Raw genomic sequence first — 53024 nt, forward strand, 5'->3', positions numbered from 1 at the left:
TAATTGCACAAGCCGAAGTTTTTCAAGATGGAAACGTAAGATTACAATTAATGCGTGAAGACATTCCAATTTCTAAACGATTAAGAATGGGTTTTATGGTTAATACAGATACAGAATTCATGCTCGATGCTCGTTATATTTTAAAAAGAAATGTAAGTCTGAGAACGCATTACGATAGTGATATGGGATTTGGGGTTGGTATAAATTTGAACTATTAAAAAGGCAAAAGCCGTGCTGCATTTCTGTAACACGGCTTCAACAAACAATTAAAAACTACTTTTTGGCTTTTGCTTTGACAACTTTACCCCCTTTTACATACCTGAAACCTTTTTTTAATGTTCCATCTTTTTTAACTCCTTCTCGGACAATTACTCTACTGCATAATTTTTTTGCTGAGATTCTTTTTTTACTTTTCGGTTTTGCTTTTTTACTTACCATGATTTTGAATTTTAATTATTTAACTTTAAACGATAATTTTCTTTTACTTTTTGCTTCTGTTGGTTCACTTACTACCTTTTTATAATACATCGAGTATTTAAAAGTGAGGTCATTTCCTCTGTTTTTTTCAAGCGTGGCAAACCTTTGTTTTGGGTCTTGATGCGAGGAACAATGAATTACAGAAGTTGGATTGTGCGCCATCTTGTTACCGCCATACATTGCCCCATTTTCTTTTACCTGAGATATGAAGCACCAAATTACTTTTGGGTAAGTGGTTCTTAAAAAATTCAATTGGTCGGCTGTAATTTTTAAATCCGTAACGGAATCCGCTATAATGACTTTAACCACTTTACAGAAATCCTGTAATTCTTGAAAGGGTTTTTCTAAATAACCTTTTATAGCTATGTATCGTCTTCCTTTCTCGCTTGTATTTCGGTTGATGCTGTCTAGTGTATCTTTACTTTCAATCCCTCCTTGTTCATAATCGATGTAGGCTACTGGAGTTTGTTGTTCTCCAAAAGCATTAGCAATTTGCATAGCCAGCTGTGATTTTGAACTGTGTTTATTTCCTTTAATCAAGATGAGTGCTTTGTGTGGCTGTTGCTTTTGCAAAAACTTTCCAATCTCTCGCTCCCCAAAGTCTCCCGACTTTGAGGTCATATCGAAATACTAACTTTCAACCGTAATTGAAGAAAACACGTAACAAAAAAATCTAAATCAATGCCCCGCCTGTAAGCGTGCATCGTTTGGGTCGTGTTTGTGTTTGAAGAATAAGCCAAATAAAATAGCTATGACTAAGGCGTAAGCCGCAAACGAAAGCCAGATGTTGTGCCAATCGCGAACGCCGTTGGTTGTAAAAAAGGCGTCGATGAGTTTCCCGCTGATGAGTCCGCCGAAAAAAGCACCAAAGCCGTTACTCATCATCATAAACAAGCCTTGCGCTGAGGAACGTATTTTAGAATCGGTTGTGGTTTCCACAAATAAAGATCCCGAAATATTAAAGAAGTCGAACGCCATACCGTACACGATACACGACAAGACAATCATCCATAATCCGTCGCCTGGATTTCCGTATGCAAACAAACCAAATCGCAGTACCCACGCCAACAACGAAATCATCATCACGCGCTTGATGCCAAAACGTTTCAAGAAAAACGGTATGGCCAAAATAAATAAGGTTTCGCTTACCTGTGAAATCGACATAATTAACGTCGATTTTTTCACGACCACGCTATCGGCATATTGCGGCATGTTTTTAAACTCGTCGAGGAAAACATCGCCGTACATATTAGTTAGTTGTAGTGCTGCGCCTAAAAACATCGAAAACAAGAAAAACAAAGCCATTTTATATTGCCCAAATAAGGCAAAGGCATTTAAACCTAATTTTTCGATTACGGAAGCGCGTTCCGAAATTTGTCGTTGTGGCGCGCAAGCCGGTAAACTAAAGCTGTACAATCCGAGAATGATTCCGGCAATTCCGGAAATGTAAAACATGTTTTCAGAAGCTTTATTTCCCGACAAGTTGGTTAACCACATGGCGGCAATAAAACCTACGGTTCCGAACACACGAATGGGCGGAAACACTTTTACGACATCGTAATTTGCACCCTTAAGAATGTGGTACGCCACCGAATTTGATAATGAAATCGTAGGCATATAGCAAAGCATGGCAGCAAAAACGATCCAGAAAAATTCGGTAGGATTTTGTGCCTGAGGCAAATACAACATAAAACCGGCACTCGCTAAATGCAACAAACCGTACAAGCGTTCGCCGTTTAGATACTTGTCGGCTATGATTCCTGTTAAGGCCGGCATAATAATCGATGCAATTCCTAAGGTAGAAAAAACGGCTCCAAACTGATCGCCACTCCATTGCTTAGTACCAAACCAATAATTTCCGATCGTGATTAACCACGCGCCCCAAACAAAAAATTGGAGAAAACTCATGCCGATAAGCTTCGATTTCAAATTCATGAAGTTCTGTTTTGTGTAAATGCAGCGTAAAGCTAACATTAATTTAGTATTCTCAAAATTTTAGTATCGACGATTGCAAATCCACCATCTTTTCTTGAAAACGATTGCCGCAGCCCGGATTGCAGCGAAAAACCCGCAAGGCCGTACAGCCCTTTTTGCAGTGCGCGGTGGCGACCTCAGGAAGCCAACTGCTGCACGTAGCAAAACGAGCTGTACGGACGCGGATTTGTAGCGAAAAGCCGGAAATGCTGCCCAAAAAAATCGAAAAGACATAAAAAAAGTCGCCTTTTTGGGGCGACTTTCCACAGTTGTTTGTGAACTTATTTTTTACTCCACTCGTTGATGCTGTCTTTGTTCATCTTCACGTAGTCGGCATTCTTAGCAGCTTCGGCAGCAGCTAACGAGATTTTAGCTGTTTCGATAGCGCCTTTTTTATCACCTAACTTCGCTTGAATCAACGACTTCAAACGCGAATACCAGAATGGCTTTTCAGGGCTCAATTCCAAAGCTTTGTTCACATAAGTAAGCGCTTTGGTTAAATCGGCATTCGACTGGTAGTAGTATTGTGCTGCACCGAAGAAATCGTTTGCCGTTGGACCCGACAATACGCGCTCGATGTTAGCCATAGCTGTTTTTTGTGTCGGAACTTCGAATTTCACTGCTACCAAGGTTTTTTCCCAGCTCAATTCTAAATGTGCAAAATTGTTATCTAAGTTATTGATACTGATAGTAAAGCTTTCTACATTTCGGTTTAATTGCTCTGGTTTAGCGGTTGTGCGCAAGGCAACTTTTTCTTCGCTCCATACTTCTGGAGTTCCCCAATTGTCGGTATCGGTGTAGAAAACAATTTCCCAAGCATCGGCTTTAGGTGTAGCGAAAATCGCGTATTTTCCTTTTTTCAAGGTTTTGCCGTCGATGGTTACATCTTCGCTAAAGCTAACCATTGAATTTTGGTTGGCGCCGGTTCTCCAAAGCTTGCCAAAAGGAACAAGATCTCCAAAAATAGTTCTTCCTTTCGCACTCGGACGAGAGTATTCGATGTTTACTTCTGTTAAGCCAACTGTTTGTTGTACAGTAGCTTTCGGGCTAGCCGCAGGAGTTTTTAACTGCGCTTGTAGAAACGAAACGGTGGCAATTGCCAAGATTACTAGTATCTTTTTCATTAGTGTATGGATAAAGTTTTTCCAAAAGTACGAACCGTATTTGGGCTTAATCGTTAAGATTACCTTAAAAAACCGTAATCGTTTGTTTAATGTTTTTCGAAATCGGTTAAACAAAGTATATTTGAAAACATTTTCAAACTATGGCTTTACACATTAAAAGAGGTTCGTTGCGCCTGCCACTTTCGGTAGATGAGGCATGGGAATTTCTTTCAAATCCGAAAAATCTCAAGATAATTACACCAGAAGCTATGGATTTTTCGATCGTTAGCGTAGCCGACCGTCCGATGTATCCGGGGCAAATTATCGAATATGACGTGAGGCCGCTGCCGGGATTTAAAACCCGTTGGGTGAGCGAAATTACCCACGTTGTCGACAAAAAATACTTTGTTGACGTGCAGTTACAAGGTCCGTACGCCTTCTGGCACCACAAGCATTTTATCACTGAAATTCCAGGCGGCGTTTTAATGGAAGACATTATTCACTACCGTTTGCCTTTGGGCTTTCTCGGAGATCTCCTCCACCCTATTTTAGTGAAACCCAAACTAGACGAAATCTTTGCATACCGAACAAAAAAACTAACCGAATTATTTGGAACCTTAGACTAACAATCATGAAAAATATTTTAATTATTGGCGGAACCTCGGGTATAGGAAAAGCCTTGACTGAAAAATTAAGTGCTACACATAAACTTTATGTAACCTCACGTAATCCGCTGGCTAGCAACAATCAAAACCTCACGTATTTACAGTACGATGTTGCTACTGGCGATTTCCCAGCAGCTGCACTTCCGGCACATTTAGACGGTGTGGTGTATTGCCCAGGCACAATAAATTTACGTCCGTTTAAAGGCATAAAACCCGAAACGTTTGAACAAGATTTGCAAGTAAATTTCATTGGTTTGGTAAAGACCTTGCAACAGGTTTTGCCGCTTTTACAGGCAGCTCCGAACGCTTCGGTGATAGCTTTTAGCACGGTTGCTGTAAAAATGGGTATGCCTTTTCACACTTCGGTAGCAGGAGCAAAAGGTGCTATCGAAGGTTTTGCACGTGCCTTTGCGGCAGAATTTGCACCTAAAATTCGCATGAATGTGATTTCGCCTTCGTTAACCGATACGCCGCTTGCAGATAAGTTTTTAAACAGCGATGTGAAGCGCGAGAAATCGGCCGAACGTCATCCGCTTAAAAAAGTCGGTACACCTGAGGAAATCGCTTCGGCGGCAGCTTATCTGTTGTCTGAAGATTCCAGTTGGATTAGTGGTCAGATTTTCCATATCGATGGAGGAATGTCGTCTTTATTAACTTCGGTATGATAGTTTTTTGGTTTCGACGCGATTTGCGTTTGCACGACAACGCCGGCTTAGCTGCTGCCTTAGCCACCGGACAGCCGGTTTTACCGCTTTTTATTTACGATACCGATATTTTGGATCATTTGCCGAAAGACGATCATCGATTGGCATTTATTCATCAGCTTTTGGAACAAATACAATCGCAGTTGCAGAAGCACGGGAAATCGCTCGCTACTTTTCACGGAAAGCCGATCGATGTATTTAAGAAATTACGCGAAACGCAAGGTATCACAGCTATTTACACCAATCGCGACTACGAACCGGCCGCGCGCGAACGCGATAAAGCCATTTATGAATGGGCTTGCGCCGAAAAAATAGAGTACAAGAGTTTCAAAGATCAAGTGATTTTTGAACGTTCGGAAATTGTGAAAGACGACGGGAGTCCGTACGTGGTGTACACGCCCTATTCCAAACGCTGGTTGAGTGTTTTCGAAAACAAAACGCTAGAAACCTATCAAAGCGATCACACCTTTGAGCCGTATATTGTACACTCGTTCCCGTTTTTAGGTCTTGCCGACATTGGTTTTACCGAACCCACAATCAAAATTGAGGAACCGAATATAGCCGCATCATTAATTGACGCATACGGCGAGCAACGAAACTTTCCTGCCGTGAAAGCCACCTCGAAATTGAGTCCGCATTTGCGATTTGGTTCTGTTTCGATACGCGAATTGGTTCAGAAAGCCAATAAAAGTGCCGATAAAACCTTTTTGAAGGAACTGATTTGGCGCGAGTTTTTTATGATGATTTTGTATCATTATCCGCATACCGTAACCAAGAGCTTTAAGCCAGCCTACGACCGGATTGAATGGCGCAATAACGAGGAAGAATTTAAAGCTTGGTGTGAAGGAAAAACCGGATTTCCGATGGTGGATGCCGGGATGCGCGAACTGAACCGAACCGGCTGGATGCACAATCGGGTGCGTTTGGTTGTAGCGTCGTTCTTGTGCAAGCACTTACTGATCGATTGGCGCTGGGGCGAAGCGTACTTTGCATTGAAACTCTCCGACTACGAACAATCGAGCAATGTAGGCAACTGGCAGTGGGCTGCGGGCAGCGGCGTTGATGCTGCGCCGTATTTCCGAATTTTCAATCCAGCGGAGCAAATCAAAAAGTTTGATCCGAAATTGGTGTATTGCAAACGAAATATCCCTGAATTGGAAACTTTGTACTATCCAAAACCAATCGTCGACCACAAAATTGCGCGCGATCGCTGCTTGCAAGTCTACAAAGCCGGATTAGAATCGTAAAGCACGGATTTTTTCCGCGTTAAGCTCCGAAAAATGATTAATCACCAAATTAGCGGTGTTGTAATTTTGGTTTACGCTGTGCGGACTCTTATAACCTACGCAAAAAACACCTGCGGCATTTGCAGCTTTGATACCGTTTGTGCTGTCTTCGATGACAATACACGCCGATTTTGGTGCACCTGATTTCGCTACAGCATCCAAAAAAATTGCGGGATGTGGTTTCGACTGCGGAAAATCTTCGCCACTAACGATGTAAGAAAAGTACGGATGTAAGGCAAAGCGGTCGAAGACACGTTTAATGGTTACTTTCGCCGAAGAAGACGCTAAAAGTAACTGAAAACCAGAACTATGCAACGATTTAATGAGATCGAATGCGCCTTCAATTAATTCCAAATCGGGTTTGGTATCGAAGGCGTCGTTGAACAAATCGCGTTTTCGATTCACTAATTCGGCGGGATCGTGCGGCAACTGAAAATGAGCTACAATTTTTTGGTAGGTATTTATGGTGGAATAGCCGGTAAATGTTCCGTACAATTCGTCGGGAACATCTATGTTTAACTCTTTAAAATGCTGGTGATAGGCGTAGTAATGAATGGGCTCGGTATCTACAATAACGCCATCCATATCGAAAATTACGGTATTTATCATGCTTAGATCTTTTTCAAAAAAGTACAACTAAAAGGCAACAATAACGGTTGTTTTAGCGACGCAAAGGAACGTATTAATACACGTAACTGGAAATAAATTTAGGTTAAGATTTAAGAGTTTTCGCGCCTTTTTTTGCTTGGAAAAAAATGTTGAAATTGATGAAAAGTGCAGCGAACTACAACTTTTTTCGGTGGATTAAACCTTATGAACTAATTTCGGTCATATTCAAAACGGCAATTTGAAAGACGACGCGTTTATATGGGCACAACTATCCGATCCGGCCACGCAGGAACGTGCCTTTGCGTTGTTGGTAAAAACGTACGGCAAACGCTTGTATGCGCACATTCGTGGAATTGTGATTAGTCACGACGACGCGAACGACGTACTTCAGAATACCTTCATCAAAGTTTTTCGCCACATCGATTCGTTTAAAGGCGACAGTAAATTATACACTTGGTTGTATCGTATTGCTACAAACGAATCGCTCACGTTTTTAGAGCAAAAGTCGCGTAAATCGGGCGTTTCTATAGAGCAGTTACAAGCATCGGAATTTGAAACCAGTGGCTTGGATAATGACATGGACGGCGAAGCAATTGCCGCTGCTTTACAAAAAGCATTGTTGCAACTACCAGCCAAACAGCAACTCGTTTTTAGAATGAAGTACTTTGATGAACTTACCTATGAAGAAATTGCCGAAATCACCGGAACTACGGTTGGTGCTTTAAAAGCCTCGTACCACCACGCCGTTCGAAAAATTGAAGATTTTATCCGAGCACTTTAAACCTTTTGGAAACTCAGACGTCAAACCTATATGAAAGATTTTAAACTAGATACACAGCCGAAGATCAAGCCTGTTTTTGAGGCGAGCGACACGTATCTCGACCAGCTGCAAAAGCAGGTAGTTTCTTCCATTCAACAAGAAAAAAACAAAAAAGCAGCATTCAGAATCAGCACGCGCGGAATCTGGAGGTATGCTGCAGCTGCTGTTGTGGTAATTGCCGCAAGCATTCCCATTGTCAACAAATCGTTGGTTACTACCGAGCCCACTTCTTCGGAAATCGAACACGAATTATTGCGAAATGTCGATTTTGGTAGCGTGGCTTTTGCTTTAGATAGCGAACTTTCGCTCGTTACAACCGAAAGTGAATCTACAGATCCTGTTGAAAACGAACTCCTTGAAAATACTAATGTGGAATTCCTAATTACAGAACCATGAAAAAATTACTCCTCATACTACTCATTTGCGCAAGCTCGATTTCTTTTGCTCAAGAAGGTCGAGAAGGCGGACGGATAGACGCCATGCGAATTGCTTTCATCACCGAACGACTCGAACTTACGCCTGCTGAAGCCGAAAAATTCTGGCCGGTTTACAACGCGTACCGCAGTCGCGAGAAAGAAATCCGAAAGTCAAAATACATGACTGTTCGCGGGATTAACAATGCCAATTTAACTGAAAAAGAGGCGGCTACAGCTTTAGCTGAGATTGAAAAAGGTGAAACAGATTTGCATGAAAATCGGCGCGGTTTTATCTCTAAACTAAAGCAAATCATCCCTGCACTTAAAATTTTGAAATTGAAAAAGGCTGAAGACGATTTTAACAGACAGCTTTTAAAAAGATATCGAAATAATAAAGATTGATTGCTGAAAATAGGCACTCGTTTTCATAGCTTTGACGTCTAAAACGGGAGTGCCATTATGATCAATCCTTCGGCAAACGGTTGGATTAAACGATTTTTCACCGAACTCAATCTGAGCGTGAAACCTGCGCAAGATCGCGAGTTGTTTTACGACAGCTTGCGTAAAATGGGCATTGTTTACGGTCATGCCATTTCGCTTCCCGCAGAAGAAATTCAACTTGTAGCTAAAATCTCGCACGACGAACTTTCGAAAATCTGCCTACTCTACTCGCATTTTCAAGTGTATCGATTGTTGCAGCTATCAGACGATGCTACCGATTTCGGCACACACCTCATCGCTTTTTACAATCAGTTGTACGGAAATCGCTCTACAATTCTCAAAAAAGTACTGCCCGAATCGGATGTATTCGAAGAATTGGAGGAAATTTTGGAAGAACGCATCCAAACCAATGAGAATATTTTTTCGCGGAACTTCTCGCACGTAATCACAAATGCACTGCTTTTTCAAGACGTTTTGGCATTCGGACAATTTATTCGCCGAAACGAAATTCCAGAAAATTACCTGCGAAAAGTCGAAGAAGTGGCGGTGCAAATAGTACTTCGGGCTTTACAAACACGAGCTACGCCAACACCGTACGACGAACTCATCATCAAAGTTTTTGAAAGTTCGGTTCGCTACGCCAAAATCAAAACCGACAATCGCGAATTACTCGAATCGTTGCCGCTTTCGTACTTCGATGCGCCGCTGGAAAAGTACTATCTGCTCGATTTAGCTGCGTTAGCGCTATTTCATGAAGACGAAGCGCAGCCGATTGAAATTAAGTTTATGGAAGACTTAGCCGTTGATTTGGGATTTGAAAAATCGGTTGGCGCGCATTTCCTGCAATCGGCACACGCTTTTCTGAATACGCACCGAGCTTCCATTCCCTACCTGAATTACAAAAATCCGGTCAAACATTTCTACGACCACGCCGCAACAAACGTATCGCAGCTCATTGTTCGCAACAAAAGCCGACTCCAAAAAGAGCTTTCCAACAACAAAGATTTATTGAAATTACTGACTGATTCGACTGTTAGAAGTTTGGATGAAAAAGAAAAAAAGAAAGTAAAAAAACAGCTGTTGGAGATTTGTAAAACCATTCCTTCCCTAACCATTTTTTTACTTCCGGGCGGCAGTTTGCTATTGCCGTTGTTGGTGAAATTCATTCCGCAATTGCTGCCAAGTACGTTCAATGAGAATCTAGACCAGTAATTTTTAGAATCGCAACTGATACACCAAATCGAGTTCTTTTTCAGAGCTGATGTTCACCTGTAAATCAGTTACAAATCCCGAATTAAGTCCGTAAACCCAGCCGTGCAGCGCCAAATCTTGTCCGTTTCGCCAAGCAGTTTGTACGATCGAAGTTTTTGCCAAATCGTACACCTGTTCTTTAACGTTAATTTCCACGAACTTATTAAAACGGTCTTCTTCCTGCACAATACTATCTAAATACGTGTGATGTAAACGATAAACGTCTTTTATATGGCGAATCCAGTTATCGATTATTCCGATACTGCTGTTGCCCATGGCTGCCTTTACACCGCCACAACCGTAATGTCCGCAAACAATTACGTGCTTCACCTTAAGAACATTCACGGCATAATCTAAAACGCTGAGCATGTTTATATCGCTGTGAATAACCATATTGGCGATGTTTCTGTGGACAAAAACTTCACCGGGTTTTGCACCGATTATTTCGTTTGCTGGTACGCGCGAATCCGAGCAACCAATCCATAGCAAAGGCGGTTGCTGTCCTTTAGCTAAATCTTCAAAAAAATGGGGATCTTTCTCTAAAGATTTCACTACCCATTCGCGATTATTATCTAGTATTTTCTTGTAAAAAGCATCCATCGGCTCGTTTTAAAAATTGTTATCGGTTATTTCTTTTACGACCGTTTGTCGCTTTGCTACGTCGTAATATTGTTCTATGCGCACTTGAGGTACCGTCTCGGGCGCGTTATCGAGTTTGTACTCTTCTTTAAAACCGCGCAGTTTCACACTGATGTTTCGCTCTTTGGCTCTAACTTCGGTAAACTCCTTAATTAAATCCAAAATATCGTGTGCAATATAAACGGTTTGATGCGCGGTAATAAGCACTCGTGAATTTTCTGGAATCGCAGCTAAGGTATTTTTTATCGCTGTTTTATTTAAAAACGAGACTTCCTGAGCCAGACTAATGTGGGTTACCTCGCCGTCGGTGTACATTTCTCGCGTAACATCAAAGGCTTTACGGAGATTTCCCCACAAAACGAAGATGATACTTAAAACCAATCCCAATGCCACGCCAATCAGTAAATCGGTTAAGATTACGGCGAGAAACGTCAGCAAAAAGGGTAAAAACTGATACTTTCCCCGTTTCCAAAAGTGAATAAATACCGAGGGTTTCGCTAACTTGTAACCCACCATCAGCAAAATAGCGGCTAGAGTTGCAAGCGGAATTTTATTCAACAAACCAGGTATAAAAACAACAGCAACCAATAACAATAAACCGTGCACAATAGTCGATAATTTGGTTTGTGCTCCTGCTTCTTTATTCGCCGAAGTTCGCACTACCACCGAAGTCATCGGAAGTCCGCCCAACATACTACTCAACATATTTCCAATACCTTGGGCTTTCAATTCGCGATTGGTATCGGTGTAGCGTTTGTGCACGTCCATTCGATCGGCCGCTTCAATACAAAGTAAGGTTTCAATCGAAGCAATCACGGCAATAGAAAGTGCACTCACCCAAACTTTTGAGTTTTGAATTGCCGAAAAATCCGGTGTGGTAATCAAATCGGATAGTGAGGCCAGGTCTTTTGGAACTGGTAAAGCAACCAAATGCTGTTGCTGCAGTGCCCACGAATGCCCGTTTAGCAGCAATAAACTATTGATTAACACACCTAAAAGTACAACGACCAAAGCGGCTGGTAGCAAGTTAATCTTCTTTAAAAATGGGATGTAGTTCCACGAAATTAGAACAACAAGCGAAACACCAGCAATCAAAATAGCGCCGGGTTCCAAATGTTGAAAAACATCAAAAAATTCCGTAAATGAATTCCGACCATCGGGCTGAACAAAAGACTCATCTCCTTCGTAGTCGGCATCATATCCAAAAGCGTGCGGCAATTGTTTTAGAATAATGATAATTCCAATACCTGCCAGCATACCTTCGATTACATTGTTTGGAAAATAGTTCGAAATGGTGCCTGCCTTGATAAATCCGAGTGCCAATTGAAAAATCCCTGCAATAAATACAGCCAACAGGAAGGTTTCAAAACTCCCAAGATCGATAATCGCCTTAGCAACTATGGCGGTCAAACCGGCTGCTGGTCCCGATACGCTTAAATGCGAATTCGATAAAAAACCAACAACCAAACCACCGATAACGCCAGAAATGATTCCCGATAAGGGAGATGCTCCCGACGCCAAAGCAATGCCCAAGCATAACGGCAAGGCTACCAAAAAAACTACGAGTCCGCTGGAAACGTCCGATTTAATGTGAGAAAATAGTCCGAAGGTTTGCGTTTTCAGCTGCTCTTTTACCATAGGTTATAGCGATTCTTCCAACCAAGCTTTCATCATCCAAATCGTTTTTTCTTGTTCGGAAATAAAATCACTGATCATTGAGTTTGTACCTTCGTCGTTTATCTCGCCGGAAAGTTGCAGCAGCGGACGCTCTAACTCCAGCAATCCCGCCAGCGAATGCACGATTAATTGAATCGCTTTCTCGTCTTCCGAAATCGCTTTTCCCACGGCTAGTGTATTGTGTTTCACATAATCTTCAAAGGTGTGTAGCGGTTGTCCGCCGATCGTTAAAATTCGTTCAGCGATCAAATCAATCTTGAGTTGAGCATCGTTATACAATTCCTCAAACTTCACATGTAAGTCGAAAAAACGCTTTCCGCGAATGTTCCAGTGAATTCCGCGTAAATTCTGATAATACGTTTGGAAACTTGCCAATAAAACATTCAACTGCGCTATCTCTGCCTCGCATTGCTCGGTAGGCAGGCCTAAAAAATTCATCTTTTTCATAAATTCAGCATATTTTAATCAAAGATAACTTTTATAACGAAGTTTAAACATAAGGTAAAACTATACATTCTTATATTTGTATTAATAAATACTATCATGACAATAACGCAATTACAATATGTTCTCGCAGTAGCCGAATACAAGAACTTCACTCTTGCCGCCGAAAAATCGTTTGTAACACAGCCCACGCTGAGTATGCAAATCCAAAAAATCGAAGAAGAACTCGGAGTTTTGATATTCGATCGCTCTAAAAAACCTATTCAATTAACGCCTGTTGGCCAGCAAATTGTAGAACAGGCGAAGAATATTGTCTTGGAAAGCGGACGCATAAAAGATATTGTCGACCAGCAAAAAGGGTTCATCGGCGGCGATTTCAAAATTGGTATCATTCCAACCATCATGCCCACCCTTTTACCGATGTTCCTGAATAATTTCGTCAAGAAATATCCGAAGATTAACCTCATCATCGAAGAGTTAAACACGCAGGCCATCATCGAAAAGCTAAAAAGTGGGCATCTCGACGCTGCGATTGCTGCCACGCCTTTAGACGAAGAGCGTTTAAAGGAATTTGTACTCTATTACGAGCCGTTTGTGGCCTACATTCCCGAGCAAAATAAGCTTTCCCGAAAGTCGCTTATCAAACCGGAAGATCTTGAAATCAATGAAATTTTGCTGCTGCGCGACGGACACTGTTTCCGCGACGGCATCATCAATCTGTGCAACACGATTTCTACCGATAAAAAAGCGAACTTCCAAATTGAGAGCGGCAGTTTTGAAACCATGATTAAGCTAGCCGACGAAGGTTTGGGAATAACGCTGCTGCCCTATTTACATACATTAGATTTATCGGAACGCAATCGCGCGAAGTTGCGCCATTTCGAAGAGCCTAAACCCGCGCGTCAGGTAAGTCTAATTTTTGGTCAAACGGCTTTAAAAATGCACATCATCGAGGCTTTGCGGCAGGTTATTTCAGGTGTGATTCGCGGTGCAATCGCCTTCCAGAACGTCGAGATTATTAGTCCGTTGCCAAATAAGAAATAGATTTTTTTGGGCGGGGCGCAAGCGCACAGGCTTTCCGCGCTACACGGTAGCATGCTCCAATCCTTCCCGCGAAAATAGTGCACAAAAAAACCGCCGATAAATCGGCGGCGGTTTTTTTATAGACATTTCGTAACAAAATTACTACTTCCCTTCTAATGCTTTCAAACGCGCTTTCATGGCTTTTGCTTCTGTTTCCATATCTAAAGTGCGGTACACATTGTATAATGTACTTACAGCATCGATGTTATCGGGCTGTAATTCTACGGTCTTTGTAAGATAAGGCATTGCTCCTTTAAACATATCTTCGCGTTGTTTGCGTAACACCTCGTACTTTTTATTGTCGGCGTCTGAGTTACCGAGTTTGTTCATTTTCTCAACCAACTCCTTCTCGCCGTCGAGTTTCAAAATTGCCAAATTCAAATACGCATTTGCATAGGTCGGATCAATTTCAATAACGCGTTTGTAGTGATTTTCAGCCTCAGTTAAATCTTTGTTATTGTAAGCAATTACGCCCAAATTGAAAATCAAATCTTTGTTATTCGGATCTTTAGCTAATGATTCTTTCACTAGTGCCTTATATGTTGCAAAATCTTTTGTTTGCAAATACAAATTCGCCTCAGAAATAATCAGTGATGTGTCATCCGGATTTGCAGCTCTTGCATCTTTGATTGCTGTTTTAGCTTCTTCTACTTTTCCTTTTTCAACTAAGATAAGTGCAATGTTTCTGTAAATTTCGCCACGCTTGCTTGGAATTTTTTCCTCACGTGGTTTAACGTGTGTCTTTAAGGCAACAAACCTGTCGCGATCTGCTTTCGAATTAAACGATTCTTCACGATCGTTTGCAACATTTGTCGCAAAGTAGGCAGTACCTTCACCAGAATAATTAATGCGCTTTAACTCGTCGTAATACTTTAACGCTGTATCGTAATCTTTTGCGTTCACGGCATAATTTGCAGCAAAATATAGCTTTTCTGGATCGTTTTTATCGAGAACATACATGGCGTACAATATCTCCGAAGTGCCAGCAAATTGCTTTTGTTCTCCTAAACCTACAGCGTAGCTTAAAATCAAGGGTTTTGCAAACTGATACCGTTGCAAAATTTCATCGGTAATTACTTTTTTTCCTAGTTTTTTCTCGTAGTCTAAAACCGCTGTCGCAGCTAGAGCAAAGTCAGAAATTTTCTTTGGCGAAACTAGACCTACCATGGCCTCAGGTGTTGCAGTTTGCCCTAGAGCAATAATTTCGACCATTGGCGTATTTGCTTCGTAGAAAGCTGCATAAATCTTATCGCCTTCTTCAGAAGCTATAGGCTTAAGTTTTTGAACTAAATTCTTGTATTCAGTTACATCTTTCGCAGAAACTTCTGATCTTGAATAGATTTTCTTCAAAGACTTTAACTCGTCTTTTTGTGCAAAAACCGTTACACCACTCAGTAAGGTGAATCCAGTTACTAAAAACACTTTTTTCATATTACGCTATTTAATCCTCCGAAGTTTCAGCCTCCGGATTTTCATTTACAATTTGATCATCACCAGATTCAGTTTCCGATTCTGCTGATTCTTCTTCGTCTTCTTTAACAACTTTCGTTACTGCGGCAATCGAATCATTTCCTTTCAAGTTAATTAAACGAACACCTTGTGTAGCTCGTCCCATAACACGTAAATCCTCCACAGCCATACGAATAGTAAGACCCGACTTATTGATAATCATCAAATCATCGGCATCTGTTACGTTGTTAATAGCCACTAATTTACCGGTTTTCTCGGTGATATTCAAAGTTTTAACACCTTTACCACCGCGATTCGTGATACGATAATCGTCTAAGCTCGAACGTTTTCCGTATCCGTTTTCCGACACAACCAATATTTCGCTGTTCTTATCACTTACAGCAACCATGCCAATTACTTCGTCCGCTTCGTCGGCTAAGGTAATTCCACGAACGCCGGAAGCAGTTCTTCCCATCGGACGTGTTTTGCGCTCTTCGAAACGAACTAATTTTCCAGAACGAACAGCAACTAATATGTCGCAAGTACCGTCTGTTAATTTTGCTTCTAATAATTCGTCGTCTTCACGAATCGTAATAGCAGCAACTCCATTCGCACGTGGACGGCTGTATTGCTCCAGCGCCGTTTTCTTAACCTGACCTTTTTTGGTCACCATAATCAAGAAATGCTTATTGATGTATTCCTGATCTTTCAAATCTTGCGTACAGATAAATGCTTTTACCTTATCATCTTGCTCGATGTTAATCAAGTTTTGTATTGCACGTCCTTTGCTGGTTTTAGTTCCTTCCGGAATTTCGTACACGCGCATCCAGAAACATTTTCCTTTTTGCGTGAAGAACAACATATACTGGTGGTTTGTAGCCACATACATGTGCTCTAAGAAATCTTGGTCGCGAGTTCCAGCACTTTTCTGCCCTACGCCACCGCGGTTTTGCGTTTTGTATTCGCTCAACGGTGTACGCTTAATGTAACCAGCATGCGAAATGGTAATCACCACGTGCTCGTCGGCAATCAAGTCTTCGATACTTACATCACCGCCGCTGTACTCGATTGTTGAACGACGCTCATCGCCGTATTTCTCTTTTATTTCAGCAAGCTCTTCTTTAATCAAATTCATTCGAAGTTCTTTGCTCGCCAACAAGGCACGCAAATGCTCGATCAATTTCATGATTTCGTCATATTCCGCGCGAAGCTTGTCTTGTTCAAGACCAGTAAGCTGACGCAAACGCATGTCGACAATAGCGCGCGATTGTATCTCGCTCAAGCTGAAACGTTCCATTAAGCGTTCGCGAGCTACATCGGTATTCGCTGAACTTCTAATGATTTGGATAACTTCGTCAATATTATCCGAAGCGATAATCAAACCTTCTAAAATATGGGCGCGCTCCTCTGCTTTTCTGAGGTCGAACTCCGTACGGCGAACTACAACATCGTGGCGGTGTTCCACGAAATAGTGAATCAAATCTTTCAGATTCAGCATTTGTGGCCGGCCTGCAACTAGTGCAATATTGTTTACACTAAACGACGACTGTAACTGCGTGTATTTATATAAGGTGTTAAGCACTACATTCGGAACGGCGTCGCGCTTTAAAATGTACACGATACGCATACCGGAACGATCCGATTCGTCACGGATGTTGGCTATACCTTCAATTTTCTTTTCGTTTACTAAATCGGCAGTACGTTTAATCATTTCTGCCTTATTCACCTGATACGGAATTTCGGTCACGATAATCGACTCACGACCTTCGATTTCCTCAAAATGAACTTTCGCGCGGATAACAATTTTACCACGACCAGTTTTAAATGCTTCCTTAACGCCGTCGTAACCGTAAATTACACCGCCTGTCGGAAAGTCAGGTGCTTTAATATGTGTAAGAAGCTCATCGACTTCAATATCGTGATTATCGATGTACGCTAAAGTACCATCGATTACTTCCGATAAGTTGTGTGGCGGCATGTTTGTTGCCATACCTACCGCAATTCCGGATGCACCGTTTACGAGCAAATTCGGAATTTTAGTTGGCATTACCTTCGGCTCGTAGAGCGTATCGTCGAAGTTTAGTTGAAAATCAACGGTTTCTTTATCGATATCCGCCATGATTTCTTCCGAAATCTTTTTCATACGCGCTTCGGTGTAACGCATCGCCGCAGGAGAATCGCCGTCAATCGAGCCAAAGTTTCCTTGACCATCTACTAATAGATAACGCAAACTCCATTCTTGTGCCATACGAACCATGGCATCATACACCGACGAGTCGCCGTGCGGGTGGTATTTACCCAAAACCTCACCGACTATTCTGGCTGATTTTTTGTGCGCTCGGTTGGAAAGAACGCCTAGTTCGTACATTCCGTACAACACGCGACGGTGTACGGGTTTAAGTCCATCGCGAACATCAGGTAAAGCACGCGATACAATAACCGACATCGAATAATCGATGTAGGCTGACTTCATTTCATCTTCTATATTAATCGGAATTAACTTTTCGCCATCGGCCATAAGCTTGAACTATTTTAAAAACTATGTGGTTAAAAAAATCTCGCTAATATAAGGTATCTGCTTTGTGGATGATGAAAATATCATTCAAAAAATCGGGTTTTTATCAACAGTTTTTCTGCACGCCATAGTTGATAAATTAATAGAAAATTAACTGAAAATATTGCAGATTTTTTGTCACTTAGCTGACAGCTTCGCATCAGGGTACAGTTTTTGAAGCTTTTTCAGCAATAATTAAAGACCCAACTTAAAAAAATGGATGATAATTTTTCACCTCGGGTAAAAGACGTAATCACCTACAGTAAGGAAGAAGCTTTACGATTAGGACACGATTTTATTGGCACAGAGCACCTTATGCTCGGCATTTTGCGCGACGGGAATGGCAAAGCGATTAATATTCTCAATAATCTATCTGTCGATTTAGAACACCTACGTCGAAAAGTAGAGGTTTTGAGTCCGCCGAACGAAAATCCGTTAGCAAATAACGACAAGAAAAATCTGCACCTGACCAGACAAGCCGAACGCGCGCTAAAAACCACTTTCCTAGAAGCTAAACTCTACGAAAGCAAAGAAATTAGTACCGCACACCTCTTGCTTTGTATCTTGAAAAACGACTCAGACCCTACAACCAAGCTGATGAATAAGTTGAAAATCGACTACGATTCAGCGAAAGAACAATATTTAAATATGATGCCAATCGACGATGATTTCCAGAAAAACTTGCCAAGAAACGAATCTTACAACGACGATTCAGGACAAGATGACAGTTTAAAAGAAAGTAGTTTCAACAATCCTGGAAATAAAACCAACAAGAAATCGAAAACTCCTGTTCTCGACAATTTCGGTCGCGATTTAACCGAAATGGCCGAAGAAGGAAAACTCGACCCAGTAGTTGGAAGAGAAAAAGAAATTGAACGCGTTTCGCAAATTCTAAGCCGCAGAAAAAAGAACAATCCGCTGCTTATCGGAGAACCCGGCGTAGGAAAATCGGCAATCGCCGAAGGTCTCGCACTGCGAATCATTCAAAAGAAAGTGTCGCGTATTTTGTTCAACAAACGCGTAGTCACACTCGATTTAGCGAGCTTGGTTGCCGGAACCAAATACCGCGGACAATTTGAAGAACGCATGAAAGCCGTGATGAACGAACTCGAAAAGAACGACGATATCATTCTGTTCATCGACGAGATTCACACCATCGTTGGTGCTGGCGGCGCAACCGGTTCACTAGACGCATCAAACATGTTTAAACCTGCGCTCGCTCGCGGCGAAATTCAATGTATTGGTGCCACAACACTCGACGAATACCGTCAGTACATAGAAAAAGACGGCGCCCTCGAACGACGTTTCCAAAAAGTAATCGTTGAACCTACAACCGTTGAAGAAACCATTCAAATCCTCAACAACGTTAAAGGTAAATACGAAGACCACCACAATGTTACTTTTACCCAAGAAGCTATCGAAGCTTGTGTGAAACTGACCAACCGCTACATGTCGGAACGTTTCCTTCCAGACAAAGCCATCGATGCCCTCGACGAATCGGGTTCTCGCGTTCACATCACCAATATCGAAGTTCCGAAAACCATTCTGGAACTCGAAAGGCAATTGGAAGAAGTTCGCGAATTGAAAAATTCGGTCGTTAAAAAACAGAAATATGAGGAAGCAGCACGCCTTCGCGACGACGAAAAACGAATCGAAAAAGACTTGGCAATCGCGCAAGAACAGTGGGAAGCCGACTCTAAATCGAATCGTATCGTAGTTACCGAAGATCAGGTTGCCGACGTTGTTTCCATGATGACGGGCATTCCGGTAAATCGAATTGCACAAACCGAGAGTAATAAGTTGGCTCAATTGCCGGAACTCATTCGCGGAAAAGTTATTGGCCAAGACGAAGCCGTTAACAAAATTGCTAAATCGATTCAACGAAATCGCGCAGGTCTTAAAGATCCGAACCGACCAATTGGTTCGTTCATTTTCTTAGGACAAACAGGTGTGGGAAAAACACAGTTGGCAAAAGTGCTTGCCCGTGAATTATTCGATTCAGAAGATTCGTTAATCCGTATCGACATGAGCGAATACATGGAGAAATTCGCTATTTCTCGACTCATCGGAGCACCTCCGGGATACGTAGGTTACGAAGAAGGCGGGCAATTAACGGAGAAAGTTCGCAGAAAACCTTATGCAGTGGTGCTTCTAGACGAAATTGAAAAAGCACACCCAGACGTATTCAACATGATGCTGCAAGTGCTCGACGATGGTTACCTAACCGATTCTTTAGGTCGAAAAATCGATTTTAGAAACACGGTTATCATCATGACGTCGAACATCGGTGCACGCCAGCTCAAAGACTTCGGACAAGGCGTTGGATTTGGAACCGCAGCTAAAGTTTCGCAAAGCGATGAGTACGCAAAAAGTGTAATCGAAAATGCGTTGAAAAAAGCCTTTGCTCCGGAATTCCTAAACCGAATCGACGATGTTATCGTCTTCAATCCGCTAGAAAAAGAAGACATCAATAAGATTATCGAAATTGAATTGAAAAACCTGTACAAGCGCATTGCTGAGTTGGGTTACCAATTGAATTTATCAGATAAAGCGAAAGCGTTTATTGCCGATAAAGGTTTCGATAAGCAGTTTGGAGCACGTCCGCTAAAACGAGCCATTCAAAAATATGTGGAAGATGCTTTGGCTGAGGAAATCATCACATCGAAAATCGCTTCAGGTGATGAAATCTTTATGGATATTGAAGATAATGCCGAAGAATTAACTGTTTCTGTGAATAAAGCACAAGAACCAACCAGTTAATTATCATCAGCTTTTATTGATCTCAATGGCGTTCAGAAATTCTGGACGCCATTTTTATTATTTTCTTAAACTTAAATCAAAATCGACGTCTTACATTTGGCTTCTTTTACATCAGATAATGTTTGCAGATAAAGTAATTGTTGGAAGCGAAGAATGGTGCTCGTTTCCCGAATTGGGAATCCCATACATCAAGGCACGCGTCGACTCCGGAGCCAAGACCTCAGCCATTCACGCCATCAATATTTCTCCGTTTTTAAAAGACGGCGAATCGTGGGTGAAGTTCGATATCAATCCCATTCAAAACAATGTGCAAACGCTGTTGCATTGCGAAGCTAAACTCGTCGGAAAACGCGTTGTTAAAAGTTCTAGTGGTTTTCGCGAACAACGCTACGTGATCAGTTCTGTACTCAACATCGGCGGCAGCCAATGGACGGTGGAAATTACACTGACCAACCGAGATTCGATGGGATTTCGGATGCTGCTCGGGCGCGAAGCCATGAGCGGACGCGTACTCGTTGATCCGGAACAAAAATACCTGCTCGGAATTCCTTCTTCCGACAGCATCAAAGAAGTGTACAAATTCTCGCAAGTCACCAGTTTGGGATTACGAATCGGCGTTCTAGCCAGCAATCCCGAATTGTACAGCAACAAACGAATTATGGAAGCCGGCGAGATGCGCGGACACGACATGCATTTTTTGAATATCAAAGAATGTTACATGAAACTCGACGCCACAACGCCTCAAATTAGGTATCGGGACGGACGCATTTTAAACGACTTCGACGCAATTATTCCACGAATTCGCCCAAGTATGACCTTCTACGGAAGTGCACTCACGCGCCAATTCGAAACCTTGGGAATCTACTGTTTAAATTCTGCGGCAGCAATAACACAATCGCGAGACAAGCTGTATTCCTTACAATTATTGCTCAATCATGGCTTAGAAATCCCAACAACGGGATTTGCGAATTCGCCTTTAGAAACGAATGATTTAATTAAAATGGTGGGCGGACCGCCGCTGATTGTCAAGCTGCTTGAAGGAACGCAAGGAAAAGGCGTGGTTTTAGCCGAAACAAAAAAGGCGGCAGAGAGCGTAATCAATGCATTTAAAAGTGTGAACGCAAACATTTTGGTGCAAGAATTCATCAAAGAAGCCAACGGAAAAGATATTCGTTGCTTTGTGGTCGATGGTAAAGTGGTTGCCGCCATTCAGCGGGAAGCACTACCCGGCGAATTCCGCGCCAACATTCATTTAGGTGGCACGGCATCGGTCGTAAAAATCACACCACAAGAAAAGAAAATTGCAATCAAAGCCGCAAAAGCCATGGATTTAAAAGTGGCTGGAGTCGATATAATACGTTCCAGTAAAGGTCCGTTGCTATTGGAAGTAAACTCATCACCCGGACTCGAAGGCATCGAAGGCGCTACCAATTTTGATATCGCAGGAAGCATGATCAAATCGATTGAAAAAGTTTTTGAAGCTAAAAATTCGCAGTGGACCAAGAAGCATTTTAAATCGACCGACAAAAACGAAGCGTCGGAAAACTAAAAGCGCTTACTCCTACTTGATATAATGAAAAAGGTCGGACTCTATTCGAATCCGACCTTTAGTGAATTAACAATCAAATATTATTTTAAAGAGAAGGTTGTTTTAGAAAGCAATTCGTTTTTATCGAAGATATTCACATAATACGTTCCCTTTTCGAAATCTTTACCTTTTGCGTCTAAATATTCGCAAATATCAACAGCTTCGTTGTTGTATTCTACTGTTGTAGTGAAGCTGTATGTGAGCGAAGCATCGCCGAAGGTTTCGGTTTTCTTGTCGCCAAGCACATTGTTCTTGCTATCGATAATTTGCACGTAGTATGTACGACTTCCCGACTTGGCAATGGCATTCGCTGCTAAGGCAAAACAAACTTTTAATTTATCGGCACGACTTGCCTTTTCGGTTTCGATTTGTTTTCCAGACGAACGTTGCTTAATTGCTTGTGTGCGCAAATTCATCACAACAATTTTTGATCCTTTTTCAACGGTTTTCGCCAGATTTTCGTTCTGTACGACCAGCGTATCGTTATACTTCTTCTGTTCGCCAAGCGCCACAACAGTGCTATCGCGTTGCTGTGTTAACTCTTCGTTGGCTTTCTTCAAAGTTTCGTTCTCAGCAATTAAAGCCTTGAACTTAGTTTGCAAATCGTTGTAACGCGTTTTAAACTGGCGTAATGAAGCAGCATCGCCTTTCGATTTCTTCAAATCTTCAATTAATTGCACCACTTTATCGCGTTCAGCAATTAATTCATCGCTCAATTCTGTTTTCTCTTCGATAGCTTTATCGTAAATACCTTTTTGAACAGCTAGCGAATCTAAAAGGGCATTTTTCTCCGATTTTACATCAACGATCTCGGTTTCAAGCGTTTTAGCATCGCTGGTCATCTTAAAAATATAAGCTAAACTGGCAATGAGCAATAGCGCTAAAATGACAACTACTGCTTTTAAACTTGAGTTACTTCTTTGTGTATCCATAGTTTTTATTTTTAAGACAAATCTAAAGTAAAAAGTCTTGCAATAATTTACGACTTATTAACGCAAGTTTATACTTTTACAACATAGCGTATTCGACTTTTTTATGGAGAAATTGAAATTGATTTCGGCAACAGATCTCGCCAAACGTACCAATTTTAGAAGTGGTGAAGTAAAATTTGGAGAGAAAATGCTCACGGTTCCGAAAGATGTAAGTGCCGAACATTTCATCGCCAACTGCGAAGCCAAATACGTCTTGTTTGGTATTCCGGAAGATATTGGCGTACGAGCCAACCACGGACGTCGCGGTGCACACCAAACCTGGGACGTTGCCCTAACTGCCATAGCCAACATTCAGCACAACCGTTTTTGTAAAGGAAGTAAGATTCTCGCACTCGGCGCTATAGATACCGATGCAGAAATGGAAGCCGCCGAAAATTTGGATTATAAAGTTTCTGCCGATCGCGATGCACTAAAACTCTTGGTCGGAAAAATCGATCGCGAGGTGGCACATTTAGTATGTACGATTATTAAAGCGGGGAAAATACCTATTATTATTGGCGGCGGACACAACAACGCCTACGGAAACATTAAAGGAACGGCGCTGGCAAAAGGTAAATCGGTTAATGCCGTGAATTTAGACGCACATTCCGACTTCCGGATTCTGGAAGGCCGACATTCCGGAAACGGCTTTTCATACGCCTACGAAGACGGATTCTTAAAAAAATATTTCGTCTTTGGTTTGCACGAATGCTACACGTCAAAAGCCGTACTCGATTTATTAAAGAAAACCGACGACCGCGTGCGTTTCAATACCTACGACGAAATTAAGGTGAAACGACAAAAGAACTTCGAACAAGAACTTTTTCAAGCACTCTCGTTTATTAAAACCGACTATTTTGGTGTGGAAATTGATTTAGACAGCTTGCCGTTTGTGCCCAGCAGCGCGATGACAAACAGCGGATTCTCGATCGAAGAAGCGCGGCAATTTGTGTATCACTTCGGCTCGCATCCGAACGCCAGTTATTTGCATATTTGCGAAGGAGCGCCCGAATTAGAAAATACCGGCAATCCGCAATTGCTCGGAAAACTAATTGGCTATTTACTAACCGATTTCATTAAAGCTTCAGATTGAAACTAAAAAAGTCGGCCATTACGACCGACTTTCGCTCAAAACTTAAAACAAATCACTATTTATTAAGGACAACTTGATCGATCACGTGAATTACGCCATTCGATTGATTCACGTCGGCAATAGTAACGGTTGCGTTTCTTCCTTGCTCGTCGGTCAGAATTACATTCGAACCTTTAAGCGAAGCTTTTAATTTTCCGCCTTGTACGGTGGTAAACGTTGCGGTTCCGTTGCCTGCTTTAATGGCTTTCACTACATCGGCAGCGCTAAATTTGCCTGCCAAAACATGGTACGTAAGTACTGCTTGCAGTTGTTTTTTGTTCTCTGGTTTTAACAAAGTTTCCACGGTTCCGGCCGGAAGTGCGTCGAAAGCGGCATTTGTTGGTGCAAAAACAGTAAACGGACCTTTACCCGAAAGAGTTTCTACCAAGCCAGCGGCTTTTACAGCAGCCACCAAAGTCGTGTGATCTTTGCTGTTTACGGCGTTCTCAACAATGTTTTTTGTAGCGTACATCGGTGCTCCGCCCACTTCCGGGTTTTTTTGTGCATGTACTGTTGTTGCGCCAAAAAGTACAGCTGCAACTAAAATCATTTTCAACTTTTTCATAACAATTTATTTTTTTGATTATGCTTGAAGTTACGTAGAGAAACACGAAACGGTTTTAAACTTCCTGTGAATTAACGCAAGATTAACCACAGTTTAAGAATGCGCTTATATAAAGCGTTGTTTTACTGTATTTACATTTATTTCAATTTTTTCCCTTTTTTAAATCGTTTCAATCTTTCAATCTTTCAATCTTTTAATCTTTTCAATTTTCACTACATCACTTCGGTTGACCACATAGGCACAGAGTTCACAAAGTTTTACACGATGTCAAAAAAGCGTCGTTTCTCTCTATTTACCTTTATTTCAATTTTTTCGCTTTTTTAAATCTCTCAATCTTTTAATCTTTCAATCTTTTAATCACTTCGGTTGACCACATAGGCACAGAGTTCACAAAGTTTTTACACGATGTCAAAAAAGCGTTGTTTTTCTCTATTTACCTTTATTTCAATTTTTTTACTTTTTTAAATCTTTTAAATCTCGAAATCTTTCAATCTCGAAATCTTTTTATTAGCTCTTCCCGTTTTCCGCTGTAGTCCTCGTAAAAAACGGCACGTTCACACGTCTTGCCGTGGGCTTCTGAGGTCGCCCGCGCAACCCGGTTCACGTAGCCGTCATTTCCTGCGGGCTGCCGCTACAACCGGGGCTAGGGCAAATTGTTACTAACGATAGGTGGAAAAAACGTATATTCGTAATAAATACAAAGTGAAAGGAGTTTCCATTTTACCAGTTAAAAATCAACGTAGAATTTCAGCATTCTAGATAACAAATTAGTACTGATTTACAAGTGTTTTGGAATTGGAGGGAAATAATGAAACTAAGGTAACCGAAGATTTACGAAAATTTATGAAATCACAATACTGCTAACTCTAAACGAACAAAAAATGCCTTTTACATTTTCACATCCAGCCATAGTTTTACCGTTAACACTTTTGCCTCGGAAGTGGTTCTCCTTAACTGGGCTTGTTATAGGCAGTATGACACCAGACTTTGAATACTTTTTAAGAATGAAAATTGTGAGTAAATACAGCCATACGATTGACGGACTCTTTTGGTTCGACTTACCGTTAGGGCTACTGCTTGCGTTCATTTTTCACAATATGGTTCGAGACCGTTTATTTGATAATTTACCAACAGTATTAAAATCACGGTTTTCAGCATTTAGACACTTCCATTGGAACGCACATGCCAAAAGAAACTGCTTCGTTGTAGCAATTTCAATTTTAATTGGTGCAGCATCACACGTTTTTTGGGATAGTTTTACCCATGAACACGGCTATTTTGTTCAGAAAATACCTGCATTGCAAATCAAGTTCGAGCTTATAGGCGAACAAATCGCAGTCTTAAAAATTTTACAACACGGGTCAACTTTAATCGGTGGACTTGTACTCGCTTTTTCAATTTATAAACTACCGACGACTAAAATCGAAAATCAAAATATTGATTGGAAATACTGGTCAATATTAATAGTACTTGCTTGCACTATTTTTAATCTAAGGCTACTAACCGGACTTGAACTGAAACAGTACGGGAATCTTATTGTGACTGCAATTTCCGCTGTACTACTTGGATTAATATTTACACCTATTCTTCTCATGAAATCAAAAAAACGACAAGAACATATACTTTGAAACTCATTTGGTTTTTTTATCTGTAAAATGATCGAAGTTCGCACAAAATCTAACAGTTCTACGGTTTTTCACCATACAAAAGTTGCTTGGTAGAGAATTTTGAAAAATTAGTAATTTTCCAAGTCGGTATAGAATAGGAAAGCGCATTTAATTCCAAAATCTCAACAAGCATGAAAAATAGTTACAAAGTAGAAATAATATACTTCTTTACGGCACTTGTAATTAGCGTTGTCGCTTTTCACTTCTTGTTCAACCTAACAAACATAGGAACAGAAAGCGTTGTCGATGTATACATACAGGACACTAATTCAGTAATAGAAAAGAAAGAACTTTTACCAATATTCTGTTTAGTCATTATTTACTTAGTTTATTTATCAAGAGTTTTCTTTCAGAAATTTAAGAACCGGCAAACACTACGAATCTTGTCTTCAGTAAGTTTGATATTAATCTTAGTTTGGCCAACAATTTTATCATTTGTGAAAATTAATGCGGTAGAACCGGGATGGGTAGTTTACCCGCCACTTTCCGCCGGAAAAGTTGAAATCGAAGAGAATAACTACAATAAATTATATCCAATAATCTACTTTACCTTTTTTATAACAACAATCTTGGGAATTTTTTGTTTTTATAAACTCGGAAGATTGCACAAACAAGTAAGCTTGTAAAACAGTGAAGCGTTTACTAACAACATTATTTAAAACGACCCGCCGATCTTCAAATTAATACAATTCTGAGGATAAATTAAAAAGTATCCTGTCTTCGCAAATCCGTAAAAAGATGATAGAAATTATTACCCCAAACTTTAGCCAAAATAAAACATTTAAAGTTGCTATTATATTACTAACAACAGCAATATTCATAGTTCTCTTAGAAGCTCCCTCAACTTTTAGACATTATGAAAATCCGCCAATTCTATTGTATTTCGCTTTCTCTTTTGTTACTAGTCTATTGTTTTTCAGCACATCTCAGAAATTCATTATTGTAGAGAAAATAATTTATTCGGTATTGATCGGCACCGCAGCATTGTTAGCTAGTGCTGTGTTATCCGAAACTATTTTAGGTAAACTTTATGGTTTCGACGACAATTTTTCGATGGTAAAATCTCAAAAATTTCTACAAAATCTGGTTTTTTACGTATTCACTTTCACTTAAGATAGCACAATTTTTGGAATTTGGAATAAGTACCAAAAAGAAATTTATCATTAAACCTTCACCAACAACTCTGACCATTGCACAACCCCTTTTTTCGCATTACTTTTGGTAAAAACTCCCAAATTCCACTTAAATCAAGGCCTTTTAAGCCCATCCCATTTTTCGAGCGAATGCCAAAACACGATAAAATTTCCTGTGGCACAATTAAATTCAAAAGATGATTGAAGTGAAACGTCTTCTAAAAATAGTATTTCTGCTAGCAACGATTTATTTACTTGTGCCCTACTGTATCGGTCTGTTTGAGAAAATTCAAAATCCAGCTTTAAAAAATCTACCTTTTACTGATTATCTATGGAACGGAATAATACTACTTGCTATGCTTTTGTTGAATTTCAAATGGTTATTTCTCGATAGGAGAAAGCAATGATGCAAATTTGAAATCTACACTACCCCACTAATTCCGATTTTAAATCCATATAAACCAAGTACAAAAGCATTTCAAAATACGTATATTTTTTGTATTTTTGCACGTATAATCGATTGTTATGGATGCCAAATTAACGTTGAAACTGAATCAGGAGGTAATCGAAAAGGCCAAAATATATGCGTCACATAAAAAGATTAGTCTATCAAGATTAATCGAAAACTACTTAAATTCAGTAACGAACGATGCTCAAAACAACGATTCTATTGTTATTTCACCTTTTGTGAAAAGTTTGAGTTCAGGCAAAAAACTCCCCATCGATTTAGATGACAAACTAGAGTATTCTGAATATCTCATAAATAAGCACAAATGAGTAAAAGAGTATTCTTAGATACGAACATTATCCTTGATTTACTTGGCGATAGAGAACCGTTTTATCATTCCATTGCTCAAATTGCCACCTTGGCAGATCAGAAAAAACTACAACTTGTAGCTTCCCCCATTTCATTTGCTACAGTGAACTATTTTCTTTCAAAATTTGAGGGAACTCAAGTAGCTAAAGACAAGCTACGAAAATTCAAAGTTCTTTGTGAAATCGCTATAATAGACGACACGATTATTGAAAAAGGACTAAATTCAGATTTTGTGGATTTTGAAGATGCGCTGCAGTACTTTTGCGCTGTTGATTCTAAATGTGATGTTATCTTGACCAGAAACGCAAAAGACTTTAAAAACGCAGAACTTCCTGTATTTTCTGCTGATGAATATATAAAAATTACATCCGATAAGTAAGGTCTGATTATAGATTTGAATTCCCTCACGCTCCTCAAATTCGCACAACTTTGAGGCTGATTTGAAATGATAATATTCATTTACAATTACAAATAATTTCACGAAAGGCTATACAATGCTCCATGCGCCCTGTTACATCTTCCCGATTCAAACACATAATTCCATCACGCATCAACAGCTGCATTCTTTTTAACACGACCAGAATCCGACTAGCACATCGACCAGAATCTTATAAGTTCGGAAAGCTTAAAAGAATGGCTACTTCCTCATTTTCAAAGACACAAAGCGGTTCATAGTACGGGGTGTGTAATCGCCGGCTTTTTTGTACTGAATCGAATCGCGTGAACGAACTTCAATGATCTGGTACCTTTCAATATCATCTTTCCATTGATCATCAGTAATAAAATGTTTGATATCTATGGTTCCGAGGTTGATGGCGTTGTCGTACGAAAGAGCATTAAGAGCATCAATTTGACTTTGCTTTTCCGCGTTGTCGGGCGACAAAGCTGTTTTAGTTTGATCCAAATTTGGATACGGATGGTCTAGTCCGTTTAAAAACTCATGGAAAACAAAAGACTTCGACTTTTCAAAATAAATAGGCACGACGGCATAAAACGGATATTGTAAACGAGAACCCTCAAACTCTAGTCGCAAATAAATTTCTGGCGGATAATCATTACTTGAATAACCGCAACTGATGCAATTGTATCGTATCAAAAGTTCGTATTCTTTTGTTTTTGCATTGTATTTTAAATCGTAATTCCTTAGATATTTAAAAGTTTTGGAATCGTTGAGAAACACTTCAACATTTTTGTAGGTATATCTGAGCGTTTCCTTCGTATTTAATTTGAACTTAAATTTAAAATGCCACAACTCACCATCTTGCGCAACCATAAGATTTGAAATCAACAGCATTAATAGGAGCAGTACTTTTTTCATGTCACTTAAATTTAATTGTGTTTTAAATCCGATTTTCTTGATAATCGGTTCTTACTGTTTAAGCTTTAAAATAACGAAATCGCAAAAAAACGGCTGTCGGTTGCAACCTACATTTTTGCAACGATGGTTTTTAAATCGTTGTCTGTTAAGTTCTCTTTCATGCGGTTTCGCTTTGACAATTTCCGATAAATGGCGTTGTATTTTTTAAGCTCTGGGCTTTCATATTTTTTAAGATACCTAATCAATAAAACTACATGGGAGTATCCCAATTGTTTCACTCCTTTGAGATTCGTGTTTTTGTCTTGATGCTTCTCAAAGTAATACTCAAAATTTTCTTTGGAAAGCTGTTTAAGGTAGGTAATTAGGTCTTCACGCTTGTCAAATTTATCAAAAAGCTTAACTTTTGCATAGGAAGAATTTGCGTACGAATAATACCGCGAACCCAGTCTTTTTTGCTCTTCTTCGAGCTTTACGTTTATGGTTTGTAACGCTTGAGTGAAATCGTTCCCAATCACATAAATGTTGAAAAGCATATCTAGTGCTAAAAATGTAAAGTGCTGGCTTTCCCACGCGGCTTGGGAGATGTTACTAGCCAGTAGTTGTTTATAATCGGCTATAGCTGCCGTAAACTGTCTGGTTTTCATAAAATAGAGTCCGCGCTGGTAGTAGAAATCTCGCTCTTTTACAAAGTTGAAATTGCTCGTTTGAATATAATCTAGATAGATTCTCTCAAATTCTTTATCATAGGTTTTTATACGCAGCTTTTCCGGATTGGTTTCGGCGTTGAGGTAATGGGAAAATGGCTGGTAAACCCAATCGCCGTCGAGCAGCGCAACTTGTAGGGTGAGACGCTCCCATCGCAGCGGATCGTTCAAAGAGTCTTTTTCCAACATTCGTGTAATATCTGCAATTCTTTGCGGATAACCTGTGGTTGGATTGGGTTGCGCTGCAAGAGTGCTGGATACCAATAACAAAACGTATAAATACTTCACAAGTTCGGATTTTACAGCGCAGGAAGAGCTTTACTACTAAAGTACTAACGATTATTGATGGAGTTTATTTTAAGACTGGTTAACTCATTCGAATGTCAAAATACCTGTTTTTGAATTTGGGGAATTTTAGATTGTAATTTGTGTTTGAATGCGTTCAGCGAGAAAAAAAGTAGCTTTTCGTAAGCCGTCTATTTGTTTGCTGGTTCATTTCCAAAAACGTCGAACCAAGCTTTTTGAGGTCGGTTTTTCGGATAACCGTCTTCTGCGCGGAACTTTTTTCGCACTTGGGTAAAATCCCACCAAGCTTTTGTGGTGTCGAAGGTATTGGCGAAATATACGACTAACCTAAACTGGTCTTCTACACAAAGATCTACCCAATAGCCTACCTTTTGTTCGTAAGCATCAAAGAGCTTTGCACCTTCTTTATCTTTTAACTCGTCAAGTGTGAAGAAACCTAGAAAAACTAAATCTTCGGCAAACTTGATTCCGCTCGACGGAATATTTTGGAAAGTTACCAGCGCGTGAATTTCTCGTGCTCGTGCGGCGGATGCGTTGAGAACGACTTCTAATTCGGCAGTTGCCAAATAAGCTAGGTCGGCCATTTTAATTTTTTGCTGTCTCAGACTTGCTTTTTCGGCGACTGTTAGCGGAAGTTTTATGTTGGTTTTGGTTTTCATCTAGCGCAAAGGTCAGGAAATAGTCAATATTATCAGTTGTAAAAATTCACAGGGTGCGCGAATTATTGAAATTTTATAGGTAACCGCAATAATAATGATCAACCCACTCTGCGAGAGTTTAAAACTCTCGCAGAGTGGGTTGATTTACATCTTCAAAACGATTTAGTTGTAACTACACTTATTGATTTTAGATGGTAGACAAACCTTATTATAAATTCTACTTTTTAATCGAATTCAAATTTTGAGTTTATAGTTCCAAAAAACTGTCGATTCGAATGCAATTTCCACCGAACGTTGGCAACGTATTCCGCAGCAGCGGCAGAGCGGATTACCCCACAGCCCGCGCCCGGGGTTCGGGTGCAGGGCGAGGAGTATGAGCGACGACGCGGCCCCACATTATACTAATGTCACGTACGGACGTTTTTTCGTGGGGGCTGCCCAAATAATGAAAAAGAAACCGCCGATTGAAGTCGTTTTTTAAATAGTGCACTTTAAATTGAATTAGTTTTTTATCTTTAACCAACTAACTGACTTGATTATGAAAAAAATTGTATTTGCTGGGCTAGTGCTTGCCAGCTGTTTTAGTTACGGACAAGAGCATTTCTCGGGATTTAGCTCGTCGAGACGTGTGGGTATTTTAAATGCCGGTGCTAACCCATCGGAATTAGCGAATCTTTTTAGAACGGTCGACGTGCAAATTTTTGCTTTTGGCGTTGATGCGAGCAACAACAAGGTTGGTTTTTCGGATTTGATTAACGGCGAGAATCTGGAAGATTTGATTTTTGCTGGTGGCGAAGCAGTTGATTTTGATGTTAATACCCAAATCATGGGTCCGAGTGTAGGTTTCAAGGCCTTTGGGTTGGGTTTTGGAGTTGCTTCGCGCTCGCACATTCGCGCCAACATCAGCAACGTAAATACCGAGCTGGGCGATGCGCTTACCAACAGTGCCCTAATAGCATTTTAGGTGCCAGTACCATTTCGAACAGCGAAAACCAACGGATTACTGGAACAGTGTGGGGCGAATTAGCACTTAGTGCCGCTCGAAAATTGTACGACAAGAAAAATCATCAGATCAATGCCGGGATTTCTTTGAAATTCCTGTTTCCAGGAAGCTATGCCAACTTAGGAATGTCGGCTTTTCAAGGAACCATAACAAATACCGCGGGCGATGTTCGTTTGAACAACGCTGCAGCCCAAGTAAACATAGCTTATTCGGGCTCATTAGCCAATGAATTTACTGATGCGGGCGACTACTTTAGCTCACTTTGGGGTGGTTTAAACGGTGTAGCTACCGATATCGGTGTTGATTATCAATGGAAAGGAGCCGACAATAAATACAAACTAAAAGTAGGTGCGGCTGTGTGTAACATCGGTAGCATGACTTTTAAAGATGATAATAATGCGACACGAACGTATTCGCTAGTTGTGAATGATAGCAATCCCGTAAACGGACTTGGTTTGGATTTGAATCAGTTTGAATCAATCGACGGTTTGCGCGATATTGAAAACATTTTAATTGCGAACGACGGCACCAACGGCGTTGATTTTAACTTAGAGAACGAATCGCGTGACTTTAAGGTAAAGTTGCCTACCATTTTGAATTTATACGCAGATTATCAGATTATTAGTAAACTATCGGTAACCTTATTTATGGTACAGCGTTTAAACGACGAAGGTGCTAACGACCAAATTTTGTCGCAAAATATGCTTTCGATCACACCGCGATTTACCACAGGAATGTTTGAAGGCTTTATTCCTGTAAATTTTAATGAAGTAAGTGGAACCACAGCTGGTTTAGGCTTGCGCTTAGGCGGATTTTTTATCGGATCTAATTCGATACTAACAGCAGTGTCGAGCGATTCCAAGCAAGCGGACTTTTTCATCGGTTCGCGATTTGGTATTTTGTAAAACATGAAGCATATTTTTAATCCATCGGTCTCGGAACGTGTTGCAAAATTAGAGCAGCTTCGCGATTATCTTCAAAAAATAGAAGCGGAAATCGTTGCCGCATTATATGCCGATTTAAAAAAATCGGAATTTGAAGCCTTTGCTACGGAAATTGGTTACGTGCAGGCAGTTTTGTCCGAAACGATTAAGAAACTTCCGAAATGGAGCAAAAAGCGTCGGGTTAGTCCGGCGCTTATTAATTTTCCGTCGCGCGATTATCTGCTTGCGGAGCCTTACGGAAAAGTGCTCATTATAGCTCCGTGGAACTACCCGTTTCAACTGTCGATGGTTCCGCTGATTTCGGCCATTGCTGCCGGAAACACCGTAGTTTTGAAACCTTCGGAATACGCGCCAAAAACTGCATTATTGGTTTCTAAGATTGTCCGGGAGAACTTTGATGTAAAACAAGCCGTTGCTGTTTTGGGCGATGCGGAAATTGCAGCCGATTTACTTGCGAAACGTTGGGATTACATTTTTTTCACGGGCAGCGTACAAACCGGAAAGTTGGTTGCACAAGCGGCGGCCAAACATCTGACGCCACTTACTTTAGAGCTGGGCGGAAAAAACCCTTGTATTGTAGATCGTTCGGCCGATATAGAATTGGCAGCCCGCCGCATTGTTTGGGGCAAGTTTTTAAACAACGGGCAGACCTGCATTGCGCCTGATTTTCTTTTAGTGGATGATTCTGTAGCAGATTCATTAGTTGCCAATCTTAAAGTTGAGATTAAACGGATGTTTGGCGATTCTATTCAAGATAATCCGGATTATGGACGCATCGTGAATAGAAGGCAGTTTTTGCGTTTGAAAAAATATCTTGAAATGGGTGTCGATGTGATTCACGGTGGTCGAACCGACGAATTTGATTTGTATATCGAACCCACTTTAGTATCGGTTTCGGATGAAAATAGTTCGATCATGACCGACGAATTGTTTGGACCCATTTTGCCAATTGTCACGTATCGTTCGAAACAAGAACTCGATAAATGGCTTACGCGACTTGAAAAACCACTAGCCTTTTACATCTTTTCGAATTCAGAAGTTTTTATTGACCAAAACACAAGACAGTATTCGGCTGGTGGGATTTGTATTAATGATACATTGGTTCAGTTTACCAACAACAAGTTGCCGTTTGGCGGTGTTGGCGAGTCGGGTTATGGCGCCTATCACGGCGCTTATTCTTTCGAGACATTTTCGCACAGAAAACCGATTGTTCGCCGAGGTTCTTGGTTAGATATTTCGCTACGCTATCCGCCATACGCAGGAAAACTAGCTGCCTTGAAAAAATTGTTGAAATTATTTTGAAACAATATACTTACAATTGCTACTAATCTTTCATCTTTGAAGCTATTAACAAACTAAAAACTACTTTTTATGAGCACTTTCAACGCAAAAAATCCTGTGCATTTAAGTTTTGGCGAAGCGATTGAACAAACATTTAACACCTGGAAAAAAATTGCATTACTAATGGGAGGAATCCTGATCCTCCTCGGCATAGTTGCTGCTATTATTTACGGAGGAATTTTTGCGGTAATTTTCGGGACTACAGACTTGACCAACGAGATATTGAATATGCAGTCGCTCGACAATCAGACACCGCGAATGGTACTGACCTTGATTTTTACAATTATTGCCGCGGCAGTTTTTTCACCAATTACTGCCGGACTACTACAAATTGCGCACAATGCGGAAAGCGGAGAAGATTACTCATTTAACACCGCTTTCGAACACTATAAAAGTGTGCATGTTAAGGATATAATTTTGAGTGCTGTAATCATAAACCTAGTTTCTCAGGGATTTTCGATAGTTGGTGAACTGTTTGCCTTACAAACCGATGCCATCAGTACATTTATAGCAGGACTTTTGTCGCTTGCATTAACGATTCTTACTTTTATGTCTATTCCGTTTATCATTTTTGGAAAACTAGATGCCGTGGAATCCATCAAAGCAAGTTTATCTGTATGCGGGCGAAAGTTCTTCATCATTTTATTATTGATGCTCGTTATCGGGCTATGTATAGGTTTAGGAATTCTTGGTTTATGTATCGGTATCTTTTTCACGATGCCACTTTACTACACATTACAATATAATGTCTATCGCTTGGCAATAGGAATTGATAATGTTGATGAATTATCCCAAATTGGAGAAGACAGTAATTAATCTTAATCCAAAAGTTTTATATGAAGCTGCCCTATTCGGCAGCTTTTTTTATACTGATAATTGCTAAATACTGTTAAAATTTGTAACTTTTACGCATAATTTTTAGAGCTTGAATACAAGTACTGTAGATAATTGGTGGGAAATTGTGCCGTTGTATATAGCAATGTGTGTGATTTCGTATTTATTAATCAAAAGTTTAATCAAGCTTGATAAACCCGTATTTAAACTCAAAAGAAAGAAACAAGATTTTAGTAGATTTAAAACATACAACATTCTGTTTGGTGCGCTCATTAGCGGAGGCGAAATTTTTCTTTACCTTTTTTCGTTACGTCCAACTTATCAATTTATAGTAAATCTCAGTTTTGGCGTATTGCTACTAGCTTTCAGCTTAGTCATGTATGTTCGGCCGCAAACCAATGTTTTTATTAAATCGTTTACCAGACTGGCGTACGTAGTTTTATTAAGCTTATACATTTACAATTTTACCACAGACGGCAACAGCTTGCTCAATTTCGGAACCTTATTAGCTGTAATTTTAGGCGCGCCGTTTATTTTTCGAAATACGAAAATTCACGTAATTCTTCTTTTTTTCCTTTCGGCCAGCTTTACTTGTTTATACCTTCTTGGTTCTCTCACAGAAGAAAAGTTAGTTGTTTCGCTTTTTACCTTTCTCGGAATAACCATCATTCAATACCTACGAAGTAAAGAGCAAGCCGCTTCAGTGAGTGGTTTGCTTTTCGCAGACGCAATTGTAAATAAGGGATTGTCCTTAGTATTAGGAACAAACATCGAAGGTGAGATTGTGTATGCAAACGATGCGATAAAAACCATTTTGGGTTATCAACCTGAAGAAGTTATGGGTATGAACTTCTGGCGACTTACCGAAGATCCCGAATTCATTGGCGCGCGTTATCACGATAATTACATCGACGAGCGTTTGTATTTGAGAAAGTTAAAATGCGCCGACGGTACTACAAAAATCATTCAATGGAAAGATAAAAAATACGACGATAATTTAATAATCGGAACTGGGCAAGACGTAACTGGTGAAATAGACATCCAAAATAAATTTCAAACGCTTATTGAAAATGCTATCGATGCCATTTTTGAAGTAGATAATCAAGGAAATATTACCTTCTTGAATGCTTTTGCACTTCGGTTACTAGGCGCAACAAAAGAAAAAGTTATCGGTAAAAAATACACACAGTACATTCGAGCCGATTACCGAAAAAAGATGTCGCACTTTTACGACTATCTGGTCGACTCCGATGCAACATTCCCTACTATTGAACTTCCCATCATCAACGAGAACGGCGATGAAATTTGGATCAGTCAGAAAATCACCATCCGACGCGATGTGAGCGGAAAAGTTATTGGCTATTCAGGAATTGCAAGAAACATTACCGATTTAAAACGGATTCAAGACAGTGAAATTCTGCGTCAGCAAAAAATAGAACGCTATAGCCAAACAATCACTAAGCTTTCGCTGAACAATTACTTACGGCACAAAAATCTGACTGCCATATTGCAGTTTATTCTTAGAAAAGCATCGCAAGAAGCTAACGTCCAGCACGTGAGTTACTGGGATTTCACTTCGCAAAAAATCACGTGTCAATGTTTGTTTGAAGCCGAAACGAATTCGTTTTCAAAAGGTTGGACCATCACAAGAGCGCAAGCTCCCAATTACTTTCAGGCACTCGAACAACTCAATCTAATCATCGCAAACGATGCTCTAACCAACGCACATACAATCGATTTCCGCGATAAGTATTTGAAAGAAAAAAATATCAAATCGCTCCTTGACGCGGCGATCATTCGAAACGGAAAAATCGTTGGTGTACTGTGCTTCGAAACCATTACCAAGCACGTATTTGATAACGAAGATATTGCTTTTATACGCTCGGTTTCCGACATCATCTCGTTGGCAATCGAAGCGCAACTGCGGAAAGATATCGAGGAAAAGTTGGCGTATCGCTCCGACTTACTAACCGCTATGGCAAAGTGTACCGAAGTATTCTTGAACAACAAGAACGCCGAAGATATGTTTGCCCAAACATTTGAAATCATCGGAAAAACAACCGATGCCGATCATATTTATTTCTATGGAAACGATCCCGTTTCAAACTTAATTTCGCAAACGTACAAGTGGGGACGACCCGGAATAGCGCTACAGATTACGCCACTCCAAAAATTCACACACCAAAATTTAAAAGAAATTACCGAGCCGCTTAAGCGCAACGAGATTTATCAATCCTATCCGGAACAAATGGAAGATGGATTCCTCAAAACTGTGCTGTTGCAGAATGAAATCAAATCGATTTTAATACTTCCCATTTTTAAGAACGGACTTTTCTCTGGCTTCATTGGTTTCGACGATTGCAGTAAAGAACGCGAATGGACTGAAGACGAAATCTCGATTTTTCAAACTTTAGCCAATAATATTAGTAACGCTCTGGAACGTTACGAAGCCGAGCGTTTGATCTACGAATCGGAAGAGAAATTTAAGTTGTTGGCGACAAACATGCCTGGAACCATTTACCTAGCACGAAACAGTAGCGACCGACCAATTGCCTTTATCAACGATCATATTACAACGCTTAGCCAATACAGTAAAGATGATTTTTTACGAAACGGTTTAAAAATAACCGATTTATGCCATCCTGATGATTTGGCAGAAATCAACAATGAAATTAATAAAGCTGTCGCTGAAAAAACTGTTTTTTGCGTCACATACCGTTTGCGTAAGAAAAACGGCGATTACATTTGGGTAGAGGAATACGGTGGAGTTATTGAAATTAATTCGACGGTACATTTCATCGAATCGATTATCATTGACATTAGTGGTCGGAAACAAACCGAGTTGGCTTTGGAAGCACGTGATTTTGCTGAAGCTGCCAACAAAGCAAAGTCGGAATTCCTCGCTAATATGTCACACGAAATTCGAACGCCACTCAACGGCATTATCGGATTTACCGATTTACTGATGAAAACCAATCTGCAAGACATACAAAAGCAGTACATGGCAACCATCAATCAATCGGCCTCTTCCCTACTCGATGTCATTAACGACATCTTGGATTTTTCAAAGATCGAAGCAGGAAAATTAGACCTCGACTTCCATCCGACCGATGTGCGGGAAATGGTCGATCAAGTGCGGGATTTGATTTCGTATGAAGCCAATCAGAAAGAACTCGACTTTATCATAGACATCGACGCTGAGGTGCCGCAATCTATTGAAATAGATTCTGTTCGCTTAAAGCAGATTCTTATCAACCTGCTCGGAAATGCTGTGAAGTTTACCAATGAAGGATCCATATCATTTCGAATCATTTCACTCGAAGCCAGCGAAACATGCCGACACAAGTTACGTTTTCAAGTTGCCGATACCGGAATTGGAATTCGACAAGAAAACCGCGACAAAATATTTAAAGCTTTTTCGCAAGAAGACAATTCTACCACACGAAAATTTGGTGGAACCGGCTTAGGATTAAGCATCTCAAACCAACTTTTGGGCTTGATGAACAGCAAACTTCACGTTATTAGCGAAATAAATCACGGAAGTACATTTTATTTCGATCTTCAAGTAAAGATTGCCAAGCCGCAAGTAATCGAAATCGTAGAAAAACCGACTTTAGTTGAAAATCCTGTTGTTCCAGAATCGCTCGATTCTTTAGCGAATGAAAACCTTCAAATTCTGTTGGTTGAAGACAACAAGGTGAATATGTTGCTTATTAAAACTATTTTGAAGCAAATGTTACCTAATGCCAATCTGGTTGAAGCTGAAAATGGCGCCATTGCGGTAAATCGCTGTGCGGAACAAAACTTCGATTTTATCTTTATGGACATCCAAATGCCGGAGTTAAACGGTTACGAAGCCACTCATGCCATAAGAAACATTAAGCGGTTTGAAAAAGTTCCGATCATTGCGCTTACTGCCGGAACTGTAAAAGATGAACGCGATCGTTGTTTGGAAGCCGGCATGAACGACTACGTTTCGAAACCCATTTTAAAGGGAACTATCGAACGCGTTTTACAGACTTGGCTACTCAAAACGCCGATTTTCTAATATCGTTTTTCCAAAACTGATCGCAACTTCAGTATAATTCTGCTGCCAAAAAAACACCTCTTATTTTTCACGACTAGTTTGCTCTCCGTTGTTTGCTTTTCGAAACCTCATCAAACGAACTTAATCTCCATTTAGCCCAACCAACCTTCACGGTCGAGACTGCGGTATTGTATCGCTTCAGCAATGTGCATCGGCGCTATCTGATCTGATCCGTCTAAATCGGCTATGGTACGCGCAACTTTCAGAATACGATCGTAGGCACGTGCCGATAAGTTTAATCGTTCCATAGCCGATTTCAACAAATACAAGCTCGATTCATCGAGTGCACAAAATTCGCGAATCAAACGGGTCGACATTTGCGCGTTGTAATGCACGTCAATTACCGATTCGTAACGCTTGTGCTGCCGTTCTCGCGCCATACGTACGCGTTCGCGAATGGCTGCGCTACTTTCTGCGGGTCGTTTATCCGACAGGTTTTCAAACGGCACCGGACTTACTTCAATATGTAAATCGATTCGATCGAGCAACGGACCCGAAATCTTGCTCATATACCGCAACATTTCATTGGTAGAACTACTCACCACAGCATTGGTGTCGTTAAAATACCCTCCGGGACTCGGATTCATACTCGCCACCAACATAAACGACGCCGGATACGTGATGGTAAATTTGGCACGCGAAATCGTAACCTCACGATCTTCTAAAGGTTGGCGCATCACTTCGAGAACTTCGCGTTTAAATTCGGGTAATTCGTCGAGAAACAAAACGCCGTTATGCGCCAAAGAAATTTCTCCAGGCTGTGGAAAACTGCCGCCACCAACCAAAGCCGCCGACGAGCACGAATGGTGTGGACTCCGAAAAGGTCGTCTCGAAATTAATCCTGCCGATTTTACCTTTCCCGCTACCGAATGAATTTTTGTGGTTTCGAGCGCTTCTTGCAAACTCATTTCAGGTAAAATAGAAGGCAACCGTTTGGCAAGCATTGTTTTTCCCGATCCGGGCGGGCCAATTAAAATGATGTTGTGTCCGCCTGCTGCAGCAATTTCCATACATCGTTTAATTCCTTCCTGTCCTTTTACATCTGCAAAATCGAGATCGCGTTCCAATTCGTGCTCTTGCGATACAGTTATTTGAGGTTGCTGAGGGGTTAAACTGAGTTGTCCGGAAAGAAAACCAACAATTTCCGACAAATTAGAAATGCCATACACATCAAAACCAGCAACGATAGCCGCCTCTGCAGCGTTTTGTATCGGAAGTAAAAAACCTTTAAATCCATCGGCTTTTGCTTTGATGGCAATGGGCAGTGCGCCGCGAATGGGCTGTAAACTACCGTCTAAAGACAATTCGCCCATAACGATATATTGTTCGATATCAGACGCTTGTAACTGCCCCGAGCCAATTAAAATTCCAATTGCTAATGTTAAGTCGTAGGCCGATCCTTCCTTGCGTAAATCGGCTGGCGCCATATTCACAGTTATTCGCTTTCCCGGAAAATTATAGCCCGAATTCTTCAGCGCAGCTGCAATGCGGTAACTACTTTCTTTGACGGCACTGTCGGGTAAACCAACCAAATGGTAGCCAATTCCTTTGTCCATGTGGACTTCAACAGTAATAGTAGTTGCATCGACACCAAAAACGGCACTTCCATAAATTTTAACTAAAGGCATATATTCAAACAATTAGGCTTAGATGCAGCGAAGGTAAAAAGGTGTTGAAAAATAATTTTACGGAAAAACCGTAAATATTAAAAAAGAGAAGTTTTCAAGCAGATTTATCATTTAACAAGTTCACTCAACCGTATTTTACTAAATTTGGTCGATAATCTTACAGTATGTTTAAAAAATTAAAGGTTTTGCTGCTGTTTCTGCCAGTAGCACTTCACGGTCAAATTTACTTTCCCAACAACGAATCTACTCAGGTTCAAACCACAAAAAATCAAGCATTTACGAATTGTAAAGTTTACACCGGAAACGGACAATTGCTTGAAAATGCCACAATTTTAGTTTCGGATGGCATCATCAAAGCAGTAGGTCAAAATTTGAGTGTTCCTAAAAATTACCTCGTCGAAGATTTGCAAGGATTATCTGTTTATCCTTCATTTATAGACATTTACAGCAATTTCGGAATTTCAAAACCCAATTCAAACTACCGGAATTCACCTGTTTACGATTTACCGGCAAAAGGCTTTTACTGGAACGACAACATCAAAGCTCATCAGCAAGGCGTGTCGCTGTTTAATTTTGATTCAGAGAAAGCAGAGTCGTTTTTAAAGAACGGATTCTCAACAGTAGTTACACATCAACGCGACGGCATTGCACGCGGTACCGGAACTGCCATTTCTTTACTGCTCGAAAACTCAGCCAAACGCATTCTCAATCCAAAAGCAGCTACTTTTTATAGTTTCGACCGCAGTGCGGCAGCCATACAATCGTATCCGACCTCGCTAATGGGAAGTATTGCTTTGCTACGTCAATTCTATAACGACGCGCTTTGGGCGAAAAATAACGGTATTCAAGATGCCGACTTACAGGCGTTTAACGAACAGTTGTCGCTTCCTAAAATATTCGAAGTACGCGATCATCAAAGTGCGCTTCGTGCCTTAAAACTTCAACAAGAATTCGGATTTAAAACCATAATTAAAACCAGCGGAACGGATTATTTAATTGTGGACGATTTGAAAAAAGCACAAACTGCAGTTATCACGTCGTTGTCGTTCCCCGAAGCGTACGATGTTTCTGATGTAAACCTCGCCAACCAAATCGATTTTTCTGATTTACTCTATTGGAATCAAGCGCCTGCAAATCCGGCTACCTTGGCAAAAAGCAACATTCCGTTTGCCTTTACTTTGGCCGATTTGAAAAAAGCCGACGAATTTAGAACTAATGTTCAAAAAGCAATACTTTACGGACTAAGTCCAGACCAAGCACTTGACGCTCTTACGATTACACCTGCAAAATTAGTAGGACTGGATTCGAAAATGGGAAGCATTGCTGTAGGAAAACAGGCAAATTTCATCGTTGCCAATGGTCCGCTATTTACACCCGAAACCGTTTGGTATGAAACGTACACGCAAGGAGTTCCCTACGTGCTAGCAGATCGCAAACAAATCGACATTCGCGGTACGTACAAACTCAGTATGAACAATCAGGAATTTACGGTAAAAATCACTGGAACTGCGGCAGCAGCACAATCGGAAGTTACCGACTTGGCCGGCGTTAAATACAACTCCAAACTAAGCTATTCACGCGACCGTTTGCAACTATTGTTAAAACCCGCCGACTCGCTTACCACGAATTTTAATCGACTATCGGCAAACGTAGTAAATGCCGAAAATATAGCCGGAACAGCGGTTTTACTCGATAATAAAACAGTACCTTTTTCACTACAAAAAACAGCTGCCGCAGAAAAAGCAACTCCTGAAAAAGCACCAAAACCTTACGAAGTACTGCCGGCGCGTTTCCCTAACGGTGCTTACGGTCTTACTAATAAAGCAACGAAAGAAGACGTATTATTTAAAAATGCTACCGTTTGGACCAATGAAAAAGAAGGCATACTCGCCCAAACAGATGTTTTGGTAAGCAATGGAAAAATTAAAGCCGTTGGAAAAAATTTAGCCGCGGGCACTGCAAAAGTGATCGATGCAACAGGCAAACATTTAACGAGCGGCATCATCGACGAACATTCACACATTGCTGTTTCTAGCGGCGTAAACGAAGCTGGCCATAACTCCAGTGCAGAAGTAAGCATACAAGATGTGGTCGATGCAACCGATTTAAACATCTATTTGAATTTATCTGGTGGCGTAACTACATCGCAACTCTTACACGGCTCCGCGAATCCGATTGGCGGAAAATCGGCAATCATAAAATTAAAATGGGGCGAAGATGCCGCAAACCTATTGTTTCCAAACCAGCCGGGATTCATCAAATTTGCCTTAGGTGAAAATGTGAAGCAAAGCAATTGGGGCATTCAAAATCCGTCGCGCTACCCGCAATCGCGCATGGGCGTTGAGCAAACTTTCGCCTATTATTTCGATAAAGCGGTGGCGTATAAAAAGGAATGGGCCGATTACCGCGCTACCAAAAACAAAGGCTTAGCTCCAAGAAAAGACGCTGAACTAGAGACTTTAGTGGAAATTCTCGATGGAAAACGCTTTATCACCTGCCACTCTTACGTACAATCAGAGATTTTGATGCTGATGAATTTGGCAGAGAAATACAATTTCAGAGTAAATACGTTTACGCATATTTTGGAAGGATATAAGGTAGCCGACGAGATGAAAAAACACGGCGCAGCAGCTTCTACCTTCTCTGATTGGTGGGCATACAAATTTGAAGTGAACGACGCCATCCCGTACAACGGCGCACTGATGCATAAACAAGGTGTTTTAGTTGGATTTAATTCAGACGATGCGGAAATGTCGCGCCGACTGAACCAAGAAGCAGCAAAAGCAGTGAAATACGGAGGTGTGAGCGAAGAAGATGCCTGGAAATTTGTGACGTTAAATCCGGCGAAAATGCTCCATATCGACGATCGCGTAGGAAGTATCAAGGTAGGAAAAGATGCCGATTTGGTTTTATGGTCTGAAAATCCGCTTTCGGTTTACGCTAAGGCAGAAAAAACCTTGATTGACGGAACTATTTACTTCGATCGCGAACAAGCTGAAAAACTTCGTTTGCAAATGCATGCCGACAAAGGGAAGATTTTTAGTCAACTTTTGGAAGAGAAAAATAAAGGAATGATTACCATTCCGCCGAAAAAAACCGAACCAAAGCACTATCACTGCGACACCTTAGAACCATAAAATGAAAAAGTTAACACTATATATTTCGCTATTTACGCTTGCTTTCTCTACCGCACAAGCGCAACCCGCACCCAAACAATCGGAATCGATTTTAATTACCAATGCCGTTATTCACACCGGTACGCTACAAGTAATTGAAAGCGGTGCCATCGGATTTGATAACGGAAAAATCACCTACGTCGGCGCTGCAAACTCGGCACCAAGAAGTACGTTTAAAAAAGTGATTGACGCCAAAGGAAGTCATATTTACCCAGGTTTTATTGCCACCAATTCGACATTAGGTTTGCTCGAAATCGATGCCGTTAAAGCCAGCGACGACATGGCCGAAATTGGTAAATACAATCCGAATGTTCGAAGTATTATCGCATTCAATACCGAATCGAAAGTAATTGAAACGGCGAAACAAAACGGCATTTTATTGGCGCAAATCACACCAAGAGACGGACGCATCAGCGGAAAATCGTCGATTGTAAATCTCGATAGCTGGCACTGGCGTGAAGCCGTCATTAACGAAGACGAAGGACTTCACATTAATTTCCCGCGAACGTTTGGCAGAGATTGGTCGGACGGCAGCGGAAAACTATCGGTTGCTAAAGACTACGACAAGCAAGTAGCCGAATTAGAAAACTATCTGAAAACCGGAATTGCCTACCAAAACCAAACTAACGAACAAGAAAACGAGCCGTATTTTGCAATAGCCAACTGGTTTAAAAATGGCGGAACGCTTTACATTCATGCCAACGAAGCGCAACAAATGACCGATGCAGTTTTAATGGCAAACCGACTCAACATCAAAAAAATTGTTTTAGTTGGTGCTTCCGATGCCGATCAAATTACCGATTTACTCAAAAAATATCGGGTGTCGGTACTGATAGAACGCGTACACAGCTTAATCTCGCACGACACAGATCCGATAGAAAAACCGTATGCAATGCCTGCCATTTTGCGCAAAGCCGGAATTATCGTGGCTTTAGAAAACAGCTCGGAAATGGAGCGCATGAACACGCGCAATTTGCCGTTTATGGCAGGTACTGCGGCAGGATTTGGCTTAAGCAAAGAAGAAGCCTTGCAATTAATTACGTTACATGCTGCGAAAATCTTGGGAATCGACAACCAATACGGTTCGTTAGAAGTAGGAAAATCGGCAACGTTGTTGGTTTCGACCGGCGATGCACTCGACATGCGTGGAAACAACATCACACAAGCATTCATCGACGGACGCTCCATCGATCTGCAAACGCACCAAACCAAATTGTACGAGAAATACAAAACCAAGTACCAACAATAAGTGGTTTTAATCATGATTGAAAGCATTCACCCGAAACTTCCGATGCGCAACCGAGCACAAACCGTTGAATTTTACGAGAAATTCTTGAAATTCACCGACGTGAGCGCAGTGCCCTATCCGGAGTATCTGATTTTGGAAAAAGACGACTGCGAACTTCATTTTTTCTTGTTTGAAGATTTGGTTCGCGAGGAAAATTACGGACAAATTTACCTGCGTGTACGCGATATCAAAAGCTTTTACAACGAGCTGTTATCGCAAAACGTGCCGATTCATCCGAACGGAAAATTAGAAGTAAAACCTTGGGGACAAACCGAATTTTCGATGCTCGATCCCGACAACAACTTACTTACTTTCGGCGAAAGCGATTAAATTATAGTAGAATTTCGCAATAACAAACACAACATGTCCCGAGTAAATACGCTACTTTTGAACACTTAAACGAATACACACATGGGAATTTTTAATGCCATTTTAGGAAACGCTTCGGAAGCTATTATTGCCGATTTAGAAAAAGAATTTCAGCCGATACTCGTAGCCGGCGAGCATATCGAAAAAGGCTATAAAATCATAAAAGATCAGTTTATTTTCACGAACAAGCGTCTGATTTTAGTGGAGAAACAATTGGTGGGCAGCAAGGCCGAATACTTGAGCATTCCGTACAAAAACATTAACAAATTCAGCAAAGAAAGCGCTGGTTTGTTGGATTTAGATGCCGAATTGAAAATTTGGGTACGCGGCGAAGCACAGCCCATTAGCAAGCAATTTGGGAAAGGCGGCAACAACATCAACGAAGTGTATCAAATTCTTGGCGCTTACGTTTTGTAAACTTTCAAATAGTTAAATTCGGCCGGTTCGGGTTTTAAAATCTAGGCCGATTTCTGAAAATACGAGAAGAATACTAGCCATAGTATTCTTTTTTTTTGCGGCTAATTTAGGTCGCACGCATTTTCATAATTGATTTTAAAGCTTTGTAATTTTTACTTGGGCGCATCGCGGCGGCAGGCAAGTAATGGAAATTTGTGTGCCGCCCCGTCCCGCTTTCGCCTTTACTCCTCGCCTATTTCGCTGCGCTACATGCGGCTGTGGGGTATCGGCTCAATCGGTTGCGCGGGTATCGTTACCGCAATTCGTTCTCTGGAAAGATGGTTCGTACACGCTGTTTCGTTACCGAGCGGCGTGAAAAGGAAACGAAATTTGCAACCAACTCTGCGAGAGTTTTAAACTCTCGCAGAGTTGGTTGAATTAAGACCTGACTGGAGGAAATCGATTTCGCGATTCGTTCTCTGCAATGATTGTTCGTGCACGTTTTTGCGTTAGCGGGCGGCGCGAAAATGAAAGCGACAAAAGGAGATTGCGACTTGGCTTTACAAGGCGACGCCAGAAGCCCTTTTAAAGCCGTAGCCAAAACGACTTTTGCCGCTTGAATTGCAGCAAGCACGCGACGGCGCCGGAGGAACGACCCGCCGGAACGCCCGAATTTTAATTCGAAACATCTACACCAAAAAAGAAAGGCAGCCCTTACAGACTGCCTCTCCCAAAAAACTACTACTACTGTTTTAATTTTTGATCAGTTTATGGGTGCTGATCTCACCAGATTTATCAACAATTTTCAACACATACACATTTGAAGGCAAGGCACTTAAATCGAATTTGCTTTGCTTAGATTCTAACACCAACTGGCCATTCATCTGGAATACGAGAACTTTTTCAATTGGCAATTCGCTATCAATTTTTACGATACCGTTGGTTGGATTTGGATACACCGCAACAGTATTTTTAGTTTTGATTACTTCATTAACACTTAAGGCATTGTTATTGAACAACTCGGCTACTTGAGCAGCAGTAAGCATTACATCGTAGATTTTCAAATCATCGATCAGCGCATCAGCGGTGTTCGAGGCAGTCGGACCTTCGTTGAGCAATCTGCCCAAACGCATCATGCTTCCTTGCGTATTTAAATTAGCTGAACCTGTGAAATAGAGGATGTTATCGCGGTAAAACTTAAGCTGTCCGTTACCATACGTGATTACATAATGATACCACTTATTGGTGATGATAGTTCCGGGATAAAAAATATTATTGAGCGACGAACCCCACAAGTACACATTAACCAAAGTACTGTTTTCCTGAATTCCTAAACCTTGTCCCGCCACCGTTGAGCCGTAGCCGAAAATGTTATTTTCAAGAAAAATCGTGGTATAGTTTGCCCAAAATGAAATGGTTCTTTCTGAATTTCCTTGTGGTAACGGACGGTTTGCTGGAGGCGTTGCAGTTACCGAACTACCTGGGATAATTTTTAAAGCTGAGGCGGCATTTCCGAAACGATCGTTGGCAAAGCTGCTGGCATTTCCGCTGGAAGTTTGAAAGCCGTAATCGCCTACGGTATCTAAATGTGAGTTATCAAACTTGAATTCGTGGATGGGTGTCGGCGCATTTGCATTGGTTAATGTGGTAAAACTACCATCGACATTGATGATGTCTCCCAAATTAGATTCCACTCTTATGCGGTACGTGTAAGGAGTACCCGAAATTAAATTCTGGAAAATCTGCTGCCCTGTTAGGTCTAATACCATTTGCGAATAGTTTGCTACAAAAACAGCGGTATCGGCATCAAAAGAACCTTGATCCAGATAAATCAACACGTTATAATTTACGTCAATATTAGCACCTAAAACACTGAAATCTAATTGTGCTGAATTGGTAGTTACGTTACTCAGTACATTTGATGTTACTGCCACAGATGGTACAGTAGCGGTACATGCATAGGAAGTTTGCACATTTGAAACACTGTTTGTAGCGCGAATGGAATAGGCAAAATCGGTGTTTGGAGAAAGTCCGGTTACCGTAAGACTACCGCTCACAAAACCTTGACCCGCTGGAATCGTAAGCGTTGCATTTCCGATGTTAACGGGCATGGCTGGCGTGTTTGGGCAAGGCGTATAGAGCAATTCAACCAAAGTTTGGCTTCCTCTTGGATTGACTTCGAAATCGACAGTAAAAGAAGTTGGCGATGTTGCGATTACATTAGTATTTTGGATGATTGGCACATCTACAATAAAACTAGAAGTTGTAAATGTAAATGTATTTGATGTTGCAGATCCTAAACCGTTTACCGCCGAAGCACGAACGTAGTACGTTGTTTCTGGAAGCAAGTTCGATAATGGCACTGAGATAAGTTGTGTATTTGTTCCTGTAACTTGGTTTGGCACTTGAATAACACTTCCAAACGCGGGTGTAGTGCCGTATTCTACTGTAAGTGTTGTAGCGCTTGAATTGGCATCAACAATACAGACAGCAGTCGCGTAGATGTCGGCAACAGGATTAACATTAACTGAAATGGTTGGTGTTGCAGCATCGTTTGCAATTTGTTGGACTTGCAACTGCGTTAATTGCGTATCGTAAAAAGCAAGATCGTCCATATAGAAGGTATTTCCAGTAGAAAAGTCGTTACTCATACCTACTGAAAAATTAGCGCCAATTAAATTGATAATTGCTTGCGGTACAGCCGAAATCTGTACGCCATTTTGATAAACGACAAAACCATTTGTACCGTTGGTTACTGCAAAGTGGTTCCAAACGTTACCCGCGAAGTTTGTTATCGGAGCATTTGCGTACACAAATTGCCCGTTGTCGGCATAAAAACTTGGATTGCTACCGCCGAGAATACCTAGGCTGAAACCGGCGTTATTGATGCTTCCGTTTCCAAGACCAAACATATCAATATTACCCGGACCAAATTGCGCATTAAAATTAGCCCAAAAAGTAACTGAACGGCTGGCCAAACCAGTCAGATAGCTCGGAATATTACCAGTAGCCACAGAACTCGCGTTGCCGTTAAAAAAATACGAAGCGCCAGTAGTACCTGTTCGCGCCGGACCGTATGCAGGTGCGGAGCAAGTTAATGTAGCTTCATTGTCGTCTGAAGTAAGATTACTGTTAAACGAAAATTTGAGTACGGGCTGTTGCGCTAGAACAGCGGCGGGGAAGAGCGCGTACATGAGCAGTGATAGTAGAGTTTTCTTCATAAATCAAATAAAATTTCGACCAAAACTAGCTAGGTAACACACTCGTATATAAGACGTTTTCACGAACGGTATAAAATACTTCACGAACGGAAGCTTTTTTACATTAACAAAAATTCTAATTTTACGGCATACTCACGAATTATGACAGTATTGCTTGTTGATGACGAAGCTAATGCCCGGCAGCTTTTACGAGGTTTGCTCGCCGAACATGCACCCGAATTTGAAGTCATCGGAGAAGCCGAAACTGTGAAAGAAGCGGTAAAAAAAATTAATTCCCTGCACCCTAACCTCGTTTTCTTGGATATCGAAATGCCGAATGAAAACGGTTTTGCCTTGTTTGAGTATTTTGAAAATCCGCCGTTTAAGACCGTTTTTTGTACCGCTTACGCAGAATTTGCCTTGCGTGCCTTCGAAGTTTCGGCGGTAGATTACATTTTAAAACCGATTAGCATTGAAAAGTTGCAAATCGCTTGCCGAAAAGTTTTGCAGCAGTCGCCCGGAAATTTGAGTAGTCAGATTCAGTTACTACGCGAAAGTATGGCCGATCAACGGCTGAGTAAAATTGCGTTGCCCCTTTCCGACGGTCTCACTTTCGTGGATTTAAAAAACGTCTTGTATTTTGAAGCCGACGGTTCGTACACGCATGTAGTTACTTTGGCTAAAAGCTATCTAGTGACGAAAAAAATCAAGGAATTTGACGATTTGCTGACACAGAACGAACATTTCTTTCGCTGTCATCGGTCGTATTTAATCAATCTTCAAAATATAAAAAAGTACAGTCGTAAGGACGGAAATTCGATTGTATTCGAAAATGAAAAATGGATTCCGGTGGCTCGGGAAAAGAAAGCAGATTTTGAGTTGTTGATAAAATCGCTTTACCTATGAAAAAAGCGCTGCTGTTCCTATTATTGTTTTTGAGCGTGGCTTTACGAGCACAAACGCCGGATGAAATCGAACGAAAACTGCAAGCAAGAACTTTATCGGACAGCGCTCGTGTTGAATTATTGGTTGATTTTTGTGTGGCAAACACCTTTGCAAATCAGCCTAAAAACTTAACGTATGCGCAGAAAGCGTTGCAAATTTCTAGAAAGATCAAATATCCGTTGGGAGAAATTCGCGCATTAAACTGTGTGGGCAATTATTACTACCAACAAGCGATATACGACAAAGCCGTTACCTATTACACACAAGCCCTACGTTTAGCTACTCGTTTAAAAATGACCGATAACATTGTCATCGGAAATAGCAATTTGGCATCGGTTTACACACGCGATAAAAAGTTCGAAAAAGCGTTGGTCTTGCTACAGGAAGCAGACAAAATTTTACTTGAAACCGGTTCTAAAGACAATCCGAAACGGGCGGCAATTCTAACCAATTTAGGAATTGCTTATGGTGATGTATCGCAATATCAAAAAGCTATTGAATGTCACGAAGAAGTTTTGCGAATTTGCGCGTCGGCGAAAATACCTTTCGGAATTATTCTCGCTAAAAGTAATATTGGTTCGTGCTATTATAAGCAAAATCAGTTTGAAAAAGCGATTCCATTTTTGCAAGCAGCGATACGAATTGCAAAAGAAAACGAAGCGTCGAATTTACTCGGACAACCATTAGCCGAACTTGCTGTGTGCTATCAAAAGAAAAAAGATTACACCCGAGCAACTGCCTTATTAAACGAATCGATTGCCGTTTCGGAACCCATTAACAATCAACACAGCTTATTATCCGCCTATCAAAAACTCCATGAATTAGAGTTTGAAACCGGCAATTATTCAAAAGCATACAAAACGCTCTTGCTCTACCAAAGCAAAAAAGACAGCGTGTATACTATTGAAAAAGAACAAGTTATTTCAAGATTATCGGAAGCTTTTGAATCGGAAAAGAAAGAATCAAAAATCAAGGGATTGCTGCAAGAAAAACGAATTACGGATTTAAAAAATCAGACGCAAGAGCGCACGATCTGGATTTTAGTTCTTGTTTTTTTGTTGCTGACAGTACTAGCGTTTGCTTCGTTCAGAAGATATCAAAACCGAAAGAAGAATGAGTTGTTGCGTGCTAGTTATGAAGAAGCAACACGAGCGTTAGTGGCAGAAAAACGAGCTACTGAAAGTGAGCTAACCGCTTTAAAGAGTCAGATGAATCCACATTTCATTTTCAACGCTTTGAACAGCATTCAGCATTTGTTTATGTATGGCGATAAAGTCGTAGCGAACAAACAGCTGGAGAATTTTACTACGCTTACGCGCGAAATATTGAGTTTTTCAGGCAAACGAAGCATTACGTTAAGCGCTGAGATCGAATTGTTAAAACGATATTTAGAATTAGAGAAAATGCGTTTTAACGACGATTTTGAGTATCACATACATGTGGGAAGCGAACTAGATCCGGATTTTGACAGTTTGCCTCCGATGATTTTGCAACCTTTTGTTGAAAATGCGTTGAAACACGGCTTGTTGCATAAAAAAGGTTCTAAAAAACTAGAAATTTCCTTTACTGAAACCAACAATACCTTGTTGTGCACTATTTACGACAACGGAATTGGAAGAAAAGCTTCAAGAGAACTAACGGAAAGGAGCGTACAGCATGAGTCGTTTGCTACCTCGGCAATCGACAAGCAATTGGAATTATTGAATACCGATGAAACCACTTACTCGGTCACGTACGAGGATTTGTACAAAGACGGTATTGCGGCAGGCACTCGAGTGGTTCTGAAAATCACTCATAAAGAGTAAGCGAGCTTGCATTAGTGAAAGAGCATTACTCTGAAACTAAAAAATTGCTAAAAATCGTTTTAGGAAGCCATTTAATTGTGTTGTTCACGAAATGTTTCGAGAACAAGTGCTGGATCGAGCGTTCGCTTTGGTGCATTTTTCATTAACGCAAGTAAACGCTTGCAAGCAGACGGATTTAACCCCATGTCGATTGCGCTTTGGCAGATGGCAATTTCTTCTTTTTCATGCAAAACACCGTCGGCGTGCATGAGTAGTGCCAATCGATAGAATTGTTGAATTCGATCGAATTCGGAGCGAAGTACATTGGGTTTTGGTTCGGCGTGAAAAAGTTGTTTGAAGTCCTTTTGCGACACATGAAGCATATCGGCTATGTACGACAGCAAGCGATATTCTTTTTCGTGGAGTTTTCCATCGACTACCGAAAAGGCAATCATATCGGCTAGTAGTTGCAAACGTTCTTGTTGAGTGGTCATTTGGTAGGCATTGTAGGTTGCAAAGATAGCGATAGTTGAATATTTTGGGAATTTAAATATCGGGGAAGTTGGCATTCTAGAGGCTCATGCACAGGTGTAGCACTATGTTTCAAAAAGTTTTTCACAATGTACACAACACAGCCTTCGACAGGCTCAGGCACCGACGATTCGTGGGTTAAAGCGGTAACATGAAACGTAAAATGGTGAATTCATCAAATCTTAACACTTAATACTCTTGTCTTAATACTTAATAATCAATACTCCAATCTTAATAATAACCCGTTGGGTGTAATTATTTTCGAAAAATAAATGGATTAGATATT

The 53024-nt window shown here is 40.8% G+C and carries 44 protein-coding genes; 26 read left to right on the plus strand and 18 right to left on the minus strand.

Features of this window, described 5'->3' with window-relative positions; translation table 11 throughout:
* Positions 1-218, plus strand: a 218-nt coding sequence (locus ACOVQQ_RS09605; protein WP_421818009.1) for a hypothetical protein, incomplete at its 5' end; no start/stop codon positions are given.
* Positions 219-273: 55 nt separating this feature from the next.
* Here the strand turns inward: ACOVQQ_RS09605 and ACOVQQ_RS09610 are convergent.
* The 4 genes from ACOVQQ_RS09610 to ACOVQQ_RS09625 all read right to left on the minus strand — a co-directional run bounded on the left by ACOVQQ_RS09610 (position 274) and on the right by ACOVQQ_RS09625 (position 3575).
* Positions 274-438, minus strand: a complete 165-nt coding sequence (locus ACOVQQ_RS09610; RefSeq protein ID WP_421818010.1) for a hypothetical protein — start codon at positions 436-438, stop codon at positions 274-276.
* A gap of 15 nt (positions 439-453) precedes the next feature.
* Entirely contained in the window at positions 454-1017 is a 564-nt protein-coding gene (locus tag ACOVQQ_RS09615) for a hypothetical protein (RefSeq protein WP_421818011.1), read from the minus strand.
* Between the two features lie 138 nt (positions 1018-1155).
* Positions 1156-2412 (minus strand): nucleoside permease, encoded by a 1257-nt coding sequence (locus ACOVQQ_RS09620; RefSeq protein WP_421818012.1) that lies wholly within the window; start codon positions 2410-2412, stop codon positions 1156-1158.
* Positions 2413-2732: 320 nt separating this feature from the next.
* A complete protein-coding gene (locus tag ACOVQQ_RS09625) occupies positions 2733-3575 on the minus strand; it encodes a DUF2911 domain-containing protein (RefSeq protein ID WP_421818013.1) in 843 nt (280 codons plus the stop codon).
* A 140-nt stretch (positions 3576-3715) separates the two neighbouring features.
* Here ACOVQQ_RS09625 and ACOVQQ_RS09630 point away from each other — a divergent pair, with 140 nt between their 5' ends.
* From ACOVQQ_RS09630 to ACOVQQ_RS09640, 3 genes are read left to right on the plus strand one after another with little or no spacing between them, the layout of a single operon-like run.
* Positions 3716-4180: an SRPBCC family protein gene (locus ACOVQQ_RS09630; protein WP_421818014.1), complete on the plus strand. Its 465-nt coding sequence runs from the start codon at positions 3716-3718 to the stop codon at positions 4178-4180.
* A 5-nt stretch (positions 4181-4185) separates the two neighbouring features.
* Positions 4186-4884: an SDR family NAD(P)-dependent oxidoreductase gene (locus tag ACOVQQ_RS09635; protein ID WP_421818015.1), complete on the plus strand. Its 699-nt coding sequence runs from the start codon at positions 4186-4188 to the stop codon at positions 4882-4884.
* The gene (locus ACOVQQ_RS09640; RefSeq protein ID WP_421818016.1) at positions 4881-6170 is read left to right on the plus strand and encodes a cryptochrome/photolyase family protein; all 1290 of its coding nucleotides are present in this window, start codon (positions 4881-4883) and stop codon (positions 6168-6170) included. Before ACOVQQ_RS09635 ends, ACOVQQ_RS09640 begins: the two co-directional genes overlap by 4 nt.
* Here ACOVQQ_RS09640 and ACOVQQ_RS09645 read toward each other — a convergent pair.
* Positions 6159-6818, minus strand: a complete 660-nt coding sequence (locus tag ACOVQQ_RS09645; protein WP_421818017.1) for an HAD family hydrolase — start codon at positions 6816-6818, stop codon at positions 6159-6161. The genes ACOVQQ_RS09640 and ACOVQQ_RS09645 overlap by 12 nt on opposite strands.
* A gap of 238 nt (positions 6819-7056) precedes the next feature.
* Here ACOVQQ_RS09645 and ACOVQQ_RS09650 point away from each other — a divergent pair, with 238 nt between their 5' ends.
* The 4 genes from ACOVQQ_RS09650 to ACOVQQ_RS09665 are packed head-to-tail and all read left to right on the plus strand — an operon-like array spanning position 7057 to position 9707.
* On the plus strand, positions 7057-7599 hold the full coding sequence (locus tag ACOVQQ_RS09650; protein ID WP_421818018.1) for an RNA polymerase sigma factor: 543 nt from the start codon (positions 7057-7059) through the stop codon (positions 7597-7599).
* Between the two features lie 30 nt (positions 7600-7629).
* The gene (locus ACOVQQ_RS09655) at positions 7630-8034 is read left to right on the plus strand and encodes a hypothetical protein (RefSeq protein WP_421818019.1); all 405 of its coding nucleotides are present in this window, start codon (positions 7630-7632) and stop codon (positions 8032-8034) included.
* The gene (locus tag ACOVQQ_RS09660) at positions 8031-8456 is read left to right on the plus strand and encodes a sensor of ECF-type sigma factor (protein WP_421818020.1); all 426 of its coding nucleotides are present in this window, start codon (positions 8031-8033) and stop codon (positions 8454-8456) included. Before ACOVQQ_RS09655 ends, ACOVQQ_RS09660 begins: the two co-directional genes overlap by 4 nt.
* Positions 8457-8513: 57 nt before the next feature.
* Positions 8514-9707 (plus strand): LETM1-related biofilm-associated protein, encoded by a 1194-nt coding sequence (locus ACOVQQ_RS09665; protein ID WP_421818021.1) that lies wholly within the window; start codon positions 8514-8516, stop codon positions 9705-9707.
* 3 nt (positions 9708-9710) lie between these two features.
* Here ACOVQQ_RS09665 and can read toward each other — a convergent pair whose 3' ends face one another.
* Genes can through ACOVQQ_RS09680 form a run of 3 tightly spaced genes read right to left on the minus strand, consistent with a single transcriptional unit; the run spans position 9711 to position 12509 of the window.
* The gene (gene can, locus ACOVQQ_RS09670; protein ID WP_298143214.1) at positions 9711-10346 is read right to left on the minus strand and encodes a carbonate dehydratase; all 636 of its coding nucleotides are present in this window, start codon (positions 10344-10346) and stop codon (positions 9711-9713) included.
* Positions 10347-10355: 9 nt separating this feature from the next.
* Entirely contained in the window at positions 10356-12023 is a 1668-nt protein-coding gene (locus tag ACOVQQ_RS09675) for a SulP family inorganic anion transporter (protein WP_421818022.1), read from the minus strand.
* Between the two features lie 3 nt (positions 12024-12026).
* Positions 12027-12509: a Dps family protein gene (locus ACOVQQ_RS09680; RefSeq protein WP_298143206.1), complete on the minus strand. Its 483-nt coding sequence runs from the start codon at positions 12507-12509 to the stop codon at positions 12027-12029.
* A gap of 96 nt (positions 12510-12605) precedes the next feature.
* Between ACOVQQ_RS09680 and ACOVQQ_RS09685 the strand changes: the two genes are divergently transcribed.
* Positions 12606-13550 carry a LysR substrate-binding domain-containing protein gene (locus ACOVQQ_RS09685; RefSeq protein ID WP_421818023.1) on the plus strand — a complete coding sequence of 315 codons (945 nt, stop codon included), beginning with the start codon at positions 12606-12608 and terminating at the stop codon, positions 13548-13550.
* A 141-nt stretch (positions 13551-13691) separates the two neighbouring features.
* Here ACOVQQ_RS09685 and ACOVQQ_RS09690 read toward each other — a convergent pair whose 3' ends face one another.
* Positions 13692-15020, minus strand: a complete 1329-nt coding sequence (locus ACOVQQ_RS09690; RefSeq protein ID WP_421818024.1) for a tetratricopeptide repeat protein — start codon at positions 15018-15020, stop codon at positions 13692-13694.
* Between the two features lie 10 nt (positions 15021-15030).
* Complete coding sequence (gene gyrA, locus ACOVQQ_RS09695; protein WP_094486606.1) at positions 15031-17556, minus strand: DNA gyrase subunit A; 2526 nt, start codon at positions 17554-17556, stop codon at positions 15031-15033.
* Between the two features lie 252 nt (positions 17557-17808).
* Between gyrA and ACOVQQ_RS09700 the strand changes: the two genes are divergently transcribed.
* A complete protein-coding gene (locus tag ACOVQQ_RS09700) occupies positions 17809-20352 on the plus strand; it encodes an ATP-dependent Clp protease ATP-binding subunit (protein WP_094486607.1) in 2544 nt (847 codons plus the stop codon).
* A 118-nt stretch (positions 20353-20470) separates the two neighbouring features.
* Positions 20471-21901, plus strand: coding sequence for a 30S ribosomal protein S6--L-glutamate ligase (gene rimK / locus ACOVQQ_RS09705; RefSeq protein WP_421818025.1), 1431 nt, complete (start codon positions 20471-20473; stop codon positions 21899-21901).
* Between the two features lie 80 nt (positions 21902-21981).
* Here rimK and ACOVQQ_RS09710 read toward each other — a convergent pair whose 3' ends face one another.
* On the minus strand, positions 21982-22872 hold the full coding sequence (locus tag ACOVQQ_RS09710; protein WP_421818026.1) for a hypothetical protein: 891 nt from the start codon (positions 22870-22872) through the stop codon (positions 21982-21984).
* Between the two features lie 103 nt (positions 22873-22975).
* Here ACOVQQ_RS09710 and ACOVQQ_RS09715 point away from each other — a divergent pair, with 103 nt between their 5' ends.
* On the plus strand, positions 22976-24004 hold the full coding sequence (locus ACOVQQ_RS09715; RefSeq protein WP_421818027.1) for a formimidoylglutamase: 1029 nt from the start codon (positions 22976-22978) through the stop codon (positions 24002-24004).
* A 55-nt stretch (positions 24005-24059) separates the two neighbouring features.
* Here ACOVQQ_RS09715 and ACOVQQ_RS09720 read toward each other — a convergent pair whose 3' ends face one another.
* Complete coding sequence (locus ACOVQQ_RS09720; RefSeq protein WP_421818028.1) at positions 24060-24608, minus strand: fasciclin domain-containing protein; 549 nt, start codon at positions 24606-24608, stop codon at positions 24060-24062.
* An 881-nt stretch (positions 24609-25489) separates the two neighbouring features.
* Here ACOVQQ_RS09720 and ACOVQQ_RS09725 point away from each other — a divergent pair.
* The 3 genes from ACOVQQ_RS09725 to ACOVQQ_RS09735 all read left to right on the plus strand — a co-directional run bounded on the left by ACOVQQ_RS09725 (position 25490) and on the right by ACOVQQ_RS09735 (position 28604).
* Complete coding sequence (locus ACOVQQ_RS09725) at positions 25490-26236, plus strand: DUF4184 family protein (protein WP_421818029.1); 747 nt, start codon at positions 25490-25492, stop codon at positions 26234-26236.
* Between the two features lie 1697 nt (positions 26237-27933).
* Positions 27934-28185, plus strand: coding sequence for a DUF6364 family protein (locus tag ACOVQQ_RS09730; RefSeq protein ID WP_421818030.1), 252 nt, complete (start codon positions 27934-27936; stop codon positions 28183-28185).
* On the plus strand, positions 28182-28604 hold the full coding sequence (locus tag ACOVQQ_RS09735; protein ID WP_421818031.1) for a type II toxin-antitoxin system VapC family toxin: 423 nt from the start codon (positions 28182-28184) through the stop codon (positions 28602-28604). The genes ACOVQQ_RS09730 and ACOVQQ_RS09735 overlap by 4 nt, the downstream gene beginning before the upstream one ends.
* Before the next feature lie 258 nt (positions 28605-28862).
* Here ACOVQQ_RS09735 and ACOVQQ_RS09740 read toward each other — a convergent pair whose 3' ends face one another.
* The 3 genes from ACOVQQ_RS09740 to ACOVQQ_RS09750 form a co-directional block, all read right to left on the minus strand.
* Positions 28863-29543, minus strand: a complete 681-nt coding sequence (locus ACOVQQ_RS09740; RefSeq protein ID WP_421818032.1) for a hypothetical protein — start codon at positions 29541-29543, stop codon at positions 28863-28865.
* Positions 29544-29650: 107 nt separating this feature from the next.
* On the minus strand, positions 29651-30535 hold the full coding sequence (locus ACOVQQ_RS09745) for a hypothetical protein (RefSeq protein WP_421818033.1): 885 nt from the start codon (positions 30533-30535) through the stop codon (positions 29651-29653).
* Between the two features lie 188 nt (positions 30536-30723).
* Positions 30724-31137: a helix-hairpin-helix domain-containing protein gene (locus tag ACOVQQ_RS09750; protein ID WP_421818034.1), complete on the minus strand. Its 414-nt coding sequence runs from the start codon at positions 31135-31137 to the stop codon at positions 30724-30726.
* Between the two features lie 613 nt (positions 31138-31750).
* On the opposite strand from ACOVQQ_RS09750, the gene ACOVQQ_RS09755 reads away from it, so the two are divergent.
* The 5 genes from ACOVQQ_RS09755 (at position 31751) to ACOVQQ_RS09775 (ending at position 39382) form a co-directional block, all read left to right on the plus strand.
* The gene (locus ACOVQQ_RS09755; protein ID WP_421818035.1) at positions 31751-32176 is read left to right on the plus strand and encodes a hypothetical protein; all 426 of its coding nucleotides are present in this window, start codon (positions 31751-31753) and stop codon (positions 32174-32176) included.
* An 83-nt stretch (positions 32177-32259) separates the two neighbouring features.
* Positions 32260-33120, plus strand: coding sequence for a hypothetical protein (locus tag ACOVQQ_RS09760; RefSeq protein WP_421818036.1), 861 nt, complete (start codon positions 32260-32262; stop codon positions 33118-33120).
* Between the two features lie 3 nt (positions 33121-33123).
* On the plus strand, positions 33124-34461 hold the full coding sequence (locus ACOVQQ_RS09765) for an aldehyde dehydrogenase family protein (protein WP_421818037.1): 1338 nt from the start codon (positions 33124-33126) through the stop codon (positions 34459-34461).
* 69 nt (positions 34462-34530) lie between these two features.
* A complete protein-coding gene (locus ACOVQQ_RS09770; protein ID WP_421818038.1) occupies positions 34531-35316 on the plus strand; it encodes a hypothetical protein in 786 nt (261 codons plus the stop codon).
* 109 nt (positions 35317-35425) lie between these two features.
* Positions 35426-39382, plus strand: coding sequence for a PAS domain S-box protein (locus ACOVQQ_RS09775; protein WP_421818039.1), 3957 nt, complete (start codon positions 35426-35428; stop codon positions 39380-39382).
* A gap of 131 nt (positions 39383-39513) precedes the next feature.
* On the opposite strand, the gene ACOVQQ_RS09780 is transcribed toward ACOVQQ_RS09775, so the two are convergent.
* The gene (locus ACOVQQ_RS09780) at positions 39514-41049 is read right to left on the minus strand and encodes a YifB family Mg chelatase-like AAA ATPase (RefSeq protein WP_421818040.1); all 1536 of its coding nucleotides are present in this window, start codon (positions 41047-41049) and stop codon (positions 39514-39516) included.
* A 164-nt stretch (positions 41050-41213) separates the two neighbouring features.
* Between ACOVQQ_RS09780 and ACOVQQ_RS09785 the strand changes: the two genes are divergently transcribed.
* From ACOVQQ_RS09785 to ACOVQQ_RS09800, 4 genes are all read left to right on the plus strand, one after another.
* A complete protein-coding gene (locus ACOVQQ_RS09785) occupies positions 41214-44186 on the plus strand; it encodes an amidohydrolase family protein (protein WP_421818041.1) in 2973 nt (990 codons plus the stop codon).
* Between the two features lies 1 nt (position 44187).
* Positions 44188-45474 carry an amidohydrolase family protein gene (locus ACOVQQ_RS09790; RefSeq protein WP_421818042.1) on the plus strand — a complete coding sequence of 429 codons (1287 nt, stop codon included), beginning with the start codon at positions 44188-44190 and terminating at the stop codon, positions 45472-45474.
* A gap of 12 nt (positions 45475-45486) precedes the next feature.
* The gene (locus ACOVQQ_RS09795; RefSeq protein WP_421818043.1) at positions 45487-45843 is read left to right on the plus strand and encodes a bleomycin resistance protein; all 357 of its coding nucleotides are present in this window, start codon (positions 45487-45489) and stop codon (positions 45841-45843) included.
* An 81-nt stretch (positions 45844-45924) separates the two neighbouring features.
* A complete protein-coding gene (locus tag ACOVQQ_RS09800) occupies positions 45925-46299 on the plus strand; it encodes a PH domain-containing protein (RefSeq protein WP_421818044.1) in 375 nt (124 codons plus the stop codon).
* 731 nt (positions 46300-47030) lie between these two features.
* Here the strand turns inward: ACOVQQ_RS09800 and ACOVQQ_RS09805 are convergent.
* On the minus strand, positions 47031-49499 hold the full coding sequence (locus tag ACOVQQ_RS09805; RefSeq protein WP_421818045.1) for a LamG-like jellyroll fold domain-containing protein: 2469 nt from the start codon (positions 49497-49499) through the stop codon (positions 47031-47033).
* Positions 49500-49640: 141 nt separating this feature from the next.
* Between ACOVQQ_RS09805 and ACOVQQ_RS09810 the strand changes: the two genes are divergently transcribed.
* Positions 49641-50384 carry a LytR/AlgR family response regulator transcription factor gene (locus ACOVQQ_RS09810; protein WP_421818046.1) on the plus strand — a complete coding sequence of 248 codons (744 nt, stop codon included), beginning with the start codon at positions 49641-49643 and terminating at the stop codon, positions 50382-50384.
* Positions 50381-52228: a tetratricopeptide repeat-containing sensor histidine kinase gene (locus ACOVQQ_RS09815; protein ID WP_421818047.1), complete on the plus strand. Its 1848-nt coding sequence runs from the start codon at positions 50381-50383 to the stop codon at positions 52226-52228. Before ACOVQQ_RS09810 ends, ACOVQQ_RS09815 begins: the two co-directional genes overlap by 4 nt.
* A 71-nt stretch (positions 52229-52299) precedes the next feature.
* On the opposite strand, the gene ACOVQQ_RS09820 is transcribed toward ACOVQQ_RS09815, so the two are convergent.
* Complete coding sequence (locus tag ACOVQQ_RS09820; RefSeq protein ID WP_421818048.1) at positions 52300-52701, minus strand: TerB family tellurite resistance protein; 402 nt, start codon at positions 52699-52701, stop codon at positions 52300-52302.
* Between the last annotated feature and the right edge of the window lie 323 nt (positions 52702-53024).

The sequence above is a fragment of the Flavobacterium sp. genome (genome assembly GCF_049240005.1).
Classification (GTDB): Bacteria; Bacteroidota; Bacteroidia; order Flavobacteriales; family Flavobacteriaceae; genus Flavobacterium.

What these genes read in the sequence shown, in the direction of transcription:
- ACOVQQ_RS09755 (WP_421818035.1), top strand. Translation starts at nt 31,751, where the DNA reads ATGAAAAAAATTGTATTTGCTGGGCTAGTGCTTGCCAGCTGTTTTAGT.
- ACOVQQ_RS09645 (WP_421818017.1), bottom strand. Translation starts at nt 6,818, where the DNA reads ATGATAAATACCGTAATTTTCGATATGGATGGCGTTATTGTAGATACC.
- ACOVQQ_RS09740 (WP_421818032.1), bottom strand. Translation starts at nt 29,543, where the DNA reads ATGAAAAAAGTACTGCTCCTATTAATGCTGTTGATTTCAAATCTTATG.
- ACOVQQ_RS09630 (WP_421818014.1), top strand. Translation starts at nt 3,716, where the DNA reads ATGGCTTTACACATTAAAAGAGGTTCGTTGCGCCTGCCACTTTCGGTA.
- ACOVQQ_RS09805 (WP_421818045.1), bottom strand. Translation starts at nt 49,499, where the DNA reads ATGAAGAAAACTCTACTATCACTGCTCATGTACGCGCTCTTCCCCGCC.
- ACOVQQ_RS09675 (WP_421818022.1), bottom strand. Translation starts at nt 12,023, where the DNA reads ATGGTAAAAGAGCAGCTGAAAACGCAAACCTTCGGACTATTTTCTCAC.
- ACOVQQ_RS09765 (WP_421818037.1), top strand. Translation starts at nt 33,124, where the DNA reads ATGAAGCATATTTTTAATCCATCGGTCTCGGAACGTGTTGCAAAATTA.
- ACOVQQ_RS09750 (WP_421818034.1), bottom strand. Translation starts at nt 31,137, where the DNA reads ATGGCCGACCTAGCTTATTTGGCAACTGCCGAATTAGAAGTCGTTCTC.
- ACOVQQ_RS09790 (WP_421818042.1), top strand. Translation starts at nt 44,188, where the DNA reads ATGAAAAAGTTAACACTATATATTTCGCTATTTACGCTTGCTTTCTCT.
- ACOVQQ_RS09770 (WP_421818038.1), top strand. Translation starts at nt 34,531, where the DNA reads ATGAGCACTTTCAACGCAAAAAATCCTGTGCATTTAAGTTTTGGCGAA.
- ACOVQQ_RS09700 (WP_094486607.1), top strand. Translation starts at nt 17,809, where the DNA reads ATGGATGATAATTTTTCACCTCGGGTAAAAGACGTAATCACCTACAGT.
- ACOVQQ_RS09730 (WP_421818030.1), top strand. Translation starts at nt 27,934, where the DNA reads ATGGATGCCAAATTAACGTTGAAACTGAATCAGGAGGTAATCGAAAAG.
- ACOVQQ_RS09665 (WP_421818021.1), top strand. Translation starts at nt 8,514, where the DNA reads ATGATCAATCCTTCGGCAAACGGTTGGATTAAACGATTTTTCACCGAA.
- ACOVQQ_RS09735 (WP_421818031.1), top strand. Translation starts at nt 28,182, where the DNA reads ATGAGTAAAAGAGTATTCTTAGATACGAACATTATCCTTGATTTACTT.
- ACOVQQ_RS09720 (WP_421818028.1), bottom strand. Translation starts at nt 24,608, where the DNA reads ATGAAAAAGTTGAAAATGATTTTAGTTGCAGCTGTACTTTTTGGCGCA.
- ACOVQQ_RS09685 (WP_421818023.1), top strand. Translation starts at nt 12,606, where the DNA reads ATGACAATAACGCAATTACAATATGTTCTCGCAGTAGCCGAATACAAG.
- ACOVQQ_RS09800 (WP_421818044.1), top strand. Translation starts at nt 45,925, where the DNA reads ATGGGAATTTTTAATGCCATTTTAGGAAACGCTTCGGAAGCTATTATT.
- ACOVQQ_RS09785 (WP_421818041.1), top strand. Translation starts at nt 41,214, where the DNA reads ATGTTTAAAAAATTAAAGGTTTTGCTGCTGTTTCTGCCAGTAGCACTT.
- ACOVQQ_RS09710 (WP_421818026.1), bottom strand. Translation starts at nt 22,872, where the DNA reads ATGGATACACAAAGAAGTAACTCAAGTTTAAAAGCAGTAGTTGTCATT.
- ACOVQQ_RS09610 (WP_421818010.1), bottom strand. Translation starts at nt 438, where the DNA reads ATGGTAAGTAAAAAAGCAAAACCGAAAAGTAAAAAAAGAATCTCAGCA.
- ACOVQQ_RS09725 (WP_421818029.1), top strand. Translation starts at nt 25,490, where the DNA reads ATGCCTTTTACATTTTCACATCCAGCCATAGTTTTACCGTTAACACTT.
- ACOVQQ_RS09655 (WP_421818019.1), top strand. Translation starts at nt 7,630, where the DNA reads ATGAAAGATTTTAAACTAGATACACAGCCGAAGATCAAGCCTGTTTTT.
- ACOVQQ_RS09780 (WP_421818040.1), bottom strand. Translation starts at nt 41,049, where the DNA reads ATGCCTTTAGTTAAAATTTATGGAAGTGCCGTTTTTGGTGTCGATGCA.
- ACOVQQ_RS09820 (WP_421818048.1), bottom strand. Translation starts at nt 52,701, where the DNA reads ATGACCACTCAACAAGAACGTTTGCAACTACTAGCCGATATGATTGCC.
- ACOVQQ_RS09620 (WP_421818012.1), bottom strand. Translation starts at nt 2,412, where the DNA reads ATGAATTTGAAATCGAAGCTTATCGGCATGAGTTTTCTCCAATTTTTT.
- ACOVQQ_RS09635 (WP_421818015.1), top strand. Translation starts at nt 4,186, where the DNA reads ATGAAAAATATTTTAATTATTGGCGGAACCTCGGGTATAGGAAAAGCC.
- ACOVQQ_RS09625 (WP_421818013.1), bottom strand. Translation starts at nt 3,575, where the DNA reads ATGAAAAAGATACTAGTAATCTTGGCAATTGCCACCGTTTCGTTTCTA.
- ACOVQQ_RS09680 (WP_298143206.1), bottom strand. Translation starts at nt 12,509, where the DNA reads ATGAAAAAGATGAATTTTTTAGGCCTGCCTACCGAGCAATGCGAGGCA.
- ACOVQQ_RS09810 (WP_421818046.1), top strand. Translation starts at nt 49,641, where the DNA reads ATGACAGTATTGCTTGTTGATGACGAAGCTAATGCCCGGCAGCTTTTA.
- rimK (WP_421818025.1), top strand. Translation starts at nt 20,471, where the DNA reads ATGTTTGCAGATAAAGTAATTGTTGGAAGCGAAGAATGGTGCTCGTTT.
- ACOVQQ_RS09660 (WP_421818020.1), top strand. Translation starts at nt 8,031, where the DNA reads ATGAAAAAATTACTCCTCATACTACTCATTTGCGCAAGCTCGATTTCT.
- ACOVQQ_RS09690 (WP_421818024.1), bottom strand. Translation starts at nt 15,020, where the DNA reads ATGAAAAAAGTGTTTTTAGTAACTGGATTCACCTTACTGAGTGGTGTA.
- ACOVQQ_RS09815 (WP_421818047.1), top strand. Translation starts at nt 50,381, where the DNA reads ATGAAAAAAGCGCTGCTGTTCCTATTATTGTTTTTGAGCGTGGCTTTA.
- gyrA (WP_094486606.1), bottom strand. Translation starts at nt 17,556, where the DNA reads ATGGCCGATGGCGAAAAGTTAATTCCGATTAATATAGAAGATGAAATG.
- can (WP_298143214.1), bottom strand. Translation starts at nt 10,346, where the DNA reads ATGGATGCTTTTTACAAGAAAATACTAGATAATAATCGCGAATGGGTA.
- ACOVQQ_RS09715 (WP_421818027.1), top strand. Translation starts at nt 22,976, where the DNA reads ATGGAGAAATTGAAATTGATTTCGGCAACAGATCTCGCCAAACGTACC.
- ACOVQQ_RS09640 (WP_421818016.1), top strand. Translation starts at nt 4,881, where the DNA reads ATGATAGTTTTTTGGTTTCGACGCGATTTGCGTTTGCACGACAACGCC.
- ACOVQQ_RS09795 (WP_421818043.1), top strand. Translation starts at nt 45,487, where the DNA reads ATGATTGAAAGCATTCACCCGAAACTTCCGATGCGCAACCGAGCACAA.